General features: G+C 35.6%; 59 protein-coding genes and 1 riboswitch (2 of these 60 running past the window's edge). Of the genes, 30 read left to right on the plus strand and 29 right to left on the minus strand.

The window, feature by feature from the left end; genetic code table 11:
• The 8 genes from C1638_RS05305 to namA all read right to left on the minus strand — a co-directional run.
• Positions 1-659 carry the 5' portion of a hypothetical protein gene (locus tag C1638_RS05305; protein ID WP_109618841.1) on the minus strand. 382 nt of this gene lie to the left of the window's left edge, so the window shows 659 of its 1,041 coding nt (coding positions 1-659); the start codon lies at positions 657-659; its stop codon lies beyond the left edge, outside the window.
• A gap of 45 nt (positions 660-704) precedes the next feature.
• Positions 705-2,120 (minus strand): T6SS phospholipase effector Tle1-like catalytic domain-containing protein, encoded by a 1,416-nt coding sequence (locus tag C1638_RS05310; RefSeq protein ID WP_109618843.1) that lies wholly within the window; start codon positions 2,118-2,120, stop codon positions 705-707.
• A gap of 33 nt (positions 2,121-2,153) precedes the next feature.
• Positions 2,154-3,128, minus strand: a complete 975-nt coding sequence (locus C1638_RS05315; protein WP_262509802.1) for a DUF2931 family protein — start codon at positions 3,126-3,128, stop codon at positions 2,154-2,156.
• 64 nt (positions 3,129-3,192) lie between these two features.
• Positions 3,193-3,363 carry a hypothetical protein gene (locus C1638_RS22255; protein WP_164463053.1) on the minus strand — a complete coding sequence of 57 codons (171 nt, stop codon included), beginning with the start codon at positions 3,361-3,363 and terminating at the stop codon, positions 3,193-3,195.
• A 1-nt stretch (position 3,364) separates the two neighbouring features.
• Entirely contained in the window at positions 3,365-5,296 is a 1,932-nt protein-coding gene (locus C1638_RS05320; protein WP_109618846.1) for a type VI secretion system Vgr family protein, read from the minus strand.
• A gap of 150 nt (positions 5,297-5,446) precedes the next feature.
• Positions 5,447-5,851, minus strand: coding sequence for a type VI secretion system tube protein TssD (gene tssD / locus C1638_RS05325; RefSeq protein WP_109618848.1), 405 nt, complete (start codon positions 5,849-5,851; stop codon positions 5,447-5,449).
• A gap of 194 nt (positions 5,852-6,045) precedes the next feature.
• A complete protein-coding gene (locus C1638_RS05330; RefSeq protein ID WP_109618850.1) occupies positions 6,046-6,324 on the minus strand; it encodes a DUF2752 domain-containing protein in 279 nt (92 codons plus the stop codon).
• Between the two features lie 14 nt (positions 6,325-6,338).
• The gene (gene namA / locus C1638_RS05335; RefSeq protein WP_109618852.1) at positions 6,339-7,391 is read right to left on the minus strand and encodes an NADPH dehydrogenase NamA; all 1,053 of its coding nucleotides are present in this window, start codon (positions 7,389-7,391) and stop codon (positions 6,339-6,341) included.
• Positions 7,392-7,491: 100 nt separating this feature from the next.
• On the opposite strand from namA, the gene C1638_RS05340 reads away from it, so the two are divergent.
• Complete coding sequence (locus C1638_RS05340) at positions 7,492-7,974, plus strand: cytidine deaminase (protein WP_109618854.1); 483 nt, start codon at positions 7,492-7,494, stop codon at positions 7,972-7,974.
• Positions 7,975-8,331: 357 nt separating this feature from the next.
• On the opposite strand, the gene C1638_RS05345 is transcribed toward C1638_RS05340, so the two are convergent.
• The 6 genes from C1638_RS05345 to C1638_RS05370 all read right to left on the minus strand — a co-directional run bounded on the left by C1638_RS05345 (position 8,332) and on the right by C1638_RS05370 (position 11,924).
• Positions 8,332-8,640 carry a barstar family protein gene (locus C1638_RS05345; RefSeq protein WP_076352454.1) on the minus strand — a complete coding sequence of 103 codons (309 nt, stop codon included), beginning with the start codon at positions 8,638-8,640 and terminating at the stop codon, positions 8,332-8,334.
• Positions 8,641-8,876: 236 nt separating this feature from the next.
• Positions 8,877-9,395: a ribonuclease domain-containing protein gene (locus C1638_RS05350; RefSeq protein WP_228428039.1), complete on the minus strand. Its 519-nt coding sequence runs from the start codon at positions 9,393-9,395 to the stop codon at positions 8,877-8,879.
• A 14-nt stretch (positions 9,396-9,409) separates the two neighbouring features.
• Positions 9,410-10,204 carry an NAD(+) synthase gene (gene nadE / locus C1638_RS05355; RefSeq protein WP_076352457.1) on the minus strand — a complete coding sequence of 265 codons (795 nt, stop codon included), beginning with the start codon at positions 10,202-10,204 and terminating at the stop codon, positions 9,410-9,412.
• A 12-nt stretch (positions 10,205-10,216) separates the two neighbouring features.
• The gene (locus tag C1638_RS05360) at positions 10,217-10,750 is read right to left on the minus strand and encodes a GNAT family N-acetyltransferase (RefSeq protein WP_109618858.1); all 534 of its coding nucleotides are present in this window, start codon (positions 10,748-10,750) and stop codon (positions 10,217-10,219) included.
• Complete coding sequence (locus tag C1638_RS05365) at positions 10,737-11,276, minus strand: GNAT family N-acetyltransferase (RefSeq protein ID WP_109618860.1); 540 nt, start codon at positions 11,274-11,276, stop codon at positions 10,737-10,739. Before C1638_RS05365 ends, C1638_RS05360 begins: the two co-directional genes overlap by 14 nt.
• A 9-nt stretch (positions 11,277-11,285) precedes the next feature.
• Complete coding sequence (locus C1638_RS05370) at positions 11,286-11,924, minus strand: leucine-rich repeat domain-containing protein (protein ID WP_109618862.1); 639 nt, start codon at positions 11,922-11,924, stop codon at positions 11,286-11,288.
• Between the two features lie 52 nt (positions 11,925-11,976).
• Here C1638_RS05370 and gldB point away from each other — a divergent pair, with 52 nt between their 5' ends.
• The 9 genes from gldB to C1638_RS05415 all read left to right on the plus strand — a co-directional run bounded on the left by gldB (position 11,977) and on the right by C1638_RS05415 (position 18,743).
• Positions 11,977-12,960: a gliding motility lipoprotein GldB gene (gene gldB / locus C1638_RS05375; protein WP_109618864.1), complete on the plus strand. Its 984-nt coding sequence runs from the start codon at positions 11,977-11,979 to the stop codon at positions 12,958-12,960.
• A 32-nt stretch (positions 12,961-12,992) separates the two neighbouring features.
• On the plus strand, positions 12,993-13,316 hold the full coding sequence (gene gldC / locus C1638_RS05380; protein WP_106915012.1) for a gliding motility protein GldC: 324 nt from the start codon (positions 12,993-12,995) through the stop codon (positions 13,314-13,316).
• Positions 13,317-13,410: 94 nt separating this feature from the next.
• Entirely contained in the window at positions 13,411-14,550 is a 1,140-nt protein-coding gene (locus tag C1638_RS05385; protein WP_076352462.1) for a cystathionine gamma-synthase, read from the plus strand.
• A gap of 11 nt (positions 14,551-14,561) precedes the next feature.
• The gene (locus C1638_RS05390; RefSeq protein WP_109618866.1) at positions 14,562-15,050 is read left to right on the plus strand and encodes a nuclear transport factor 2 family protein; all 489 of its coding nucleotides are present in this window, start codon (positions 14,562-14,564) and stop codon (positions 15,048-15,050) included.
• 1 nt (position 15,051) lies between these two features.
• Positions 15,052-15,498, plus strand: coding sequence for a GNAT family N-acetyltransferase (locus tag C1638_RS05395; RefSeq protein WP_109618868.1), 447 nt, complete (start codon positions 15,052-15,054; stop codon positions 15,496-15,498).
• Positions 15,499-15,561: 63 nt separating this feature from the next.
• The gene (locus C1638_RS05400) at positions 15,562-16,074 is read left to right on the plus strand and encodes a DinB family protein (protein ID WP_109618870.1); all 513 of its coding nucleotides are present in this window, start codon (positions 15,562-15,564) and stop codon (positions 16,072-16,074) included.
• A gap of 207 nt (positions 16,075-16,281) precedes the next feature.
• The gene (locus tag C1638_RS05405) at positions 16,282-16,833 is read left to right on the plus strand and encodes an L-threonylcarbamoyladenylate synthase (protein ID WP_262509803.1); all 552 of its coding nucleotides are present in this window, start codon (positions 16,282-16,284) and stop codon (positions 16,831-16,833) included.
• Positions 16,834-16,942: 109 nt separating this feature from the next.
• Positions 16,943-17,287, plus strand: coding sequence for a nuclear transport factor 2 family protein (locus C1638_RS05410; RefSeq protein WP_109618874.1), 345 nt, complete (start codon positions 16,943-16,945; stop codon positions 17,285-17,287).
• Positions 17,288-17,324: 37 nt separating this feature from the next.
• A complete protein-coding gene (locus C1638_RS05415; RefSeq protein ID WP_109618876.1) occupies positions 17,325-18,743 on the plus strand; it encodes a CCA tRNA nucleotidyltransferase in 1,419 nt (472 codons plus the stop codon).
• A gap of 172 nt (positions 18,744-18,915) precedes the next feature.
• Here C1638_RS05415 and C1638_RS05420 read toward each other — a convergent pair whose 3' ends face one another.
• From C1638_RS05420 to pafA, 3 genes are all read right to left on the minus strand, one after another.
• Entirely contained in the window at positions 18,916-19,983 is a 1,068-nt protein-coding gene (locus C1638_RS05420) for a DUF5074 domain-containing protein (RefSeq protein WP_109618878.1), read from the minus strand.
• Positions 19,984-20,001: 18 nt separating this feature from the next.
• Complete coding sequence (locus C1638_RS05425) at positions 20,002-21,831, minus strand: TonB-dependent receptor plug domain-containing protein (protein ID WP_109618880.1); 1,830 nt, start codon at positions 21,829-21,831, stop codon at positions 20,002-20,004.
• A 34-nt stretch (positions 21,832-21,865) separates the two neighbouring features.
• Positions 21,866-22,041: riboswitch (cobalamin riboswitch) on the minus strand.
• A 206-nt stretch (positions 22,042-22,247) separates the two neighbouring features.
• Entirely contained in the window at positions 22,248-23,894 is a 1,647-nt protein-coding gene (pafA, locus tag C1638_RS05430) for an alkaline phosphatase PafA (RefSeq protein WP_109618882.1), read from the minus strand.
• 104 nt (positions 23,895-23,998) lie between these two features.
• Between pafA and C1638_RS05435 the strand changes: the two genes are divergently transcribed.
• The 5 genes from C1638_RS05435 (at position 23,999) to C1638_RS05455 (ending at position 26,829) form a co-directional block, all read left to right on the plus strand.
• Positions 23,999-24,784 (plus strand): hypothetical protein, encoded by a 786-nt coding sequence (locus C1638_RS05435; RefSeq protein ID WP_109618884.1) that lies wholly within the window; start codon positions 23,999-24,001, stop codon positions 24,782-24,784.
• A 20-nt stretch (positions 24,785-24,804) separates the two neighbouring features.
• Complete coding sequence (locus C1638_RS05440; protein ID WP_109618885.1) at positions 24,805-25,197, plus strand: VOC family protein; 393 nt, start codon at positions 24,805-24,807, stop codon at positions 25,195-25,197.
• 12 nt (positions 25,198-25,209) lie between these two features.
• Complete coding sequence (locus C1638_RS05445; protein ID WP_109618887.1) at positions 25,210-25,746, plus strand: GNAT family N-acetyltransferase; 537 nt, start codon at positions 25,210-25,212, stop codon at positions 25,744-25,746.
• 136 nt (positions 25,747-25,882) lie between these two features.
• Positions 25,883-26,131 carry a hypothetical protein gene (locus C1638_RS05450; RefSeq protein WP_106915557.1) on the plus strand — a complete coding sequence of 83 codons (249 nt, stop codon included), beginning with the start codon at positions 25,883-25,885 and terminating at the stop codon, positions 26,129-26,131.
• A gap of 185 nt (positions 26,132-26,316) precedes the next feature.
• A complete protein-coding gene (locus tag C1638_RS05455) occupies positions 26,317-26,829 on the plus strand; it encodes a hypothetical protein (protein WP_109618890.1) in 513 nt (170 codons plus the stop codon).
• Between the two features lie 123 nt (positions 26,830-26,952).
• On the opposite strand, the gene C1638_RS05460 is transcribed toward C1638_RS05455, so the two are convergent.
• The 3 genes from C1638_RS05460 to C1638_RS05470 form a co-directional block, all read right to left on the minus strand.
• On the minus strand, positions 26,953-27,879 hold the full coding sequence (locus tag C1638_RS05460) for a malate dehydrogenase (RefSeq protein ID WP_109618891.1): 927 nt from the start codon (positions 27,877-27,879) through the stop codon (positions 26,953-26,955).
• A gap of 119 nt (positions 27,880-27,998) precedes the next feature.
• Positions 27,999-28,550, minus strand: a complete 552-nt coding sequence (locus C1638_RS05465; RefSeq protein WP_109618898.1) for a biliverdin-producing heme oxygenase — start codon at positions 28,548-28,550, stop codon at positions 27,999-28,001.
• A 21-nt stretch (positions 28,551-28,571) separates the two neighbouring features.
• Positions 28,572-30,770: an ATP-binding protein gene (locus C1638_RS05470; protein WP_109618899.1), complete on the minus strand. Its 2,199-nt coding sequence runs from the start codon at positions 30,768-30,770 to the stop codon at positions 28,572-28,574.
• 363 nt (positions 30,771-31,133) lie between these two features.
• Here C1638_RS05470 and C1638_RS05475 point away from each other — a divergent pair, with 363 nt between their 5' ends.
• The 6 genes from C1638_RS05475 (at position 31,134) to C1638_RS05500 (ending at position 38,445) form a co-directional block, all read left to right on the plus strand.
• Positions 31,134-32,183: a linear amide C-N hydrolase gene (locus C1638_RS05475; RefSeq protein ID WP_109618901.1), complete on the plus strand. Its 1,050-nt coding sequence runs from the start codon at positions 31,134-31,136 to the stop codon at positions 32,181-32,183.
• A gap of 281 nt (positions 32,184-32,464) precedes the next feature.
• The gene (locus C1638_RS05480) at positions 32,465-33,631 is read left to right on the plus strand and encodes a porin (RefSeq protein WP_109618903.1); all 1,167 of its coding nucleotides are present in this window, start codon (positions 32,465-32,467) and stop codon (positions 33,629-33,631) included.
• 20 nt (positions 33,632-33,651) lie between these two features.
• Positions 33,652-35,082 (plus strand): anion permease, encoded by a 1,431-nt coding sequence (locus C1638_RS05485; RefSeq protein ID WP_109618905.1) that lies wholly within the window; start codon positions 33,652-33,654, stop codon positions 35,080-35,082.
• Between the two features lie 16 nt (positions 35,083-35,098).
• Positions 35,099-35,755 (plus strand): succinate dehydrogenase cytochrome b subunit, encoded by a 657-nt coding sequence (locus C1638_RS05490; protein ID WP_109618907.1) that lies wholly within the window; start codon positions 35,099-35,101, stop codon positions 35,753-35,755.
• Between the two features lie 11 nt (positions 35,756-35,766).
• Positions 35,767-37,683 carry a fumarate reductase/succinate dehydrogenase flavoprotein subunit gene (locus C1638_RS05495; RefSeq protein WP_109618909.1) on the plus strand — a complete coding sequence of 639 codons (1,917 nt, stop codon included), beginning with the start codon at positions 35,767-35,769 and terminating at the stop codon, positions 37,681-37,683.
• Between the two features lie 12 nt (positions 37,684-37,695).
• A complete protein-coding gene (locus tag C1638_RS05500; protein ID WP_109618911.1) occupies positions 37,696-38,445 on the plus strand; it encodes a succinate dehydrogenase/fumarate reductase iron-sulfur subunit in 750 nt (249 codons plus the stop codon).
• Between the two features lie 198 nt (positions 38,446-38,643).
• Here the strand turns inward: C1638_RS05500 and C1638_RS05505 are convergent, their stop codons facing one another.
• Positions 38,644-39,657 carry a nucleoid-associated protein gene (locus C1638_RS05505; protein WP_109618913.1) on the minus strand — a complete coding sequence of 338 codons (1,014 nt, stop codon included), beginning with the start codon at positions 39,655-39,657 and terminating at the stop codon, positions 38,644-38,646.
• 464 nt (positions 39,658-40,121) lie between these two features.
• Between C1638_RS05505 and C1638_RS22260 the strand changes: the two genes are divergently transcribed.
• The 5 genes from C1638_RS22260 to C1638_RS05520 all read left to right on the plus strand — a co-directional run bounded on the left by C1638_RS22260 (position 40,122) and on the right by C1638_RS05520 (position 42,094).
• Positions 40,122-40,286: a hypothetical protein gene (locus tag C1638_RS22260; RefSeq protein WP_165826480.1), complete on the plus strand. Its 165-nt coding sequence runs from the start codon at positions 40,122-40,124 to the stop codon at positions 40,284-40,286.
• Positions 40,287-40,297: 11 nt separating this feature from the next.
• Complete coding sequence (locus C1638_RS05510; RefSeq protein ID WP_109618914.1) at positions 40,298-40,654, plus strand: DUF7674 family protein; 357 nt, start codon at positions 40,298-40,300, stop codon at positions 40,652-40,654.
• A gap of 82 nt (positions 40,655-40,736) precedes the next feature.
• Positions 40,737-40,868, plus strand: a complete 132-nt coding sequence (locus tag C1638_RS22680) for a hypothetical protein (RefSeq protein ID WP_262486735.1) — start codon at positions 40,737-40,739, stop codon at positions 40,866-40,868.
• Positions 40,869-40,919: 51 nt separating this feature from the next.
• The gene (locus C1638_RS05515; protein WP_076352484.1) at positions 40,920-41,315 is read left to right on the plus strand and encodes a DUF7674 family protein; all 396 of its coding nucleotides are present in this window, start codon (positions 40,920-40,922) and stop codon (positions 41,313-41,315) included.
• Positions 41,316-41,500: 185 nt separating this feature from the next.
• Positions 41,501-42,094, plus strand: a complete 594-nt coding sequence (locus C1638_RS05520; RefSeq protein WP_109618916.1) for a hypothetical protein — start codon at positions 41,501-41,503, stop codon at positions 42,092-42,094.
• Positions 42,095-42,197: 103 nt separating this feature from the next.
• On the opposite strand, the gene C1638_RS05525 is transcribed toward C1638_RS05520, so the two are convergent.
• Positions 42,198-42,710, minus strand: coding sequence for a thioredoxin family protein (locus tag C1638_RS05525; protein ID WP_109618918.1), 513 nt, complete (start codon positions 42,708-42,710; stop codon positions 42,198-42,200).
• A 178-nt stretch (positions 42,711-42,888) separates the two neighbouring features.
• On the opposite strand from C1638_RS05525, the gene C1638_RS05530 reads away from it, so the two are divergent.
• The 4 genes from C1638_RS05530 to C1638_RS05545 all read left to right on the plus strand — a co-directional run bounded on the left by C1638_RS05530 (position 42,889) and on the right by C1638_RS05545 (position 46,402).
• The gene (locus tag C1638_RS05530; RefSeq protein ID WP_109618920.1) at positions 42,889-43,611 is read left to right on the plus strand and encodes an ankyrin repeat domain-containing protein; all 723 of its coding nucleotides are present in this window, start codon (positions 42,889-42,891) and stop codon (positions 43,609-43,611) included.
• Between the two features lie 20 nt (positions 43,612-43,631).
• Positions 43,632-44,927 (plus strand): outer membrane protein assembly factor BamB family protein, encoded by a 1,296-nt coding sequence (locus tag C1638_RS05535; protein WP_109618922.1) that lies wholly within the window; start codon positions 43,632-43,634, stop codon positions 44,925-44,927.
• A gap of 86 nt (positions 44,928-45,013) precedes the next feature.
• Entirely contained in the window at positions 45,014-45,295 is a 282-nt protein-coding gene (locus tag C1638_RS05540) for a hypothetical protein (protein WP_109618924.1), read from the plus strand.
• Positions 45,296-45,376: 81 nt separating this feature from the next.
• A complete protein-coding gene (locus C1638_RS05545; RefSeq protein ID WP_123838338.1) occupies positions 45,377-46,402 on the plus strand; it encodes a hypothetical protein in 1,026 nt (341 codons plus the stop codon).
• A 20-nt stretch (positions 46,403-46,422) separates the two neighbouring features.
• Here the strand turns inward: C1638_RS05545 and C1638_RS05550 are convergent, their stop codons facing one another.
• From C1638_RS05550 to C1638_RS05580, 7 genes are all read right to left on the minus strand, one after another.
• Positions 46,423-46,917, minus strand: coding sequence for a hypothetical protein (locus tag C1638_RS05550; RefSeq protein ID WP_109618928.1), 495 nt, complete (start codon positions 46,915-46,917; stop codon positions 46,423-46,425).
• Between the two features lie 97 nt (positions 46,918-47,014).
• Entirely contained in the window at positions 47,015-47,668 is a 654-nt protein-coding gene (locus tag C1638_RS05555; protein WP_109618930.1) for a hypothetical protein, read from the minus strand.
• 152 nt (positions 47,669-47,820) lie between these two features.
• Positions 47,821-48,516, minus strand: coding sequence for a hypothetical protein (locus C1638_RS05560; protein ID WP_123838339.1), 696 nt, complete (start codon positions 48,514-48,516; stop codon positions 47,821-47,823).
• 123 nt (positions 48,517-48,639) lie between these two features.
• Positions 48,640-49,188 carry a hypothetical protein gene (locus C1638_RS05565; protein ID WP_109618934.1) on the minus strand — a complete coding sequence of 183 codons (549 nt, stop codon included), beginning with the start codon at positions 49,186-49,188 and terminating at the stop codon, positions 48,640-48,642.
• A 154-nt stretch (positions 49,189-49,342) separates the two neighbouring features.
• Positions 49,343-51,244: a molecular chaperone DnaK gene (gene dnaK, locus C1638_RS05570; RefSeq protein ID WP_109618936.1), complete on the minus strand. Its 1,902-nt coding sequence runs from the start codon at positions 51,242-51,244 to the stop codon at positions 49,343-49,345.
• 230 nt (positions 51,245-51,474) lie between these two features.
• On the minus strand, positions 51,475-52,017 hold the full coding sequence (locus C1638_RS05575; protein ID WP_109618938.1) for a hypothetical protein: 543 nt from the start codon (positions 52,015-52,017) through the stop codon (positions 51,475-51,477).
• Positions 52,011-57,671, minus strand: the 3' portion of a protein-coding gene (locus C1638_RS05580) for a polymorphic toxin type 23 domain-containing protein (RefSeq protein ID WP_109618939.1). 855 nt of this gene lie beyond the right edge of the window; 5,661 of the gene's 6,516 nt are visible here — the last part of the coding sequence; its start codon lies off the right edge, out of view; its stop codon occupies positions 52,011-52,013. Before C1638_RS05580 ends, C1638_RS05575 begins: the two co-directional genes overlap by 7 nt.

Here is a 57,671-nt window from a genome sequence, read left to right on the forward strand (position 1 = left end):
GTTCTGATGAAATAATCATTTTTCAGATAAAGCTTCAGGGTCTCTGGTTCCTCTATTATTTTTTCAATCTTATCACAGTATTGATCTACTATAGCACCCTCAAATTCTTTATAAACCTCATCTTTAACGTTAGTCCATCTTTCTTTAAATACTGAGAGGTTCTCAATGTTGTTAAATTTCCCATGCTTATCTACACTCACCTGCAAAGGGTATAAAACCTTAGAAGTCTTATACGCCAGCATATCTGCTATTTCATTAACCTCTTCCTCATTCAGATACAGGTCGGAAATTCTTTCGATATCAAAAAAATGCAGGTTATTTTCGTATTTCAGCCAACGTACAGATGTTTCATATTTCAGTTCATTTTTATGATCTCCTGTTTCAATATTGATGACCACTCCATATTTCTCCAATGAATGTTCCGGTTGAAAAACAATGCTGTTTCCTCTTCCAAATTTCACTTTCTTATTTTCATCTGCAACAGCAATTCTTGGAATAAAAAGCTCTTTCTGCACGGTAATTCCTATGAGAATCATGTCTTTTACCTGACAGTGGTTGTTGTGAAATAACTTCAAAGCATCTGCATCCAAACCATAAAGTGTGGCAATACTTTTTAAAGTTTCATTTTTTTGAATGATATGGGTATTAAACTTCTGCATATGATGATCCTACTTCAAAATTCTTTCTATAATTCGATTTTAATTTTAATGAATAACTCTTACTCTATTGGGTCTTGGATCCATTCCTATTCCCTCTCTTCTTGCTGACCAATGCAGATATTTATGTCTAAGCTCTCCAAGATCTTTTTGCTCCTGAGCTTCTTTCTGGTACTCAGCATATCTTTTCTGTGGAATAGATGCGCCCAGATAAGCCTTTTCCAGATCTTCTTTTCTTTTAAAGGTATAAGGTTTTCCATCTCCCATTACATAAGGCTCTAAACGATTTTTCACTCTTACCAGCAATTCGTCTGAAGCAATGGAATAGGTTTCATTAATCATCTTTTTATCTTTAATCGGAAGATCTTTTTGAATACCATAATCTGCCATAAAGTGTAACGGAATGAAGCTGAATGTCTTTACCAGTTGACGCTTACTTTTTAAAGACCAATAGAATCCGGAAGTGATGGTAAGTTCCCCTTCTGCAAACCAGCCTTCTCCCTCAAGTTCTTTTTTCAAAGCCTCAAGTTTAGAGGTACTGAATCCCCAGGCAGTCTCAAGTTCTTCCCATAATTCTTCTCCGTTTTCATAAGCTCCACCTACATCACAATGTACTCCTGGAAATGTTTTTTCTATTCCTGTACGTACTCTTGTAAGGTCAAAGTTCTCTCTATGTTCGTCTTCTGCAATAAAATGAATCACCGTTTGGGCTTTTCCAATATCATTAAGGCTCAATTCTTCTACATCATTACTGAAATTGGGTACAGGTGACAAATATTTTGAATAAGAGGAAACGGTATCGTACACCCCCAGAAATCTGACTTTTAAAACATCAATGGTAATTCCGGCTTCTTGTAATTTCAAGCCTAAATGTCCCCACTTAGGAAGTTCCTCCGCAGTTACGTCTTTTCCATCATCATCGGAATACGTCGTCGTTGTCATCCCGTCATTAGAAACCGTATGGGAAGAGGCTTTATATTTAGCTTTTGATATTTCATAGACAAAATTTCGGGCGGCAGCGGCTCCACGGCTAAAACCAAATACATCAAAAGTAAGCACGGCAATTTTATCGGCTTTCTTTGAGCTTTTGATGTTTTTCACCTTTTTTACAATCTCCTCACATCCTTTTCTCACTTTGGATCTGATCCCTGTAGCTCCTGTACCAAAAGCATATCCAAGGGTTTCATCTCCTTTGGCATCTTCTGTTCCGATTCCTTCTATATAAATACCGTAGTCTTTATCATAGTTATCCCACATTCGGGCTACATTGCTCCAATCGTTATTATAGCTATTATTATCGCCGGGTACACCTCCATGTTTTTTGTAGTCTGCAGTTTTATTTACCCTTTCTATGGTATTGGTTTTATTATTCAGAGTTCCGTCAAAAAATATCCCAATGGTAATATCCAATACTTCCTCTTTGGTTATTGTCGGTGAATATCCTCCAAATTGATTATTGTGCATAGTTCTCTTTTTTTAATGGGTTCACAGGAAGTTTTATTCTATTTTTTTGGATAACCTGACATTTGCTTTGGTAATGAAAACTTCACCTTTCTCGGTAATTAAAGACAGAAATACCTTTGTATTATCATCATTTACTTTAATGGTAAAATCGATCTCTTCATCCTTGTCTATTTTTTGAAATAACTCAAAAATCTCTTTCTCATCAAAGGAATCTATCCATACACCATATCTGTTTTTATCCTTATCTCTCCAGTAGAAACCACAGAATTTCGGAATAGCTCTTTCTTTATAGGTATCATCTTTTAGGCTTTTTGCAAAAAGATTTTCCTGCTCACCATTATAATTGGTAAATCCAAAGTCCAGCCATACACCGCCATCAGGAAGAATAGCTACAGGTTTCCAATGGTATCTTTGTCTGTACACCTCATAACTCTCTTCAGCCGGATATCCCTCGTTTTTGATTTTCTCCAAAACTTCAGGTTTGAATGTCTTGTAGGATGGATCATTCAGCATTCTGTCTGCAAAGCCCTCATTAAACATATATTGGGCATTGTCATATGCTTTTTCTTTAGTAATAATGGTATCATGAGCCTGAAAAGCTCCTATTTCTTTTTGGTTTCCCGGACCTTTTGCCCATAAAACCACTTTTCCTTTAGGTGCCAATCCTACGATAAATGTGTTGTAGGTTGTCCTTTTACGGGTATCCTGGTCTACAAAGCCTTCTTCAAAAAGCTTTTTAATTTTATCTTTATTCAGATCCCATTTTCCGGTATAGAACTTTTTTTCAACTAGGGAATACCATGTAAACTCCAGATGATGTGGAAGATTCATTTTTTCAGTCTCAACGCTCATCGTTCCCCCTTCATTTCCCCAGCCTGTATTTTGTGTTCCCCAGATAGCATCAAAGCCATAGGTAAAATCATCTGCAACAATAGCTCCTTTATAAACTTCCATCGGATATTCCTGCGGCGCAGAAACCGTCCCCAACCATTGATATTTTTCTTCCATTTTTTTATTCTGACAATTTATTGTTGAAAAACAACATACTACACAAAGAATAAGAGCCTTTATTTTATTGGTGACCATGAGACATAATCTTTTTATTACTCGCTAAAACAAGGTTTTGCTTTTGGGCTTCTACATTAATCTTTTGTGCCCTCTTTTCTGCCTTTTTTCCTACATTCAGCTGATAAGTATCTTTTACTGTTATCAGTATATTGCTTGCTTTCTTAATAATCGCCATACTAAAATAGTTTTGATTTTTCAGCACTATTGAATTCTACTATTTTTCCACTTTGCATGGTCATATTTTCCACTTCGCTGAACATGGAAATTTCCCCTGCTATTTCATTGGAAGTCTCGGAATGTCTTTTAAACTCCTTATCTACCAATTCTGTTCTGTTATCTGAAGATTCTTTGATATCTCCGGAAGCAGTCTGCATAATATCTTTACCTGCTGTAGAGCTTATATCTTCATTTGCTGTATGGCTAATACTTGCTCCAGCATCTATGCTAATTTCTTTTCCTGCCGTAATATTGATGTTTTCACCTGCATTTAAGGTAAAGTTTTTAGGAGCTTTCATATTGATGTTTCCTTTACCGTCCATAAAGTAGCTGTTTCCACTTGGATCCAGAATGGTTACACTTCCCTCATTATCATTCAGTAATATTCTGATACCGCTTCTGGTTTGTATGGATTTCAAATGATTATCGATTCCTCCGCCCAGCGCCACACCACCATGAAACATACCACCCATTACGAAAGGTCTGTCCGGATGGCTGTGAACAAAATTAATCATCACCTGATCTCCCACTTCCGGAATTGCCACATAGCCTCTGTTTTGAGATATCTGATCTGTTCCTCCGGCATCCGGACTCATCATACGGATAAAATGAGTTGTATCATTAGTTTGCCAATCGAATCTCACCTGTACTCTTCCTTGTCCATCCGGATCTGTATTGGAAATTACAGTGGCTATCTGTGGTTCTGCCTTTGGAATATTGTATTGCGGTCTTGGAAGAAATCCTGTATCAGCTGCTATTCCTATAAAGCTTCCTTTATAATGACCAATGGTATCAATTTCATGTTCGGCTTCTGTGATCATAATCCTTGTAAAATAAGAGGTCTCGTTAGAATCTGGTTTACGCATCTGTACATCTGCTACGCAACCTGGATGCAGAAAAGGAACAGTTGTGTTTCCAGAAATGGTAAAAACATTCACGGCTTCACTTCCGGAAGCACTTTTCTGAGAATATTCTACATCAAGGTGTGTCGTTGCCTTAATGGGAGCCATCTGCAATGCCGGTGTTTTATAGATAGAGTCGTTATGGCTGTATGCTGTTTTGGCAAGGTCTCCTACGTGTTTAATAGGAGTTGCCCCTGAACTGAGTCTTTCATGCTTATTACTATTATAGCCATAGTATTTGGGTTTGGTATGAACTGCTTTTAATTCAACCTTAATATCATGGGCGCTGCTTCCATAGGTTAAAACAATGGGTTTATTCTGAGGCGGAAGTTTCCCGAAATGCAGGACTTCACCATCGTAAAAGAATTGTTCTCCGTAGGCTTCAGCCATTCTTGCCAGGTAATTATAGTGGGTTTCATCATATTGACTGCTGTAAATGATCTGAGAGAAATTGTTAGCATCTATTCTGATATCAAAACGGCTCTTATCAATTCCCTGTTTGATGACCTCTTCTGCAATGATTCCCATATTTACAGACTGAGTACCTCCAAAACTTTGAATATGGGGTGCACCGTCAAGTAAAATTGTTGGACTGCTGCCGGTCAATACTATATTTCCAAGGCTCATTCTCTCCTGACTGAAACCTACTCCTGTGATTACTCCCACAAAGGTTCTTTCAGGGCTGTTATCAATATCTTTGTATGAAATGATTGCTGTAAGACGTTTTCCAAGGAATTTATTGGCATCCTCCAGAGAATGGGTTTGTCTTTCACCTAAGGTATCATGGGCCAGAGTAAGGGTAAATTCGTGGTGATGTCCTGTGCTTTGTTTAAGCTTAAAGTGTTTATAGTATTTGATAATCTTCCCTTCTATAACGAGGGAAAGCTTTACCAAACGGTTGATACCTGTATGATGATTTTCTGATACACCATCTGCATTCTGCGTAGGACGAAAGGATGCGGCATTTGATTTTCCAGGTGTGTTTGACATATTGTGTTGTGATTTGTTTAAGTTTCTGAAAATTATTCAATAAAACGGGAATTTAAAAAAATAAATAAAATCCCCTAGAATAAGGCTTTACAATAGGTAAAAAAAGACCGTCTTATAGGGACAGCCTTTTTATTTCTTTGTCATGAAGACTTAGCTCATTGGCCAAAGTCCTTCATAAGCTGAATTTCCGTAGCTAATACTTTCAGCACTTACTACAAAGCTAATCAGCATATTGTTGCTGTCTATTGCATCAAAATCTACTTCATGTTGGATTACATATCCATTTTCCCATTTTAAAGTGATCAAAGTTCCCTCTTCATGAGATTTATTGAAATTGATTTCTCCGGTTGTAGGTTTATATTTGCTGTTCAGTAGACTTTCTAAAACATCAGACTTTTCAGTTGCTTCAATTGTTACTTTGATTAGAGCGTTTGACGGATCTGATGCTACACGTCCTGAAATATCTGTAGCTCTTGATACGCTGTAGTTAAGTTTTAATAACTTCTGACCTTCACCTCCATTGAATTTTAAGATTCCTCTTGAATTTCCTGCCATATTCTTAAATTTAAATCATTAATAATAGCCCTATATAATAGGATCTATATAACAAAGATAGACTTCATGTTCTAATTTAAAAAGTTTTAAGGCAACAGTTTCATAAATTGTAGTAGTTCTACGACTATCTATTCAACGGGATTACATAAAAACTAATAAAACTGTCTTAATTTTTAACATTATTAAAAAAATAATCAGAAATGTTTATAAATATAAGAAACTATTGCAATAACAAGATTGATGACGATAAGGCCCAATAAGACATTCGTGTATTTCCTTTTCTTATCTATAAAGCTTAGCCCTAGTGTAAAGAAAAACAGCAATAAGGTATACACCGCCGGATACATATGAAAAGCCTCAGAAAACTTGCCTTCAAAAACCAATACAATTGCTCTTTGAGCACCACACCCAAGGCATTCTACACCCAGAAACTTTTTACTGGGACAGGTCAGCATGAAGTCTTCAATATTCATTTCTATAAGATTGGTTATGAAGAAATTTTTGCCCTTGTATATTGTTGTGGGAAAAAGCACTCTTCTTTCATTTCAAAGGCTCCCTGAATTGCCAGATATGGATTCCTAAGAATTTCTCTTGCTACAAAAATCAGATCTGCCTCATTATTCTGAAGAATTTCTTCTGCTTGTTCTACATTCGTAATTAATCCTACAGCACCTGTTTTCACCTGAGCTTCATTCTTTATTTGTGAAGAAAAGGGAACCTGATAGCCATTAAAAACTGAAATTTTAGCTCCATGAATATTTCCACCGCTCGATACATCCACAAGGTCAACAGAATGTTCTTTTAAAATTTTCGCCAACGCTACACTATCCTCAATACCCCAACCGTTTTCAGCATATTCTGTTCCGGAAAGACGTACAAAAAGAGCCGTATCATCATTCAATTCTTCATTTACAGCATCTACAATTTCAATCAGAAAACGGATCCTGTTTTCAAAGCTTCCGCCATATTCATCTGTCCTGATATTGGAAAGTGGGGACAAAAACTGATGAATAAGATAGCCATGCGCTCCATGAAGCTCAATTACATCGAACCCAGCTTTTACAGCTCGTTGGGCTGCCTTTTTAAAATACTGTACATGTTCTTTTACCTCATCAGTACTCAATGCATGAGGAATCCTTTCTGATGGATGATAAGGAATAGAACTTGGTGCAATGGTTTCCCATCCTTCTTCAAGAGAGATCTGAAGATTATTCCATGTTGAACCTTTTCTCCCTGCATGAGCCAGCTGAATTCCTATTTTACTTTCTGAGTTTTTGTGAACAAATTCTACAATTTTCTGTAGTTTTTCTTCCTGCTCATCATTCCAGATTCCCATACAATGATTGGTGATCCTTCCTCTTGGTTCTACACCTGTAGCTTCTACAATCAGTAAACCTGTTCCACCCTGTGATCTGCTTCCGTAATGCACGAAATGAAAATCATTCGCCATACCGTTTTCACATGAATACATACACATTGGAGACATTACCCAACGGTTTTTAAGCACTACATTCCTGAATTGTATTGGGGTATATAACATTTTATTTGTTTTAAAATTTGAACTTTATTATTAGAAGAATAAATATTGCCCACCTCATTAAAAAGAAGTAATTTTACGCCCCTTTTTTAGTCTACAATATATGAAAAAAGACATACAGATCAGTTACGAATATTTTAAAAATAGCAGTGAACTGACCGATATAGAAATACAATTATTCGAAAGAGCCAAGGCGGCCCGCGAAAATGCTTATGCACCCTATTCTCAGTTTTTTGTGGGATGCTCTGTGTTATTGGAAAACGGAGAAATATACTCCGGAAACAATCAGGAGAATGCCGCTTTTCCATCCGGACTTTGTGCTGAGAGAACCACATTGTTCTGGGTAGCAGCCAACTTTCCAAATGTTAAAGTAAAAAAAATATTTGTGGTTGGCGGACCTAAGGAATTTCATGAGAAAAACCCACCGATCCCGCCTTGTGGAGCATGCCGTCAAAGCTTAATAGAATACGAAACCAAGCAAAACGAAAACATCGATCTTTATTTTTCAAGTATGAATGAGGAAGTTGTGAAAGTGCATGCAGTGAAAGATCTATTACCTTTTTATTTTGATTCTACATTTTTGTAGGAGTGAAAAGGTAAAATCGTAAAAAGGCTATCGACAGCCCCCCAATTAAATATTCAGCATTTGCTGTAATATGAATGCGGATTTACATCATATTTGTAAGTCATAGCAAATTTTTGATCAAAAAACCAACAGAGATTCTGTTGGTTTTTTTATTTTAAATGATCTATAAAGAGAATTCTCTCAGTTGAAAAACACTAAGATGCTAAGGTTTTGATACAATATTATGCTGAGAAAGCGCAAGGATTTTATCTACGATAAAATTGAATGCTGTTGATTTCTTTTGTAATAATAGATTTTAAATAAAAAAGAGACTGTTCTATTTCTAAAACAATCTCTTTATTTTTTTTACATTACAGATTAATCTTCTGTTTCTTCTTCCTCTTCATCATCTTCGTACTGCTCCAGATAATAGCTGAAAGTAAAATCTTCTACTTCTTCCTCTGCATCTTCCAGCGTAGTTAGAAGATCTTCAAAAATTTCCAGTTGATCTACTGTCATATTTACGAATTCAAGGTGAAGCGGCATTTCTAGGTCTCCGGTAATGGTATCGAAAAGCGCATCAAGATTATCCCCAAAATGTTCAGGAAGCTGAATTTTTTCTTTTAGTTGGGTATAAAAATCTTCATAATCACCTATATCTGTAAAATCTATATATACTGTCTTCATATTGAACTAAATTTCCAATTCTTATTAATTAAAAAGGTCTTGCATTTTTTGCAGAAATCCGTTTCTTCTGTTTTTTATTTTTTACAGGTTTTTCTTTTTCTAAGCATGAGAGCATCAGATGGAAAAAAAAGTAAAAAAACAGATTTATTATTTTTCAAAATTAATACTTATAACTATTTAAATGCAAATTATACATCAAGTCATTGCGAGGAGCTATAACTATTTACTACGTACAATTATTGCTTTTCAAAGCTTTTATAATGATTCTTGGTAAGATAAACATCTCCATTTTGGGTGTAAATAATTCGGTCTGCATTTCTTCCACCGCAGTGATAGTTTACATCTGCTTCAAAATACTTATCACCATCCGGCAATCTTCCCTCTCTGTTACCAAATTTATCTCCACCAATTGCTTTCCCCGGAAGCACTTCACAAAGATTTCCTTTTGATGGATTCCAGCCCTGATTTCTGGCTTCATTTTTTGTAATGTAATAATCCGGAAGTCTATGATTTTGCTTTACATAACTTATCACTGTTTTTTCTTCAGTCAGTTTATCAATAGAAACCTGTACTGATGAGTTTCCAGCATTATACTGATCCTCTGTAGTAGTGCTTCCATAACTTACAGCCTCTGTTTTTGCAGCATTAAAATGATCTTTTTTATCTGAGATAAAACGGTTGTAGATATACATCACAGACATCCCAAAGAGAAGACCGAGACAGATAAAAAATACACCTCTTATTTTACTGTTCATTGTAACAATTTATTTTATGATTCTCTCCACTCTTCCGGAATATCACAGATTGGAATAGGATCCATCTTATGTTTTGCAGCCTTATGCATTCGGTCAAAGATCAGGAATACTTCTTTATCTCTTCCTTCATAGTCTTCAGCCGTTTTGGTTCCATATTCTTTCTGAATTTTTTCCAATTCTGGATAAGTTGCTCCGATCTGTTGTTCGTCAGTTCTGTCTACATCCCAAAGTCCGTCTGTTGGAATAGCCTCCTGAATACTTTTAATTAAATTCAAGCCTTTGGCAAGTGCATACACCTCGGTTTTATATAAATCGGCAATTGGGGATACATCTACTCCTCCGTCACCATACTTTGTGTAAAATCCGATCCCGAAATCTTCAACTTTGTTTCCTGTTCCGCATACCAAAAGTCCGTTAAGCTGCCCGTAATAGTACAGGGTAAGCATTCTCAAGCGTGATCTTGTATTGGCAAAAGCCAATTTTTCATTGGGATATAAATCGTCTTTTACATCAAAAGTTTTATAAAGTTCTTCAAAAGCGGGAGTCAGATCTACAGACATGATCTCTACATTGGGAAATCTTGATTTTAAATCATTCATATGGTCCTTTGCACGATCCACCTGATCTGCTTTCTGGCGGATTGGCATTTCGATCAGTAATGTTTTCAGTCCCGTCATTGCGGCCAATGTAGAAACTACTCCGGAGTCTACTCCTCCGGAAACTCCTAATACATATCCGTTTACTTTAGCTTTTGTTGCATAATCCTTTAACCAGCCAACGATATGGTCTATCACTTTTTGTGTCTGCATCGTTTATATTTTTTAGTCTATTCCAAATTCCTTAGGATATTTTACAACCCCATTTTTATTTTTAAGTCCGTCTTTTACCAGCTCAATGGCCATTCCATTTTCTTCGGGAATTTCAAACGGAAATGAAATCCCAAAATTACTTGTTTTTTCGTAACCAAACTTAGGATAATAAGTTTCATGTCCTATTAAAATAACAGATTGATATCCTAGTTCTTGGGCAATATGATGTCCTTGAAGAATAAGTTTTCCTCCAATTCCCTGATTTTGAAACTCAGGTTTTACGGAGACCGGCGCCAAGGCAAGTGACTCAAAAGTTTCTGAATTATTCTCAATGCAAAGCTTTGTAAACAAAATATGTCCTGCAATGTCACCATTTTCATCTTCTGCCACCAGTGATAATTCCGGAATAAAAGCATCCGATTTTCTTAATTTCTCAACCAGAAATTGCTCTTGATGGTCACTATGCTCCATGTCTCTGAAAGCCTCTTCTATCAATTGAAAAACTTTTTTATAGTCTTTTTCTTCTTCTTGTCTAATCTTTACCATTTTCTACATTATAATTTTCGCGTTTCAATTTATACCAAAAGCACATTACACCATCATCTTCAAATTCACCTGTATTTTCAAAACCCAGCTTTGTTAAAATATAGTTAGAACCTGCATTTCCTGAATCTGCATAAGCGTATATAGTCTCAGCCTTTAAATCATTAAAACCATATTCAAGAGTAGCTGTTGCAGCTTCCCAGGCATAGCCTTTCCCCCAAAATTCAGGAATGAAACGATAACCTAAATCCAGTGTTTCAACATGGCCGTTGATGGGTTTCTTCAGTAATTTTAATCCGCACCATCCTATCATCAGTCCGCTCTCTTTTTCAACCACAGCCAGCCTCCCTACTCCATTTTCTTCATATTGTTTCTGAATCATTCTGATATCATTCTGTGATTGTTCCAATGATGTTACAGGAGTTTCAAGATACTTCATCACCTCAGGATCAGAATGCATAAGGAACATTCTTTCAGTATCTTTATCTTCAAGTTTTCTTAAAATCAGTCTTTTTGTTTCTATTTTCATAATATTAGTTTATTGTTCAGCTCCAAAAACAGTTACATCCGTTTTCAATCCTTTTTTAATATTCGTTTCTTTCATATCATTTCCACCTACATTTAGGGTTTGCAAAATCGGATTTCCTGAAATATCAATTTTCTGGATCTTATTATGTTCTACATTGAGTTTTCTTAAATTTTTAAGCTGAGTGAGATCAACTGCTTTCAGCTTATTTAAAGATAATGTTAATTGATCGATCCTTGGAGTATCTTTCAGTGAAATACTTTCCAAAAGGTTGTTATCTACATACAATGAAGCCAGTTTTTTCAGATTTTCTGCCTTGAAAGAAGAGATTTTACAGCCTGTGCATGAAAAGAGTTCAAGCTTTTCCAGATTTTTCAGATGAATGACAGGAATTGTATTATCATCAAGCAAGATCATTTTTACATTTTTAAAAAAGGCCAGGTCCTCCGTAGATTTGATATCTTTCTGAACCAAAAATAAATTGGCAACCATTTCAGCCTCTGAGGCCTCTATTACTCCGTCTTTATTCAGATCAAAATTTTCAACAACGGCTTTTTCCAGGTTTTTATCTTTAAATTCAAGCTTTTGCCCATTAAAAAAGGTAAGCCCTAAAATAAGACTGAGGGCTGTAAATATTTTAATTTTCATCATGAATTGTCTATTTAATCCTTATTTTTGTAAACTTAAATTCCATGTAAAAATAATGAAGATTTTTAGATATATTGCGCTTTCTTCTATTTTAGTTGCAGGACTGAGTTCTTGCAAAAAAGAACCCGAAAATCAATGGAAAATAGAGATTAAAGATACTGCTGGAAAGGTTGAAATGACTGACATTTCTAAGGAATTCTATAATCCTAATATTTCGTTGGAGCAGTTTAAAACCCAGTTCCCTTGGTTTCAGGGCAGTGTTTCTGATGCAGATTTCGGAAAAAGAAGAACAGATGCTGAAGAAATAAAAATCTATAAGGAAGCTATTGGAAAAATAGATCAGGCTAAGCTGCAAAAAGAGCTTCAGGGCTTGTTTTCCCATATAAAACATTATTTCCCCCAGTTTAAGAGTCCAAAGGTATTTCTGTTTTCGTCTGCATTACAGATGGTTCAGGATCCGATTTTTTATGACCAGAAAGGAAATCTTTTATTTATAGACATTACGGGCTTTATGGGAGATGGCAACGCTCACTACAAAGGACTGGAACTTTATTTCCAAAAGTCGATGAACCCTCAGAATATTGTTCCCAAGGTTTCTCAGCTTTTTGCCGAAAATATTGTAACCGAATCTGCCGATCACCAGAAGTTTATTGATCAGGTTATTCTTAACGGAAAGGTGATGATCTTACAGGATGCTTTTCTTCCCGACTTTCCTGATTATTTGAAAATAAATTACACCAAGAAGCAGTATGAATGGGCGATCACCAATGAAGCCAATATCTGGAATTATTTTGTGGAGAGCAATTTGCTGTTTGGTGATGATCCAAGATTAGGTGAACGTTTTATTGCGCCGGGACCATTTTCAAAGTTTTATACTGAAATTGACAATGAGTCTTCACCACAAATTGGAATTTTTACAGGATGGCAGGTCTGCAAGGCTTATCTTAAAGAAAAACCTGAAACTAAGCTGAAAGATTTCCTGAAAATGGATGCCACAACAATCTTTAATCAGTCCGGTTATAAACCGAAACTTAAATAATAGAAAATTTAGAATTTAGAAAAAATAGAGAAATGAGAAAAACTCAGATTACGATAGATGTAGAGCTGGATGAAAACCACATCCCTGAAAATATTACATGGAACGCTCAGGATGGAGGTGTTGAGAAAGAGGAAACTAAAGCAACTATGATCTCTGTATGGGATGATAAAGCAATGGAAGCTTTAAGAATTGATCTTTGGACCAAAGAGATGCCCGTAGATCAAATGAAGATGTTTATCCACCAGATTTTAATGTCTTTGGGAAGTACTTATCAAAGAGCTACCGGTGAAGAAGATGTAGCACAATGGCTGGAAGAAATTGCAGAAGAGTTTGCTGTAAAATCAGCTATTAAGTAAAATACAACACAATAAATGTAACTGTTGACCAATATAATAATTATAAAACATTAATAAATTGGTACGCTGTTAGATTGATAAATTATAAAATATTATGAATTTTAATACAAAAGTAATTCACGGAGGGCAGCATCATGAGTCTGCAACGGGTTCTGTAAATGTTCCTGTATTTTTAACCTCTACATTTGCACAGAAAAGCCCGGGAGTACATTCCGGATATGAATATTCAAGAGCTGCTAACCCTACAAGACAGGCATTGGAAGACTCTTTGGCAAGCATTGAAAACGGAGCGAGAGGTTTAGCTTTCGGTTCCGGACTTGCAGCTATTGATTGTGTTTTAAAATTACTAAATCCAGGTGATGAGGTAGTTGCTGTAGATGACCTTTATGGGGGAACTTACAGAATGTTCACCAGACTTTTTGAAAAATATCAGCTGAAGTTTACTTTCGTTAATTTTGATGATGTTTCTAAAATTGCTGATGTAATTACTGATAAAACTAAACTGATTTGGGTAGAAACTCCAACGAACCCTTTAATGAAGTTGGTAGATATCAAAGCTGTAGTAGAAATTGCTAAAGGAAAAGATATTTTAGTAGCCGTAGATAATACTTTTGCTACCCCTTATATTCAAAGACCAATTGATTTGGGAGCTGATATTGTAATGCACTCAGCAACTAAATACTTGGGTGGACACTCTGACGTTATTGCAGGAGCTCTTATTGCTAAAGATGCTGAACTGGGTGAGAAACTTCACTTCATTCAATTTGCAAGTGGTGGTATTTTAGGACCTCACGATTCTTATCTTGTACTAAGAGGGATCAAAACATTGGCATTAAGAATGCAAAGACACTCAGACAATGGTCTTGCAGTAGCAAAATATTTAGAAAATCACCCTGCTGTTGATAAGGTAATTTATCCTGGATTGGAATCTCACCCTCAATATGAATTGGCAAAATCTCAAATGAAAGAATCTGGAGGAATGGTTTCATTCACATTCAAATCCGGTAAGAAAGAAGATGCTGTTAAATTCTTAGAGAAAGTAAGAGTATTTACACTGGCAGAATCTTTAGGAGGTGTAGAATCTCTTGCTAACCACCCTGCTTTAATGACTCACGCTTCTATCCCTGCTGAAAAACGTGCTGAATTAGGAATCACTGATGATCTGGTTCGTTTAAGCGTTGGAATTGAAGATGCAGAAGATCTTATTGCAGATCTGGAAAAAGCTTTTTCTTAAAATATAAGATAATGGGTAAGATTAAAATTTTATTGGCCTTTATCCTTTCCAATCAGGTTGTATATTCTCAACTAAAAGAGACTGATAAACTTTATACCACTGTCAAAAAACTGGATAGTCTGGTATTTGATGAAGGATTTAATAAATGTAATCTTACCCATTATAATGATATCATTAGTAATGACCTTGAGTTTTATCATGATGAGGGAGGGATTACTTCTGGAAAAAATGCCTTTACCTCATCCATAGAAAACAATATCTGCAAAAGCAAAGAAAAAAGGAAACGTGAACTTGTTCCTCATACGATGAAAGTATATCCCATGTATAATGATAACGTTTTATATGGATTGCTACAAGAGGGTAATCATGAATTTTTCAGATATAACAATGGAAAATGGAATAAAACCACACGTGCAAAATTTACACATCTATGGATTTTAGAGGGTTCTAAATGGAAGCTAAAAAGAGTCCTAAGCTATAATCATCAATCTCTCAAATGATATGAATTATACAAGAAAAGCTATCATTTCCGATTTGCCTCAACTCGCAGAATTATTTGATCAGTACAGAATATTCTATCACAAGGAATCAGATGTCCCAGCTGCAGAAAATTTTCTTCAGGAAAGAATTGAAAGCAAGGATTCTGAAATTTTTGTTGCAGAAGAAAATGGTACACTCACAGGTTTTGTACAATTATACCCTATATTTTCATCTACAAGAATGCAGCGCTATTGGCTATTGAATGACCTGTATGTCAATGAAAATTATAGAGGAAAAGGATATTCCAAAGAACTTATTGAAAAAGCTAAGGAATTATGCAAAGCTTCAAATGCCTGTGGAATCCTGCTTGAAACAGGAAAAAGTAATGACATAGGAAATCAATTGTACCCATCATCCGGTTTTGAATTGTATGATTCGGTAAATTTTTACGAGTGGAGCAATTCATAGCTTTCGTACAATGAAGATGTACAAAGTAAACTGTATTATATCTAACTTATAATCCAAAATAATATGACAGATTTCCAAAAATACATCCAAAGATATTTAGATCTTATTCCATCCGGAGACTGGTCAGCTGAATTGACAAAATCAGAAGAGAAAACAGTAGGAATTTTTTCTAATCTTACCGAAGAACAATCTAAATTTGCCTACGCTGAAGGTAAATGGACACTGAAAGGCGTGCTATTGCATTTATCGGATACTGAAAGAGTTTTTCAGTACAGAATACTGGCCATTGCCAGAGGTGAGAAAAATAATCTCCCGGGATTCGATGAAAATGAATATGCTGAAAAATCCCACGCCAATGAAAGATCTCTTGAATCTTTATTAGAGGAATATAAATTAATAAGAAAATCTTCCAGAATTCTATTGGAAACCATGAATCCTACTGCTTTACAAAGCATTGGAACAGCCAATGGCCATGAAATTTCAGTAGAGACCATTGGAAAACTTATTATTGGCCATAATTATCACCATTTGAATATTATTGAAGAAAGATATTTATCTAAATTGGGATGGATGTAAATGAAACATACATTAAAGTAGTTTCAAAATCATATTTTACACATAGAATATTAATAGAGATGGGCTTTAGCCCGTTTTTATTTAATACTGCTTTCAACGGCTTTAGCCAAAACTTAAAAACAAAAAAACGTTTCTATTTACTCCTCAATTTTTTGTCCAAAATTCATATATTTTCTACCTTTATCAACTGTTTTGAATTCAAATAAAATTATGGAAAAAATAATCGAAATATTAAAGTCCGGCGGAACTATTCTTTATCCTACTGATACCATTTGGGGGATTGGTTGTGATGCTACCAATATAGAAGCTGTCAATAAGATTTTTGACATCAAAAAACGCGAGAAAAATAAATCCATGATTATTCTTGTCGAGTCTGAAAAAAGGCTTCAGGATTTGGTAGATGTTCCTGAAATGGCTTGGGAAATTATTGACCTAAGTGAAAAACCAGTGACTATTGTTTATGAAAATCCAAAAGGGTTACCTAAGGAATTGCTTGCTGAAGATGGAAGTATAGGGATTAGATTGGTAAAGAATGATTTTTGTAAAAAATTAATTACAAAGCTGAACAAGCCTTTGGTTTCTACATCTGCCAATTTCAGTGGTGAAAAAAGTCCTTTAAAGTTTTCTGATATTTCCGAAGAAATGATAAGTCTTGTAGATTATGCTGTGGAAGAAGATAGAGATAAGGTTTCAAAATATTCAGGTTCTTCGGTCATCAAAATATGGAGTGATAACAGGATAAAGGTTCTCAGAGAGTAAAAATTCCGGGTTAATCTGTTTATTTTTTTAGAGTCTTGTCAGTTCATATCGGCAGGATTTCTTTTTTTTAATTCTATCTTTGCAAAACTCAACTCATAAAATACATGCTATGAATCATCAGGAATTCGCTAAAATGTGGGTAGACGCCTGGAACTCTCATGATTTGGAGGATGTTCTCTCCCATTATTCTGAAGATATTGAGATAACAACTCCCATGATTAGCATGGCTACCGGAGGGAAAGAAAGTTCTTTAAAGGGAAAAGAGGCAGTTCGTGAATACTGGAAAAAAGCATTGGAAAAGTTTCCGGATCTTCACTTTGACCTGATCCATTCAACGGCGGGAGTAGATTCTGTAGCATTATTTTATAAGTCTATTATGGATAAACATGCTGTGGAAGTGATGTTTTTTAATGAAGAGGGAAAAATTAGTAAAATGTACGCTCATTATGATTAGTGAACGGCATGGGTAGAAATTGACGCTATTATAAACGATGAAAATTAATCTTAATCAAAATAAGAATTTAAAACTTTTTAAAATAATTTCTGAAGCTGCAGAAAGGAACAACCAGTCTGTATACATTGTTGGTGGATATGTTCGCGATCTTCTAATGAAGAGAAAGGCATCTACGGACATCGACTTTGTGACTGAGCAAAGCGGTATTGAGCTGGCTCAGAATGTGGCTAAGGATATTGATCCTAAGTTAAAGGTTTCTGTATTCAAAACCTATGGAACTGCCATGATTAAGTACAAGGATCTTGAACTCGAATTTGTAGGTGCCAGGAAAGAAAGCTATACAGAAAATAGCCGCAAGCCTGAAGTGGAGGGCGGAACTTTGGAAGACGACCAAAAAAGAAGAGATTTCACCATCAATGCGATGGCAATTTCTTTAAATAAAGATAATTTCGGGGAACTTATTGATCCATTCAACGGGATTGAAGATCTGGAAAAAGAAATTCTAAGAACTCCATTAGAACCTGCTCAAACTTATTCTGATGATCCATTGAGAATGATGAGAGCAATACGTTTTGCTTCAACCTTAAGCTTTACCATTGAAGAAAATTCTTTAAATGCTATTAAGCAGGAAGCTGAAAGAATCAATATTGTTTCCATGGAGAGAATTATGGTGGAGTTTAACAAGATTATGTTATCTGAAAAACCTTCTGTAGGATTAAAACTAATGGAACAAACTGGGCTTTTAAAGCTTATCATTCCTGAATTAATAGAGCTTAAAGGTGTAGAGGAAGTAGAAGGACAGACTCATAAGGATAACTTTTACCATACCCTTGAGGTAGTGGATAATATTTCTGTGAATACCGATAACCTTTGGCTGCGTTGGTCTGCATTACTTCATGACATCGGAAAAGCTCCTACAAAAAAGTTTGTGGAAGGAACAGGCTGGACTTTCCACGGGCATGAATTTTTAGGCTCAAAAATGGTAAAGACTCTTTTCCAAAGACTGAAGCTGCCATTAGGAAGCGATATGAAGTATGTTCAGAAAATGGTGAAACTTTCTTCCAGACCTATTGCCCTGATTACAGATGATGCTTCAGATTCTGCATTAAGAAGGCTTTTATTTGATGCCGGAGAAAATCTTGAGGAACTTTTTACGCTTTGCAAAGCAGATATCACTACTAAAAATTCCAAAAAACAGGAGAAATTCAAGAAAAACTTTGAGTATGTGGCTGTTAAAATCAAGGAAGTAGAAGAAAAGGATCAGGTAAGAAACTTCCAACCTCCTATCACCGGAGAGGAGATTATGCAGATGTTTGACCTTAAGCCGGGACGTGAAATCGGTATTTTAAAGGAAAAAGTGAAAGAAGCAATCCTTGAGGGGGAAATTCCGAATGAAAAGGAAGAAGCAACCAGGTTTGTTATTGCGGAAGCAGAAAAACTGGGATTAAAAATATAATTGAATTTTACAAAGTATAAAATACGGCTGGATGTTTTCACATCCAGCCGTATTTATTTTGCTTCAATGAGGTATATAACAAAGCCGGACGGGCTCTAAGAGCCCGTCCGGAAAAAAACACAAATGATGAAAAAATAAAAAATTATTTTTGCTTACGCCTTAGGCGTTATTCTTAATTTTTATAGAACCCGTTTGTTCCAACGCCTGCAGTAAAGTTTTTCAATAAAGAACCATTGTTCGCATTGTAAACATTTACTTTACCGTCTTCTGAGAAGTTTGCATCTGCAGCAAAGATTCTACCATCAATAACGTCAAAACCATAAACATTCCCTATAGCTGTAGCAATAGGTGTAGTAGGAACCGCTGTAGAATTAACAGCCATTCCATAAATTTTATTGGTATCAGTAATAAAATAGAACTTATCGCTATCTGCTCTCAATTTCTGAACCTTAGGAATTCCTGTAAGAGTAGTTGTTGTAAAAGTTCCTGCAGAAGAATTGATCTTGTAAATGTATGAGTCTGTATTATCAGAAACCAATACATAAGCGCTTCCTTTGTAAGAAATAAGGTCTTTAATAATCCCTACGCTAGGTAGTGTAATAGTCTTGCTTATAGTATTTGTAGACGGGCTTACAACACTGATTGTATATCCTGTTGCAAATGAATCAAAAGGAGGAGCTGTATTATAGCCAATACCATCAGTCTGTACAATAATATTTCCTTCTGCTTCAACTACTTTTTCAGCATAACGTGGGAAACTAACACTATTTACATAGGTGTTATCTGCAATATTATAGGCATTAAGCTTTCTTACATCCGTAAAGTTATTGTTCGTTACAAAATACTTATTTCCAGAGAATGCTATATATCTTGGATTATCAAGATTAGCTATTACCGTAGCTTGTTTTCTGAATGTATAACGGTTTACAATATCGATTTTGTTAGGAACATTCGCTACCAAATAAGCACGATCTCCTAGGAAACCTATACTTTGAAGTACCTTACCAAAAGATTCTTTATTGTTATTCTCAGAATAGATGTTAGTAAATATATTTCCAAGGCTGTTGCTCAAGAAAGTAACATCAGAGGTAGGCTTTGTAAATCCACCCTCGTTAGAGATAAGGATTCCGTTTTCATAGGTAGTTGACTGAGTCGTCTCAGTGTCATTATCACTGCTACATGAAACATTGAAAAGTAACATGGAAGCAAATGCAAGAGGTAAAATTCTTTTGATATTCATATATATTTAATTTTATTTTTAAAAATTGATATTTAAACTTACACTGTAATTTCTTTTAGGCAATGGATAAGCGAACATAGTATAATAGACTTCATTGAAAACATTATTAACCTTGAACCCTATGGTATAATCCTTATGGAACGTAAGACCAAGCCCGGCATTCATTACAAAATACTCTTCCAAAGCCTCACTTCTCTTTTCATTGGAATCTGTATAGGTAAGCCCGTTAAAAAGCCCCTGAACATATACTTTTATAAACTCATACTGGTAATCAATATTTCCAGTGAACTTATGAAATGGCACATACATCAGTTGTTTTTTCTTTTCAAGATCCTGAGAATTTGTATAGGTGTATCCAAGGCTTCCTTTTAATAGATGTTTACCAAACCTTTTCATATACTCCATTTGAGCCTCTACCCCATATGATCTTACATGATCTGTGTTTACAGGACTATAATATCCCGAGAAAGTTGGAAGCCATCTTATCATATCACGGATATCAAGATAAAAAGGAGCGACTGACATCTGAAGAGCCCCTACCTTAAATTGGTTTCTCAATTCAAACTGATAGGAGGTCTCCGGCTTTAAATCCATATTACCTCCCGGCTGCCAATATAAATCATTGAAAGATGGAGCCCTGAAATTTCTTGAAACACTCAATCCCAGAGTATACCAATGGATGGCATTCCATTTTCCGGAAAAAGAAAACAGTACAGGTGAGCTAATTTTTCCCACGAAATCTTTTCGTATTCCGGCTTCAAGACGTAGATCTGTTACAGGAAAATATCTTAATAATCCAGAAACTGATCCCATATTTCGACTTACATGATCTATTCCCGAGCCATATCCTTCTCCTTTATTAAGTTGATATTCTCCAATAACATTGAAGTTCCATTTAGAGCTAAAGAAATAATTAAAATCATTCTTCAGTATATAATTCTTCCCTGTTCCACCACTGGTCTGAGGACCATCAGCTTTAGCAAAATACTGGAAATTTTCCTCCGTATAGGCTGCCTTGAAAGAGTTATTGAATTGTGTTTTATTCCAATCCCATGAAAGCAGGCTTCTTATATTTTGAGTTCTGTATTTCGTTTCAGTTTCGTTATCAAAAAGAACCGGATAATGCTGTTGCCCATTGAAAAATTCCGAAATCCATGAAACCTGATGGTGTGGAGCAATTTTATAGGCTGCAGCAATATTGAAATTTGTATTGTAGTATTGTCCGTTTCTATTGATGTAGTTTTTGGCCTCTTTTACTTCATAATCATTCTCACTTACAGAATAGTTCCCCGAAGCCTTAAAACTGAATTTTTCATTGCTATAAGCTCCTTTAAGCAAGTTGTTATAAGTATTAAAAGATGCTACTTCTGAAAATAGTGTACCATGAAACCCTTTATTAAAGTCGAGGTTATTATTTAGGTGAATACTTCCACCGATAGCTCCGGAACCATAGGTAACACTTCCTCCGCCGGCTTTTATTCCGATCTGATCATACCCGAACAAGGAAATATTATTGATATCTCCCTGTCCTAAAAAATTAGAGTTAATATTAATCCCATTCCATACAAAAGCCGTCTGTTGGGCAGTCGTTCCTCGGAAAGATGGTGAAGAAACTGCTCCACGACCGTTTTCTTTAATATAAACTGCGGATTGGAATCTCAGCAGTTCAGAAAGGTTGCTGGAATTTTTTTTGGCATCTTCAGCAGTAATTGTTTTTACAGGATGAAAAAGCTTTACCTTATTCATCTGACTATCGAAAATATAAATCGTATCAACCACTTTCTCCTGTCCGAAAAGAAAGCAGCCGTAAGACGACAAAAACAGTACTAAAGATCTTTTTATACCCATATTATTCCACTTTTCCTCCGAAAGCAATATGTTTTTTTTGATTATTATTCTGGCAGGTCTCCTGACTTTCGCTTTCTGTGCCTTCCCGTTTGTACAGTGGCTGTTTACAGAAACTTTTGTTGCGATTTACAGTTGCGGGGACAGTCTGGGCATCTCACCCAATTCCCTTTTCATTCCAATATGCTGGAAACCAAAATTTTTGCAAAGATAGCTTTTTAAATGTATTGACCAAAAAGCAGACTTATAGGCCAACCTTTGCATTTTGTGATAATCTGCACCTGTTTTTAGCAAAAAAATAGACATATAGATTTACTGTAAAAATTCAGATAACTTTAAGCTTGAAACATTACATATATAAAATAAAAACAGCTGCCTCCTGTACGAAAGCAGCTGATTATTTATAACAAGATGTTTACTTATTTACCGATTACTTCCGTAATTGGGTTTCCAACATTTCCACTTGGGAATTGAATTTTTAGTAATGAAGAAACTGTAGGCGCAATATCCGTCATATGATAAGCCTTGTTGCTTTCTCCCTGCTTAACTCCCCATCCCATAAAGATCAATGGAATATGTGAATCATAAGAGTTCCACACACTGTGTGTAGTTCCTGTTTTGGAGTATGGTGGAAGCATAGAGTCATGAGAGATCAATTGGATATCACCACTTCTCTGTCTGTTGATTCCGTTGATGATTCTTTGCTTAATTGGCTCCGGAATACTAGATTCCTGAACTTTATCTACAGAAACAGCATATAAAACAGTAGGATCTTTTTCCAATTCCTTTACCGTAAAGTTTCTTACATCATCCAACTCAAGCTTGCTGTCTGCCAATACTTTTCTGTCAAAATAAATCTGATAGTTATCAATTGCATTAATCAATTTATCTGCACCAAACTTCGCTTTCAACTTTTCGTTAATATTCTTCTCAGCTCCTTCTCCGAAGAAACCTGTTGGGATTTTATGTTCTTTCAGGAATCCTACAGAATGAGCTCCACCGTGGTCAGCAGAAAGAAAAACAGTGTACTCACCTTTTCCAACCTTTGAATCCAGGTAGTTGAAGAATTCTGCTAAATCCTGATCTAGTCTGATATAAACATCCTCCACTTCAATGGAATTCGGCCCGAACTTATGCCCAGCATAATCCGTGGAAGCCAAGTTGATTGCTAAAAAGTCTGTAATAGCATCACCTCCTAGTTTTTCACCCTCTACAGAAGCTTCTGCCAACTTCAAAGTCAGTGTATTTCCGAAAGGTGTGTAACGAATGTTATCTTTTTTTGTCTGATAATCTTTAGCCAGATCGTTGTAAGGGAAAGTAGGCGTCTTTGCACTTCCCAATAATCCTTCCCAAGAAGAATTGTCAGGCGAACTTTCTGTATACTGATTGATTGGAAGTAAAGTATTCCAACCATTTGCTACTAATTTTTCCGGTAAATTCTGAGAGTTGAATGATTTCACCCACTGAGGAAGATCATTCATATACCATGTGCTTGTAATAAAGTTTCCGGTACTATCATCAAACCAGAATGCTCCGTTCGGAGTATGTCCCGCAGGAAGAATGGAAGCACGGTCTTTCAAAGAAACACCAACTACTTTTCCCTGGAAATTGGTTGCCAGTCTTAATTCATCCGTTACCGTTGTAGACCAAAGATTTTTCGGAGAGTGGCTTCCTGTTTTGGTATTGGTAGTTCCTACCGGCTGAACGCTGTCATCCGCAGTACAGTATACTCCTTTACCCGTTTCCTTATCCGTCCAGTCGTTTCCGGCAATCCCGTGAATTGCAGGTACAGACCCTGTATAAATACACGTGTGTCCTAGCGCTGTAATGGTAGGAACATACGGAATGTGTACATTATTTAAAGAATATCCTGTATTCAATAATCTTTTGAAACCGTCATTTCCATATTTGTTGTAAAAACGGTATAGATAATCCCAACGCATCTGATCCACTACCAGACCTACAACTAATTTGGGTCTTTCCAATTGAGAATTTCTGTTCTTCTGCGCATTGATTGTAACTACGGACAAAAAAGTAGCTGCCGCAATTGAAATGTTCCTAAGCATCCAAGTAAATTTTTATTGATCACAAATTTAGGGGTTTTGAAAGTTTTAGAGTATGAAATTTTATTTAAATTTGATCTTTATTCAATTCCCTAACCCAATTTACCATGATTTTAGGAATATACTGGTACTTTAAATTCCCTGAAAACCTATACCATTTCAAGTTTTTCAGGTTTTTTGAAGGATATGGAGGCCATGCGGATAATGATGCAGAGTTGGCAGCAAGAGTTCAGGTGAGTAATATGGAAAACCTCATCAGACAACTGGAAGAATTGAAATCACGGTTCAAAAGAACTTATTTATCCCTTGCCATTAATGAGAATCAACTTATTATTAGTATTGGAGATCATCAGCTTTTTGATTATCATTTTCAATTCGTAAGTGAAATAGAAAATTTGTTAATCCAAGAAAATGCCGAATTGTTGGATTCTAGTAATCCTTTCAAAGCTCAATTTTATAAAAACTATCAACCGGAAAAGGAGAATTTTGAAAATATTGAGCATCGTTTTATTCAAATTGTTGGTTCAGATTTAAAAAAGAATAATGCTGAAAATCTTTCAATAAGAATTGACTGTAACCTGCCCTTAGCAGATAAAAAAAACTTCATTAGTGACTTAGTTACTATATGCCAAGAGGAAAACATCAATGTATTCTATTATAAGGATCATGATTTTAATAATTATTGTAATCTAATGCTCCTTTTCAGCAATGGACGACAGACTAGAGATGCCATTCAGATTGTTCATGTGAATTCATTTGGAAATAAGGTAAGACAACTCAGTGAAAAATATCCACTCCATTTTGGCCATTTTGGTGGACTCAACCATTATCCAGAAAACGGACCTCATATCGAACTGATGGTGGATGAAGAATATATTTTAAGCAAAAAATAAACCCATTATAATTTAATAATATGATTAAGTTTAAATATGTCATTTTGTATGTTGAAGATGTGGAACAATCCATGAACTTCTATAAAAATACCTTTGACGCCGAAATAAAATTCATTACTCCGGAAAAAGACTATGGAGAACTGCTTACCGGAGAAACCAGTCTTTCTTTTGCTTCAATCAGCTTAGCTGGTTCAAATCTAAAACAGGGTTTTCTATCCTCCAAAACACAAAAAAAGCCATTTGGAATAGAACTTGGCTTTGTGACCGATGATGTGGAAACATTGATCGAAAAAGCTGTTAAAAATGGGGCTGAATTGTATGAAGAGATTGCTGTAAAACCTTGGGGACAAAAAACAGCTTATATCAAGGATCTTGACCATTATTTAGTGGAAATTTGTACTGAAATTCAATAAACATTCTTCTTCGTGGAAATAAAAAAACTACAAAAGCTATCTTCCAACCCCTGCCTGAATTGGGGACATAATGGGTATACAACAGATACAATTTATTCTGTCTCGTCTATAGAATACTCCAATTCCTTTGAGTTTACTCTAAGGGAAAAGTCTTTGTCTTATTCCAAAATCTGGGAAACTGATGCTGATGAACTGGAAGAACTTAATACAATCATTGAAAAAGATAATTCTTTTGGAGCCTTTACAGATGGTGAACTCCAAGGCTGGATCATTGGTGAACACAGAACATGGAACAACAGCTTTTACATAGAAAATATCCTTGTCAATGAAAAATACAGGAGACAGGGAATCGGGATTATGCTGATTAAAAACGCCATTAAAGAAGCCCGAAGATTAAACTGCAGAGTTATAGAACTTGAAACCCAGAATACCAACTACCCAGCCATACAGTTTTACAGAAGAATGGGATTCAATATCACCGGACTGAATACCAGATTGTATGATAATGCCGATGAAATTGCCCTTTTTATGACCCTAGATATCGAATAACTCTAGAAATAAAACTCCTCTTATTAATTCTATTGCTCAATTATGATTTTATTCTTTTAATAAAAAATTAAAACACTTGCTAGTGTCTTATATTTTTTATACATTAGTAATCAGCAAATTAAAAACATTGATTACTATGAAAAATTTAAAAAAATTAAAGAGAAGCCAATTGGTGTTAATTAGCGGAGGAGATACAGCCTATGCCTTTTGTTTAGATGGCGTTTGTCCTCCAACCCACGGATCCTATTATTGTAGCGGAGATATCTGCTACAGATCAACTGGTGGAGGTGGTAATACTGGAGGAGGCCCTGGTGGTGGAACCCCTTGCCATGAGCCACAACGTTTCTGTCAGGAATGGGAAACAGGATGTGGATGTCATTATTAAAGTTAGTTGTTAGATAAAAATTAGGGCGGTTTTCACCGCTCTTTTTTTGTGCTTTTACTAACAGAAAGATAGTAAGCAGTCGGATATATTTACTTGTGATATTTGAGAGCAGCAATGGGTTTATGGTTTCCCGTAATGAGTAAGCATCAGGATTCTTTAGTTTTGAGCCATTAGAAAATAATCCTATGAAAATAAAATTCATACTCATTCTGTCAGCTATAGCATTAATGAATCTAAGCTGTAATGATAAAGAAACACCTACAATTACAAATCAGTCTCAACCGGTAGATCCAAATTTGGAACAATTAAAAACAGAAGCTTCAAGATTAAGAAATGGAGGTTCCGTTAAAAGTATTGAATTAAAAAATGGAAAAGCGATAATTACATATGTAAAAGATTATACGGAATACAAACAATTACAACCTCAATCTAAATTAACAGAAAATGATTTAAAAGAATATTGGTCAACAGGAAATGCTATTCAAAAAATCCTCGTTGAAGGCCCTGTACAAATAATGAAGAAACTTAGTTTTATTGATGAAGTTGAGCTTATCCTCCCATTTCAAGGCAAAATTTATAGGAGTGATGTCAAAAAAACAGAATTAGAAAAATTTATTGGAAACGATTTTTCAGAGATAACAAACACTTGGACAGAAAGCTTTGTAAATCCTTATGTTTATAATAAAAATGGCAGATAAAAGTTCTTAAATAAATTCAGTGTTGAAAAATAATTCAGCGGAAAAAGAAAGAAAATAAAATTCTTTCACAAAAAAACCGCGCCCGAAAGGCGCGGTTTTCATATATATATATAATTCTGTAAATTAGAATTTAAGATCTCCATTCACTTCTCTCACTGCATTAGCAGCTTCAGCGAATTTCAATTGCTCTTCAGCAGTCAATGTTACGTTTACGATTGATTCTACTCCGTTTGCTCCGATGATAGCAGGAACACCTAAGCAGATATCGTTTTGTCCGTACTCTCCTTCAAGCATTAAAGAACAAGGGATCATTTTCTTTTGGTCACATGCAATTGCCTGAACCATTACAGAAACAGCTGCACCTGGAGCATACCAAGCAGAAGTTCCTAATAATTTAGTAAGAGTAGCACCCCCTACTTTAGTTTCTTCAATTACATATTTTTGTTTTTCTTCGTCTAAGAATTCAGTTACAGGAACACCATTTCTTGTAGCTTTGCTCAATAATGGAAGCATACCTGTATCACTGTGAGCAGCGATTACCATACCATCAACATCAGAAATTGGAGCTTCTAATGCCTCAGCCAATCTATACTTGAATCTTGCAGAGTCTAGAGCACCACCCATTCCGATGATCTTGTGCTTAGGAAGACCTGAAGTTTTGTGAACCAAATAAGCCATAGTATCCATTGGGTTAGAAACCACAATGATGATTACTTCTGGAGAATGTTTTACTAAGTTTTGAGTAACTTCTTTTACGATACCCGCGTTGATACCAATTAATTCTTCTCTAGTCATTCCAGGTTTTCTTGGGATACCTGAAGTGATTACTGCTACATGAGAACCTGCAGTTTTGCTGTAATCTCCTGTTGTTCCGGTAATTTTCGTATCGAATCCGTTAAGAGACGCCGTTTGCATCAAATCCATTGCTTTACCTTCAGCAAATCCTTCTTTAATATCTACCAAAACTACTTCTGAACAGAAGTTTTTCATTGCGATGTATTCTGCACAGCTTGCTCCTACAGCGCCTGCACCTACTACAGTTACTTTCATATTGTTACTTTTTAAATTATTTATTTTTGTTAGTTAAGTTTAAAATTGAAACTCCCCAAATTTAATAAATCCTGAAAAAATGAGCAATTTTTCAGAAATTTAATTAGAATTAAAAGAAATTAGTTGACGTTCAGTAAAAACGTGTATAGTTTTTTCGCTCCGGAAAGCACTTCATTATAGTTTTCCTCCGTAACTTCCGTGTCCAAAACCTCCTTGAAGTTCTTCCACATCGGGCCCGTATTCTCCTGATAGCATCCAAAGAAATTAAAAGTCACCTCATCAAAACCTTCCGTTTTAGAAAGCTGCTTTGCAATAACGTTTCCGCCCAAAGTAGAACCTTCAATTACATACATCGCGCCCAATGCTTCATGTTCATTCTCAAACTCAAGAGGGTGAGAAACTGTTTGATTTTCCAGAGAAAGACTTTCAAGGTCCTTTTCAATAAGGGAAAGCTTCTTTCTGTTTTCAAGCTGAAGTTTTTCTGCATACTTATCAGAAAGACTGTTGAAAATTTTATCTTCACTGTGAAGAAGCATCAGATAATTAGTATGGATGATCTTTTTATAATCTTCTAAGGTGAAAGTTTTATTGAAAATCTTTTCAGAATTAAAAAGCTTCTCCGCCGCATCGTGATATTCTGCTGTATTTTGTTTAAGATATTCTGATACCATAAATAACGTTTTAAAAGTTTCTCAAATGTAAGGTTTTTTGAACGTTAAAATGAAAGAAGTACCCTCTTTATTGCTCTCATAATCTACATTTCCTCCTATTCTTTTCATGATTCGGTGTACGATGGACAGCCCTACTCCATTTCCTTTAAACTTCTTCGCATTATCCATCCTATTGAAGATTTTAAACATCTTATGTTTCTCTTCCTCAGGAATACCGATTCCGTTATCCGAGATTCTGTAAATAATGGTTTGCCCGTCTTCCGTTCCTTCAATTTCTACCTTTGGCTGATCTTTATGGGAAGAATATTTCACTGCATTATTGATGATATTTAAAAATACCTGATGAAGCAAAGTTTTATCTGCCATTACATCCGGACATTCCTTAATGATAATTTCACTTTTAGGACTTCCGTAGGTCATTTTTGCATTTTCAGAAATTTTATAAATGGTATTTAACGTATTAAGACTCTCAAGCTGAATATCACTATGTTTGGCTCGACTGAGCTGAAGCACATCTTTCATCATTTCAGCCATATTATCAATTTCTTCAATGATGGTATTGATCTTCGTTTTACTCTTTTCAGAATCATCAGCCAAATTCCCCAAAAGCATCTGGGCATTCAGTTTCATGACTGTTAATGGTGTTCCCAGATCATGAGAAATCGTATAAGAAAAGCTATCTAACTCTTCATTTACTTTTTTAAGCTCATCATTAAGCCTTTTGATCACATTATAGTTCTTATGGGAAGTTTCCAGAATTAAATCTCTTACAGCCTGCACAGCATTTACATTTCTGGAGTTCCACCTTTTGGAATGGCCCTTAATATTTTCTGTAAAAATCTGAAATGAGGTTCTGGGAGAAACCATGTGTTTTTCTTCTCCATTTTGGGAAAATACCTCTATCTTTTTCTCCGGATTACCGGCCCAATTAATATGTTCATCGAACTCTTTACGGAACCAGATTAGCATTTCATTTTTCTCTCTCTCAATGAAGTAAATAATGATTCCGGCAGCGTTTTCAGATAAATTCAGTTCTTCCCCATGATTTCTAAGGAAACTTCTGTTAACATAAATACGATCCGTTGTATTTTCCAATGCCCAATGTACAATTTTATTAATCGCATCAGTAGTGAGAGTAATTCCTTCTGTAATTATATTTTCATCCGAAACAATGGCCAAACCATCTGCTTCCGGTAAATTTTTGATATCCGTCTTACTTTCAACAAGAGAATCAAATAAATAATGATGTTTTAAAAATTTTGTCTTTAGTTGAGATAATTTCTCATTCACTTCCAGACGGTAGTTCAGTTCTTTTTTTGATTTAAAAGATGAATAGGCATTCGCTGCCAGAGCCGTAAAAATCCCTGCCTGTACCCTGTCTTCAAGATCCACATGTTTTGGTTCTGTATTCTGACAGGTTACCAACCCCCAAAGATGGTTATCAATAATAATCGAAACACTAAAACTGGAGGAAACACCAGAATTGATAAGGTATTGCCTGTGAACAGGTGACATTCCTCTTGATCCTGAAAAACTGAGATCTATATTTTTATTGGTCTTACTTATAACAGGAACCGTCTCAGTATGTACATTACTGAATATTCTTTTTCTTTTCTTAAGATAAAGCTCCCGGGCCTGTCTTGGAATATCGGATTCAGGGTAATGAAGTCCAAGGAAACTTTCCATTTCTTCATCTTTCTTTTCAGCTATTACCTTTCCGGAACCGTCCATCATAAATTTATACACCATCATCCGGTCATAGCTCACCACCTTGGCAAGCGTTTCTAATAAATGGTTCCAAAGTTCCTTTTCATCATCTATGATATAAAAGTTATCGTATTTATTGGAAATTCTTTTATCCGGATTCACTAAAACCTCTTCAAATTCCAGAAAAATAAATCCTCCGCTTCGGAAGACAGAAAAATGATATTCTTTATCATTAATAAAGATCTTATCAAAATATGTTTCATTTTCCCTTCTGGTAAATCTATTCAGTGATGTATAGATATCTGAATCAATAATATGTTGAAAGCTTTCCGGAAAGTCCGAAAGTCTCCTATCGAACAACTCATCTAGGTTTCCGATTTTAAATATATCCGATATATTCCTGCTGAAAAAAGTAATGGAATGGGACTCCGCATCAATGCCAATCAAATAACCAAAACTTTGTATAGAGCCTGGAATATGGATGGGTTCATCGTGGCATTCTACAAAATTCATATAACTATTCAGTCTATCTATCAAATATAAGGCTTTTTTTAACGGTAATTATTCTGTTGTATTATTTTTTCCTCCAGCCTGATGGTTATATGATTGTACCGGAAAAAAATCATATTAAAACATTCTTCTTTTTCCGGTAATTTTAATAAGATATCACTAAAATATACGAAAAAAAATACAATGTTTATGTTTTTAACTTATTAACCCTGATTCATAACATGAATTAAGGATTATTAACTAAGATAATTGGGTTATTTAAACATTTTTAGCTAAATTTATATCACCAAATAATGAATATGACAAAATTCTATTGAATTATTCACAATGAATTCAAGACAATAATTAAATACAAATAATACTATTATGAAAAAGTTCCCATTAATTTTATTTTCTTTGGTCCTCTCTGTAGGATTATGGAATCCATCAGAAGCATGTACACGAGTAGTATACAAAGGTCCAGAAAATACAATTCTTACCGCCCGTTCTATGGATTGGCGTGATGAAATCCCTGCCAACCTATGGGTTTTTCCAAAAGGAATTGATCATACCGGACAAACCGGACCTAAATCTGTAAAATGGACTTCCAAATATGGCAGTATTATCAGTTCTACATGGGATATTGCTTCTGCAGACGGAATGAACGAAAAAGGACTTGTGGCCAACATGCTGTGGCTAGGTGAATCACAATATCCAAAATTCGATCCCAAAGGCAGTAAAAAGGGACTTGCCATTTCTTTATGGGCACAATATTATCTTGATAATTTTTCAACAGTAAAGGAAGCGATAGATTTCTCAAGAAAAGAACCTTTCGTTATTGTAAGTGATTATATTCCGGGAACAGAAAAATTTACAACCATTCACCTTTCTCTTTCTGATGCGTCTGGAGACAATGCTGTATTGGAGTACATCAATGGAAAACTGGTTATTCACCATGATCCGTCTTATACGGTAATGACCAACTCTCCGATCTTCGAGGAACAGCTTGCTCTTAACAATTACTGGAAAGGAATTCCGGGTACTGTTATGCTTCCGGGAACCAACCGTGCTGCAGATAGATTCGTAAGGGCTTCTTACTATGTGAATGCCATTCCAAAAACGGCTGACATCCGTACTGCGGTGGCCAGTATATTCGGAGTGATCAGAAACTGCTCTGTACCCTACGGGATTTCTTCAGCAACAGAACCCAATATTTCTTCTACAAGATGGCGATCTGTTTCGGATCAGAAGAACTTAGTCTATTATTTTGAAACTGTTTTTACCCCCAATACGTTCTGGGTAGATCTTAAAGATTTTGACCTCAGCGCAAAAGGAAAAGTAATGAAACTGGATCTAAGTAATTATCAGACTTATCATGGTAAAACCAATACAAATTTCAAAGAAACTCCATCTTTTAAATTCCTGGGCTTAGAATAATTTAAGTCAAAACCAAAAATTTAATCCTTACGTGTTTCTATCTGAAAACCCAGTCCGAAACACTAAGGTTTAGAAGATCATGAATGCAGATTCAGGATTAGATATGTGATCATTTTCCTCCACTGGAGAAGTATAAATCGAAGATTTAACGGAGGATTTAAACAATAAAAATAGTATCATTTATAAGCACATTCTGTGCTTCACCTCAGCTTTTTAAGGATAGAGATAAAGTTTTTATGTTTAAATAAAATTTCAAATAAGCAAAAATTAAACAAATAGATATGGCCTTTTTTTCATTTAAAAAGAGAAGCCTGTTCCTGTGCATTCTTATGGGCTGGTTTTCAGCTAACGCACAGATACAGGATTCTTTACAGACCAAACCACAGCAACAGGAAGAAGATAATGTAAAATATCCGCAACTTCAGATCAAAGGCCTTTTTCAGGCTCGTTATCTGGTGGGTATGAGCAAGGATGTAGATGTAAACGGACTTCACCACTCTGATGGCGGCGGGACGAGCAATAATTTCATGCTAAAATACATGAGAGTTCAGGTTCGCGCACAGATCAGTAAACGAACAGAAGTTGTTGCCTTGGCTAACTTTGCCGATTTTAAAAACGATCCTAAAAGCAGGGTTCTTGAAAATGCCTATCTGAAATATACATTCAGTCCTAAACTGGCATTTACTGTAGGACAGTTCAGACCTTGGTTCGGAATTGAAGAAACTTATCCTATTGACATTATCAAATCTCTCGACTGGTCTAATCAGTACTCTGAATTTGGAAAACTAGGCTGGACTAGCTTCCAGATCGGACTTTCTGCAACGGGACAGCTTAAGCTCGGTGAAATTCCTTTCCAGTATGCTGTATCTGTAGTGAACGGAAATGGAAAAAACCAGGTTAATGACAACGACAACGGGAAACAATACTCTACCCGACTGCTTTTCGGATTATCTAAAAAATATAATTTCAACGTTGGTCTGAATGGAGGTATTGGTGAGGTTTTCAGCAAAAAAGTATATGCCGTGGGAGTTGATTTAAGTTCTATGATTCAATTTGACCCAAGATGGAGTCTGGATATGCAACTGGAAGCTAAACAGGCTACCAATCACATCCTTTACAACTCTATTGCTCCTGAAGCAAGGCCTGATAATCCTGATCAATATCTGGTTCGCGGGGTTTATTTTCTTCCGAATGTAAGATATGAAATCAACCATAAAAACCTGAGTGCCTTTGAAATGTCTTGCCGATATGAATACCTCGACACGAACTTCAGAATGGCTTCTAACCCAAGACAAACCATCACTCCAATGGTTGGGCTGGAATTTCTGAAAAATTATGGTGCCAGAATTCAGCTGGGTGTACAGTTTGACCGTTACAAATATCAAGTAGAAAATACCTCTCAATACAACAATAATCTCTTCATCGTGCAGGTGCAGAGTAGATTTTAACCTCTTAAATAGTTATCATCATGAAAGAAATTAATATCAAAAACGTAGCGATCACATTTGCTGCTGCGTTGATTATATGGTTCATTCCTGCTCCTGAGGGTGTAGCCGAGAATGCCTGGCATCTGTTTGCCATCTTCGCAGCAACCATTTTAGGAATCATTCTTAAAGCTGCTCCAATGGGTACCATGTGTATGATGGCCATCGCATTTACGGCCCTCACACAGGTAGTTGCTCCGGGAGATGCAGGAAAATCTATTACAAAAGCACTTTCCGGATTTGGAGATAAAGTGATCTGGCTGATCGGGATCTCTTTCTTTATTGCCAGAGGATTCATCAAAACCGGTCTTGGAAACCGTATTGCCTTTTTATTCATCAGGGTTTTTGGTAAAAGTTCATTGGGATTAGCCTATGGATTGGGGCTTGCAGATGTTTGTCTGGCACCAGCCATTCCGAGTAATACAGCAAGAGGTGGAGGAATCATCTACCCAATCATGAAATCTATGGCAATAAGCTTTGATTCTGTTCCTGAAAAACCGGAAACTCACAGAAAACTGGGTTCATTTTTAACATTGAACAGTTATTATATGAACCTCATCGCTTCATCCATGTTCCTTACAGGGACGGCCAGTAACCCGATGTGTCAGAAGTTTGCAGCTAACCTTGGCATTGATATCACATGGATGTCATGGGCAGCAGCCGGTTTTGTACCTGGTTTGGTTGCATTCTTTGTAGTTCCGTTGGTATTATACAAATTATATCCGCCTGAGTTGAAAAAAACAGGTAATGCTCCGAAAATGGCTGCTCAAAAATTAAAAGAAATGGGACCCATTTCCAGAAACGAGTGGTTGATGCTATTGGCTTTCTTTATCCTGTTGGCTCTTTGGATATTCGGTGGAGCACTTTCTATTGATGCTACAACAACAGCATTCATTGGATTAACATTATTGTTATTAACCTCAGTATTAACCTGGGAAGATGTAAAAAGTGAAAAAGGGGCCTGGGACACTATTGTTTGGTTCGCCGTTTTAGTGATGATGGCAAGTTCCCTGAATGAACTGGGCTTCATTGGCTGGTTTAGTGATCTTATTAAAGTACAAATTGGAGGTCTTAGCTGGCAGGTAGCATTCCCTGTTATTATTGTAGTTTACTTCTTCAGTCACTATATTTTTGCCAGTGCTACAGCTCATGTGGCAGCAATGTATGCCGCCTTATTGGGTGTAGGTGTTTCTTTGGGAATTCCTCCTATGCTGCTGGCAATGATGCTAGGTTTTATGGGTTCAATTTATGGAGTTCTTACCCACTATGGACACGGCCCTGCTCCGGTATTCTTCGGAAGTGGATATGTCGATCTGAAAATCTGGTGGCTAAGAGGTCTTGAAATAGGAATCGTCTTATTAATTATCTATATGGTTGTTGGTGGTCTTTGGATGAAAGTTTTAGGATATTATTAATTATTAAATCAAATATATGTTATCAACATTGTTAAGAAAAATGCTGATGTGTCTCACGGGACTTTTTCTGGGGTTCTTCCTGCTGATTCATTTTCTGGGTAATCTCCAGCTGTTTCTTCCGCAAGAGCAGGCACATTTACAGTTTAATGCCTATTCGCATTTTTTATCAGGGAATATCATTATCAAAATAGTTTCTTATGTTTTGTATGCCAGCATCATTCTGCATGCAGTAGATGGTTTATTCATCACTTTAAAAAATAAGAAATCAGGAGGCGGCTATCAGTCCGACAAACGTGGAAGAGCCAGTAAATGGGCTTCCAGAAATATGGGAATTCTGGGAACATTAATCCTGATCTTTTTGGTGATTCATTTTCAAAACTTCTGGTACATCTACAAATTCGGAAATCCACCTTTGGATGAGAATGGAAACAAAGACTTATACATTTTGGTAGTAACAGTTTTCAAGGAATGGTGGTACGTTCTTATTTATGTACTTTCCATGATTGCCCTATGCTATCACCTGATTCACGGAATACACAGTGCTGTAAGAACACTTGGGCTATACCATCCTAAGTTTGTAAAATGGTTCAAAACCATTGGGATTGCTTATTCAATCATCATCAGTTTAGGTTTTGCACTGATGCCTATTTATGTATTCTTTACTTATCATTAAACAGACCTATCATGATTTTAGATTCAAAAATACCACAAGGCCCATTAGAACAAAAATGGGATAATTATAAAAAGAAAGCTAAGCTCGTTAATCCAGCCAACCGTAAAAAACTGGACGTTATTGTTGTAGGAACAGGTCTGGCAGGAAGTTCTATTGCTGCTTCTTTAGGTGAAATGGGTTACAATGTCAAATCATTTTGCTTCCAAGACAGCCCCAGAAGAGCACACTCTGTAGCAGCACAAGGGGGTGTAAATGCCGCTAAAAACTATAAAAATGACGGTGACAGCGTTTACAGAATGTTTGTAGATACTTTGAAAGGAGGTGACTTTAGAGCACGTGAAGCCAACGTTTACCGAATGGCAGAATGCTCCCTAAACCTCATCGATCAATCTGTAGCCCAAGGAGTTCCTTTCGGACGTGAATATGGTGGTTATCTTAATAACCGTTCATTCGGAGGAGTTCAGGTAAGCAGAACCTTCTACGCCAGAGGGCAAACCGGACAACAATTGCTTTTGGGTGCTTATCAGGCCTTAATGAGACAGGTCGGGAAAGGCTCTGTACAATTGTTTTCAAGGCATGAAATGCTTGATCTGGTTACCATTGATGGTAAGGCAAGAGGAATTATCGTAAGGAATTTAGACACAGGAGAAATTGAAAGACATGCAGCACATGCTGTAATACTGGCAACAGGAGGTTATGGAAAGATCTATTACCTGTCTACATTAGCCATGGGGTGCAATGGTTCTGCTATCTGGAGAGCCCATAAAAAAGGTGCTTTAATGGCTTCCCCAAGCTGGATTCAGGTACACCCAACTTCCCTTCCGCAATCCGGAGATTATCAATCTAAATTAACATTGATGTCCGAATCACTGCGTAATGACGGTAGAATTTGGGTTCCGTTGAAAAAGGATGAAAACAGACCACCAAATGATATTCCTGAGAGTGAAAGGGATTATTATCTTGAAAGAAGATATCCTGCTTTCGGAAATCTGGCTCCAAGAGATATTTCATCTCGTGCTGCCAAGGAAAGAATTGATGCTGGGTTTGGAATCGGACCTCTGAAAAATGCAGTGTATCTTGATTTTTCCAAGGCCATTAAAGAACAGGGAAAAGATAAGATTCAGGAGAAATATGGAAACTTATTCGATATGTATCTTAAGATTACAGGATATGATGCCTATAAAGAACCCATGATGATTTCTCCATCAGCACACTTTTCAATGGGCGGGCTTTGGGTAGACTATGAACTGATGACTACTGTTCCGGGATTATTTGCTTTAGGAGAAGCTAATTTTGCAGACCACGGAGCCAATAGACTGGGTGCCAATTCTCTTTTACAAGCTTCCGTGGATGGTTACTTCATTGCTCCATATACCATTGCTAATTATCTGGCTAATGAAATTCACACCGGAAAAATCTCACCGGATGATCCTGAATTTGAAAAGGCTGAAAACGCGGTTAAAAACCAGATCCAGGATTTAATCAATATCAAAGGGACCAAAACCGTTGATTATTTTCACAAGACATTAGGAAAACTATTATATGATTATTGTGGATTGGCCAGAACTGAAGAAGGGCTGAAATATGCCATTCAGGAAATAAGAAAATTAAAACAGGAATTTCACAAGGATGTAAGGGTTTCCGGACAAGGTGATACCATGAATACGGAACTGGAAAAAGCAGGTCGTGTTGCCGATTATTTTGAAATTGGAGAATTGATGTGCTATGATGCTTTAACCCGTAATGAATCCTGCGGAGCACACTTCCGGGAAGAATACCAGACACCTGATGGTGAAGCACTGAGAAATGATACAGACTATCAGTTTATCTCTGCATGGGCATGGACAGGTGAAAACGGCGAGCCTGAACTGATCAAGGAACCTTTGATCTTTGAAGAAATACAGCCAACGGTAAGAAGTTACAAATAAAAAACAAAAATTATGGATTTACACCTTAAGATATGGAGACAGAAAGACAGAAAAAGTGAGGGAAAACTGGTCAATTACGATCTAAAAGGCTTGAACTCCCACATGTCTTTCCTGGAAATGCTGGATACTTTAAACGAAAAACTGATCACCGAGGGAGATGAACCTGTAGAATTTGATCACGACTGTCGTGAAGGAATCTGTGGACAATGCGGAATGATGATCAACGGTATTGCTCATGGTCCTCTAAAAAATACTACGACTTGCCAACTTCACCTACGATCTTTTAAGGATGGTGAAACTATTTTAATAGAACCATTCCGGGCAGAGGCTTTTCCGGTAAAAAAAGACTTAAAGGTAGATCGTTCTGCCTTTGACAGAATTATTTCTTCCGGTGGTTTTGTATCTGTGAATACAGGACAGGCTCCCGATGCTACCGCTATTCCGGTTACTCACCAAACTGCTGAAGAAGCCTTTGATTCTGCTGCCTGCATTGGATGTGGCGCCTGTGTTGCCACCTGCAAAAACGGAAGTGCTGCATTATTTACTTCAGCAAAGATCACCCATATGGTATTGCTTCCTCAAGGTAAGGAAGAAAGAAGCAAACGTGTTCTGGATATGGTTTCGCAAATGGATGGCGAATTATTCGGACACTGCTCCAATACGGAAGCCTGTGAAGTGGAATGCCCACAGGGAATTTCAGTGCTGAATATTGCCAGAATGAATTTTGAATATAACAGAGCTTTGTTTTTTAAGAAAAAATAATTGAAATAAAAAAGCTAAGAAAATAAGAAAGGGCAAATGTACCAATTGGTAGATTTGCCCTTTTATGTTTACATTCTTACACTAAACTCCCGATATTGTAGTTTTCTAAGGGGGACTTTCATCATAAAGAATATTAATGGTATCCTGCTTAGAGACAGAAGAAAAGTATAATACTATTGTTTAATGAACTTTTTTCTATTAAACTTCTTTCTCGAAGTAAAGTCTGTAGTATTTTCCTTTATCATCTTCACCCGTTTCCAGTTTCTGTCTGTCTCCATGGATATAGATGTGGAAATTTTTGTCTAGCTTGATGATACTTTTAAAGTGTCTTTGGGTCTTTTTTACTGCTGCTTCACTAATTGGGAATTCTTCCGCGATATTCACCTGCATATCCTGTTCGTAATCAGTTTTAAAGTTCACAAAACTTTCAATTACATGCTCGTCTCCCAATACCTCATTGGCAAATTCATCCAGTTTAAACTCTTCTTTTTCCTTAAAGAAATTGATGGATTTATTCAGGAAATCAGCCTGATCAGCCTTTGAAACCTCAAATTCCTGCGGCAATTGCTTTGTGATATAATCTTTATATACCATCAATGCTTCCTGAGTATGGAAGTATTCATCGTCACGTTGTTTTACCTTTAAGAAATCCTCAAACCAATAATACATATCACCGTTTTTGTTGTTGTCTACAACGGAAAGTACATATCCTGTATCTTTATTATTATTGTGGATCAGGGCTGCTTTATCAATTTTAGATAAACCAATTCCCATATCTTTTTCTATGTCAAATGTTTCATCCTGAGGATTAATTTTCAGGAATGATTCTCTTTTTTCAGTTTTGAAAATTCCGATCTTGTCTACTCTATCCGGACGGTCACTTTCATCTTCAAAAAGAACAATGAACAACTCTCCTCCTTGAACTCTTGGGTTTTCAGCAGCTTCGAAAAGGTGTTTTGCAATGTTTTCAGCTTCCCAAATGAACTTGGACTTATCTTCAAAAATTTCAGATACTGCACTGTAAACCGGATTGTTCACCAGGTACGTATCACTGTAAAAATGGAAAGTTTCTTCTGATTTGAAAGAACCTAAAAAGTAATTCTCAAGCATTTCTGCCATCCCCTCTTCAAGCTTCAATTCTTCCTGGGAAAGTGTTAAAGATTCTCCGTTGATCTTATTTCCGACTCTGTGTACTATTATTTTTGAAAACATCTTCTGAATATTTGGACTGCAAAGATATTCATTCTATTCTTTATGCGAAACTTAAAAATAGGAATGATTTTGTTTTAGGTTATGCTGAATTTTTGAACCGTAAAAGCCACAAAAGCTATACTTTAAAACACTTTAGCTCCCTTCAAAAGTTTAAAATAATGCGGCAAAAAGTTCACTAAAGGTGAAAATTTCAGATTTTCAAAACTTAGGTATACTTCTTATACATAAAGCTTTTCACTTCAAATAACTTAAATGTTATAATCTTTTTGACTTTTGTCTTTTAGTTTACCCTTACATAAAAGGGTTCCTGCTTTCCAATTTGATAAAATCCTTATCATTTTGAAATGCTTTTGTCATTTTAAAACCTCAAAACAAACAACACAACAATCTAACAATCAATCAACTACAAAATAGACGCATTCAACGGAATACCATTGGCATCATCATTTGAAAAAATGGAAAAAATGGACTTGAAAACATTAAACAGAATAGACAAATTAAGAAGACTAAAAAGCAGAGGACCTAAGACTCCTAAATGGCTAAAGCCTTACCATATGCTTTTTATCGCCTTTTTAACCATTTTCATTTTTGGAGCCATTATAAAGCTACTTGAACAAAACCACATTTAAAAAAATATAATATGAACTATTTACAGGCCGTGCAGGAAATCATAGAATTGGTTCCTGACTTTGAAACTGAACTTAAAGAGAATAGAAATCCAAATTCGTATAGTGTCATCAGGGCATTCACTGAGCGTATTAAAAATATGATCCGCCAGAATGACAGTAATCTATTACTCAAAAGCTTACAAAAGATGGACAAAATTTACACTGATGGTGATGTTGCCTTAAAAAATGCAATTGAAAATACTTTTATCTATTCTTTAGACAATTTTACAGCTTTTTGCAGCAAGGAAGACCGAAAAATGATATTTAGTCATATTTCTTCCAACCTGAAAAGCAGTTATTCAAGACAAATTTACAGCCACGGTATATAAAGGTTTTATTACATTTTTCACCCGTTTCATTACAAAGTGTTTAAATTAAACAAAATTAAAAATAACTCACAATCAATAGATTATGAAAAATAAAATCAGAAAAATTTCAGACTGGAAAACCTGGAAAACAACGACTAACAGACACAATTCGGAGATATTACTAACTCATATCGCTGTGATCGTTGGTGTATTTATTTTTGCAGCCTGCCTTTAAATTTTGGTATACATTTAGCTTCAATAAAAAGTGTTTGAAAAATTCTTAATTATGATGAAAGTACAAATGCAAACTATTAATCAAAAAATAGCTGTTGAATACTTAAAATTTTTCTATCCGCCACTTCGCAAGGAAATCATACAGTTATCTGTTCATGATAATTTTGCAGGAATTATGCAGGCAACCGTTAATTATCTAAAAGGACTGTTGCAGGAATCTAAGATCAACATTATTGCCCATCACATCAAACTTATGGACGGACTTTACAGGAATGGAAATTCTTATGTAAGAACCATGATTGAAAATATCTTCATAAGGTCTTTTGAAAGCTTTAAAAAGCATGCAAAGATTCAACATTGGAAACTTCTTTATCATTATATGCCTGTGAGCTTCCAGATTATTTATAATGAACAGCAGAAGCAGGACCAGATCTACTTTGGGAAATAAATAGCTTTTATAGAGGCGAAATCACAAAGAGATAAATGAGCAAGTTGCTTACTTTAGTCTTCCGTAATCTTTACTTAAAGAGGAAAGAAAGAATATATGTTGCAGCAATTTAAATATTTTGACTTCTTTGTCATTTCGCCTTTTTTGCTTTCCTATTATAAAACCTTACTTTTGCAAAAAAACTAATGAAATACTCTTTTTATGCTGTCATGATGTTGTTATCCCTGATCTCATGCGGAAATAATGACAATATAATAGATGATCCAAGACCAATTGATCATGAAATCCGGAATTTTGAATTCAGAAATTATACGGTAAAAAACACGGTTTTATATAAAGGATCATCAGGACAAAAGTCGACTCCTGAAGAATCTTATTTGAAGAGTTACTGGAGTACCTATCAGGTGCCGGCCTGGAAAATCATCAGCCTTGATTTGAAAAACAATTCCATAAAATTGATTTCAGGAAATTCTGCTACTGTATCATACAATATCAAAATCGTTAATGATTCTGTATTAATCAATGATAATAGCAATAAGCCCAACTATTTAGGAGATTTCAATAAAAATACCTCAACATTTACTCTAAAAAGAACTTTCAGGTATACCAAAAAGGCTCCAAGAGATCACGGTGCATTATTTATTAACCAAAATACAGATTTTGGCATCACTCAATATGAAAATGTCTTTGGAACTGTTTTTATTTCTCCCTCTGAAATGACGGAAGCAGATGACACCGTTCTTTGGAGCAATATAGAATATCATTACAAATCACTGTAAATTAAAATTTTGTTAGAAAAAAACTCCCCAAACAGATTTTGTTTGGGGAGTTTTTTTATTTCAATTGATTCAATAATGTTTCTTCAAAAACTAAAATCGGATTTTACTTTTTCACGAATACATTTTCAATAACCTGTAGTTCTTCTTTTTTCAGTTTTGAGGTTTTCTCCAGCTTTGCAATAAAAGTGGCTACTTCTTCAGGAGTTGATGGTGAACCCAGATTTTCTCCCTTAGCATTAAATGAATCTGCTAATACTTCTCCTTTTGGATTTAGGATTAGCCAAAAAGGAAGTCCTGCATTTTCTCCTTTATATTTATTCATTAGTTCCTGCCCGCCGGGGTTTTCAAGGGTTTTCTTTTCACCTCTTTCCTGAACGTCTACGTAAGCCGTAACAAACTTCTTATCAAAAAGAGGTTTGGTTTCCGGAAGATTCATATTCTTTTCCATCATCTTGCACCATTTGCACCATGAAGCATGAAACATTAACAGAACATTTTTCTTACCCGCTTTAGCTTCTGTAAGCGCCTTATTTAATACTACATCTGCTTTTTCCTGTGCTGTTCCTAACTGAAATAACAGTAAGGCAACCACCACAATAATCTTAGAATATTTCATTGAATTTTATTTTATGCTATACGAATGTAGGAATTTTACAAGAAAAAAGATTATTCATTTATTTTAATTATTTTTAAATAGTAATGAATATAGAACGGAAAACTATATCCCTAGAATCAGGGGTTCTCTTCAATACGGGAAATTAATTACTTTTACATTCTATTAAAATAATACAGGAATGAAGAAGATTGGAATGTCAGTCATTATAGCCTTGTCTTCCATGTTGAGTGCACAGACTAAACAACAGGTTGATGCTTTCTATGGGGCCATCAGCAGTAATGATTTATCATTGGTAAAAAAACTAACGGAGCAGGGATATCCTATTAAAGCCGTTCTTTCGGATCAGATTTTACCAGTAAAGGCCGCAATCTGGAAGAAAAACCTGCCCATGGTAGAATACATGGTGAATAAGGGGGCTAATATCACGGCAGACAAAACCCTGATTGATACAGCCATTGAATATGGAAGTCCGGAAATTACACATTATCTTTTCGGAAAGGGTATCTATGCTCAAAATGCATTGTATACTGCTATTTTTTATGAAAATTTTGAAATTGCAAAGGAGCTGTATGTCAACTATCAGCCTCAGAAAATTGAAAGAGAGGACTTTGGAAAGCTTCTATTGTTATCCGTAAAGAACAATGATCTGGAGTTTATAAAGAAGATTGCTCTGAAAGGCAAAGATTCTCCCATGAATTATTTTGATGATGATGGATACAATGCATTGCTTTATGCTGTAGAAAAGAATCATACAGACATTGCGAAATATCTTTTATCTCAGGGAGCTGATAAAAAATCCAGAATTACCTTTGAAACAGACAACGGAATTGTTTCAGGAAAAACAGCTCTACAGTTTGCAAAAGCCAATAAAAACACAGAGCTTCTCAAGCTTTTAAAATAAACACATCCACCATTATCACCATGAAAAAACTAATATTCCTTATATCGGCTTCATTTTTTTTAAGTTGTAATAAGTCCTCAAAAACAGAATCCAGCAAAGTAAATCATGCAACTCTGTTGGTAGCTACTGAAGGCCATATCTTTAACTTTAATCTTGATGAAAATAAAATTGTCTGGCAATATAAAAGTGCCATAGACAGTGCCGGTAACAGAAATATTTTTGCACTGGATGGACAGAATATTTTCATGCCTTTTGAAAGTGGAAAGCTTATTAATTTTGACATTAATACCGGTAAAATCATCTGGCAGCAACAGATCTATGGTAATGGAGACCAACCAATGGACATGAGTAATGATGAGAATGAAGAAGCAAAAAGGCTAAGCTCAAAGATGCCTTTATTTATGGCGAAACCCTTGGTAGACGGGCAAAATATTCTAATGGCATCAACAGGTCAACCCTCAGAAATAAACCGTGCTTGGCTCTATAATTTTAACAGGGCTGATGGTACAAAAAACTGGCTTAGTGAACTGCCAACGATATATAATTACTTTGCTCCTGTAAAATACCGTAATTCCTATTTTGTAAATTCGGCTGTTTTTCTGGAAAAATTGAGTGCCCAAAATGGTGTAAATACTTCATACGGAATGTTCGACGGAGATGTGGAAATTGCAGGACAACCCTTACAGCATAACGAAGTCAACCAATTTGAGCGTCCTATTTACAACCAGATGTACACTGATGGCAATACTCTTTTCATTGGAAGTGAAACAGGAACTATCTATGCACTGAATCTTGATGAAGACGGCAATCTTCCTAATGGAGATATCTCTGATCCTAATAATACTTTCATTAAAAATCCTAAAGTGTTTAAGTGGATTTATAAAAATGACAAACTTGTTGCTAAAAGAAGTCATATCCTCTTTTTTGAGAATGGCACTTTATACACTGAAATGAGAATATCTTCTAACAACGAATCGAATCTTCTTGCCATTAATGCGGAAGATGGAAATCTGGAATGGAGACAAATTCTGCCACCCGATGTTTTAAACTGGACTATTAGCAATGGAAAAATCATTGGTAATAATGCTAATACTCTTTTTTATATAGACACGAACGGAAAAAATTTCACCAGTGCCAAAATTAAAGACAAACCTCTTTCCGGGATTGAATCTATAGACGCCACTCATTTTGTATATGTTACCCAAAAAGGGATTGAAATTTTTGATACTCAAACCCAAACAGCCAGATTAGCCATCGCAAAAACATTCAATGACAATGAACACAACAACCTACAAATCAAATATATTTCAAAATAAATAAAGGCTCATAAAACATACTCTTGAAAAGTATGAGATATATAATTGACAAGACACTCCATTATTTAGGTTTTATGCCGTAAAAGATGAAAACAGTTATTAAATATACATTCGTCAGATTTATCATTCTGGCCATTCCTTACTTTGCATGGTTTGCCTTATTTGCTGAGGCTGGTTATCACCGTCAAACGTATGATTTGGACCTACTGCCGCTGTATGTATTTTTCTTTTTGGGTGGATTGATAGGTATTGAAACCCTTTTTCGTATCTACAGGAAAGAAAAGGCAAAATATTTATCTAACATTTTACTTTTGATATTTTTTATTTTGTTGTATTTTGTTTTACCGCACAGAGATAATTTTAATTAAATAAAAATACCTCTTTTCTTGTCAAACCATGTATTGAATCCCACTTGAAAAAAGCTTAAAAACTAAAAACCTACAAATAAGATGAAACTAAATATTAAAAAAAAATACATTATACTCTGGTGTGTCATCATCATTGCTGTTATCATCCTGCCCGATATCAAAATGTATTATCAACAGTACAAACTTAGATCTGAAAAACTGCCGGAAAAATTTCTGTCCTACTCTACACTAGACAGCCTGAAAGATCATGATTATGAAGTATTGAAAATATACGGAGGCTTTAATGAACCTGTACTTCAGGGAAACGACAGTACAATTATCATCATTTCCGGAAGTAGAAAAGAATCAAAAGACGGCGGCGATGATATCGTAAATAAATGGTATAAAATAAATCTGAACGGTCAGATAACAGATTCTCTGCAATACAGTTACAAGAGTCTAAACTCTACACATAGCTATCAGACTTTCAACGATTATATTGTAGATGTGGATCAAAACACCTACTCTAACTGGATTAAAGATGGGGATACCATTCATTATCCCTATAAAAATATTACTGACAATAAAATCTTTTCCGTTTCTGAAGCACAAAAAATCATTGCCGATAAGGAATATATGTACGATGATATCATTCATTCCGATACGACTGATAATGATTACAAATACAAATTAGTTGTATTTAAGGATAATGTCTGGAATTATTTTTATACTGAAAAGAGCTGGACAGATTATCCTACATACAAAACCAATAAAAAATCAATTCAATACGATACATCTACCTATACCATAGATACTCAAGCAAATGTCATTAAACGAGACTATGTTCACAAAGAAAAATGGGCTGCCCGTTCTTTTTGGAATCTGAATAATTTTAGCTGGGGATCAGGAAATGGTTCTGGTGGTGACGGCTGGACCGGTACAAGTTATTTTTCGATTAAAATGCCAAAAAAAATGCTGCATTACAAGCAGCATGTTTCTATAGATTATCCTGATGGAAACTTAAGAGATCCTTTTTCTTATTTTATTTACCAACCAAAAAACGGAGCTTACCTGTTATTGATTGATACCCAAAATCAAGTCTATTATCTGATAAGACCTAGGAAGTAAAAGTTTAATATTCTAATCAATTATGGCACTGTTTCTACTCCTGAAAACTTAAGAATACCCTTTTCATCTTTCAACCAAAAGACAAACTGTGCTCCTTCATGTCCATCGCCAAATTCATTGGGCCGATGAGTGGTATACAGTACAATATAATCTCTATCACTAAATGAAGGGTCATCCTTGTCAATAGCAAACTTAATTTCATTACGTTTTAATCTTTCCAGCAAGTCTTTATTAAAAATATTGTCAATATGCTTACTGTAAAAAGCTTTTTTATTCACAAAGGCATTTTTCTCCGGCGCGGTTTCAAAACATAAATAGCAATACACCTTTTGAGTGGTCAGTTCATTCAATGTTTCATAATCCTTTTGAGATATCAAAGTAATTATCTTTTGGGTAAATTGTTCTGCCTTAGTCTCTAGTTTCTGTTTATCCTTTGATATATTTTGTCCGAAAGAAACCAGCGGTATGCATATGGCAAGGAGTAATGCTATGTATTTTGTAAAATTTACTTTCATAGTAATCCATTTGGTTTGTGAGATTGGTCGTTTTATGACTTTAGCGATAAAAATAGGTCAAAAGCCTTTTGTTTCTGTATATTCTTTTTCTAGTATTTTAGCAAGGAAACCACCAATGTAAAGAATATATTCTGTTGTTTTTAAAAAATATATTAATATGACCATCAGAAACTCCTTCCTTATCTTCTCTTAGCGTAATGGCCTGAAGTGTTCCTTCACCATCAACATCCAGATTCCCTATGTTTCTGATTGCATTTGGAAATACCTGTTTAAGATCATTAATGGTGGACTTGGAATCTATTTTTATTCCCTTATACAGAATATAGTTTCCGTTGATAAATCTAAACTCGTCTACAGCTACTTTCTGGCCGCTGTTTTCAAAGCGTGATCCACTCTTATACAGATATTTATCATTCATTCCATTACCATCCGGAGTCTCAAAAATATAAGTACAGGGCTGTTCCTCTGACAATAATCTTGTACTGTCTGCTTTTCCGAATACTTTTCCAAAGTCATTAAGGCTAAAAAACCTTTTCAGTTTACCATTAAATCTTATATCTTCCTCCAGCATTACTTCGTCCAGAGTATCTTTTTTAATTTCTGCAGCTTTGGAAATATTTTGAATGGTTGAATCGGTTTTAACTTCGTTTTTCTGTATCTCCTTTTGTGTTAACGGATCCTTTTTGCTCTCCTTTTTTTGATTACAGGATTGGAATAAAATAATAACCAGTACCGGCAAAAAATATTTCATATATTAGTTTTGTTCGTTGATATAAATAGGGTGTTTAAGAATACAGCAGTCATACTTAATGGAGCAATACTGTACATATTGACTGTTGTGAGATTTTTAGATCTTGCAATAAAACAGAATCTCACAAAGCGTTGCTCATTGCTCCTTGAGTATTAATGTAGATTATTATTTTGCTTGTAAAGTTCATCGTCCGTTTCTTTTAGAAAATCAAGGTAACTAAAATTAGCAGGTTTGCGCTTACGATATTCCAGGTATTCTTTATAATATCCAAAAGCTCCACCTAGTCTGGAAGTTAGTAGGTAAGTCTCATGAGCAGCAATTGCATCTATATATCCCACTTTCTTTCCTTTACTGTTAAACCTAGATAAAACCAGATATATGGTATTATTTTGATAGCAATTAAAAACCCTGGCTCTTTCTTCATTTTCTTTGCCATCATCAAAAACCAGATTGAATTTTTCTTTTTTAATCAGTAAATAATTCAATACTTTCTGAAAGCTTTCTTCATTTTCAATAGTAAGTGTAAATCCGTCCAGATTATTTTCTTTACCTTTTCCATAAAAACGGATCATATTTTGTGTAAAGGAATCTGTATCGGGAGCTTTTTCGATCTCAATTTTAGCAAAATTTAATGAAAGTTTCCCATCATCAATAGCATGAGACAGGTACGAAGAATATTGGGCTGCCTGAGTTCCAACTCCTGCATCGGAAGCTGTTAAATCAAACTTTTTCAATTCTTTCTGTTTGACTGGCAGTATAAGTTTCTCCAAGTCAAATTGTTGGCCTTGGTATGACTGAAATAAAAATGTCATACTTACGATTAAAAAGAAAGATTTCAGCTTATCCATATTATTAAATTTCATGTTGAAAAATGAGCGAATAAGGTACAAAAAATAGATTGGACATTTAACTTATAAATGACATGAAATACATTTTCAAACCATTGTATACGTTCAATAATGTATAAGCTTTTAATAAGCTTTATTTCCTGAAATAGTTAAGGTATGCGTGGTGCTTATCGAAGGACAGCATCTGCCATCTTCTTCAGCATATTCCAATTTTTTTACTCTAATTTTTCCATTTTTAATTTCATCAAAACTAAACAAGTAATCCGGTTCGTAGCCGGCAATTACTTTCACTTTGCTCCCCGTATTCTTGTACAATGATAATCCTTGTCCTATAATTGCATTTCCACCCTCAGGGGCAACAGACCAATAAATGGCTACATCATCTATCCCATCACCGGTAAAATCTCCTACATAAGGTTCTTGAAGATCAATGACGCCCCCATAGGTTTTAAGAATATTGGGTAAATAATCCTCAAATTGTTTCATCGCTAATTTTACGGCTTCTTCTTTTGAAATCCTGTTGTTCAAGGATTCAGATTCTTTAGCTTTTGTTTTTTTTTCCTGAAAAAGCTGTTGCTCTTCTTTCGGTTCGTCCTTATTTCCTTTACGATCTGAATTATTACAACCTGCCAATACTCCTGCTAGGCAGATTATACCGATAATTTTTTTCATATGTTTTGTAGTGAATGTCTATCTATTTTTAACCATAAAAATTGCTGATATAAATATACGGCAATACAATAATATGATAAAAAGCAAAACCGGCGGTAAACTAAGTTTACCGCCGGTTTAATTTATAATTAAATGTTAGTGTTTCTTACATTTATTATTTTACTTCTTCGAAGTCTGCATCCTGTACGTCTTCTGCTCCTGCATTGTTACCTCCAGGGTTTTGAGCACCAGCTCCTGCATCAGCACCTGGTTGTTGACCAGCTGCATATAATTCTTCAGAAGCTGCCATCCATGCTGCATCTAATGCTTCAGTTTTAGCTTTAATATCATCAGAATTTTTAGCTTCGAAAGCTGTTTTCAATTCAGCGTGAGCTGTTTCAATTGCTGCTTTTTTGTCAGCAGAAAGTTTCTCACCAAATTCTTTTAATTGCTTTTCAGTTTGGAAGATCAATCCGTCAGCTTTGTTGAAGATCTCAACTTCTTCTTTTCTCTTCGCATCAGATGCAGAGTTTTCCTGAGCTTCTTTCTTCATTCTTTCGATTTCCTCGTCAGAAAGACCTGAAGAAGCCTGGATTTTGATAGTTTGTTCTTTACCAGTTCCTTTATCTTTAGCAGATACACTTAGGATACCGTTTGCGTCAATATCGAAAGTTACTTCAATTTGAGGAACTCCTCTTGGCGCTGGTGGAATATCCTGAAGATCGAATCTACCGATTTCTTTGTTATCGTTGAACATTGCTCTTTCCCCCTGTCCTACTCTGATGCTTACAGCTGGCTGGTTGTCAGAAGCTGTAGAGAATACCTCAGATTTTTTAGTTGGAATAGTAGTGTTCGCATCAATTAGTTTAGTGAATACAGAACCCATAGTTTCGATACCTAAAGAAAGTGGTGTAACGTCTAGAAGTAATACGTCTTTCACGTCTCCTGTTAATACACCTCCCTGAATAGCTGCACCAATAGCTACAACCTCATCCGGGTTAACTCCTTTAGATGGTTTTTTACCGAAGAATTTTTCTACTTCTTCCTGGATAATTGGGATTCTTGTAGAACCTCCTACCAAGATTACCTCATCGATATCAGAAGTTGATAAACCTGCATCTTTTAATGCTTTAGCAACCGGCTCCATAGATCTTCTTACAAGATCAGCAGATAATTGCTCGAATTTAGCTTTAGTTAAAGTCTTCACTAAGTGTTTAGGACCTGTAGCTGTAGCTGTGATGTATGGTAAGTTGATTTCAGTTTGTGGAGAAGAAGATAACTCGATTTTTGCTTTTTCAGCAGCTTCTTTTAATCTTTGAAGAGCGATAGCATCTGTTTTCAATTCTACCCCTTCTTCTGCTTTGAACTCGTCAGCCATCCAGTTGATGATCACATCATCAAAGTCATCACCTCCTAAGTGAGTATCACCGTTTGTAGCTAATACTTCAAATACACCGTCTCCTAAATCAAGGATAGAGATATCGAAAGTACCACCACCAAGGTCATATACTGCGATTTTTTGATCTTTATGAGCTTTATCCAAACCGTAAGCTAACGCTGCAGCTGTAGGTTCGTTGATAATTCTTTCTACTTTAAGACCTGCAATTTCACCAGCTTCTTTAGTAGCTTGTCTTTGTGCATCGTTGAAGTATGCAGGAACAGTGATTACTGCTCTAGTTACTTCTTGTCCAAGATAATCTTCAGCAGTTTTCTTCATTTTCTGAAGCGTCATTGCAGAAATTTCTTGTGGAGTATATTCTCTGTCGTCGATTTTTACTTTTACTGTATCGTTTGGTCCGCTTACTACGTCGTATGGTACTCTTGAGATTTCCTTTGCATCTTCTTTAAAGTGAGTTCCGATAAATCTTTTGATAGAGTATACTGTTTTCTTTGGATTCGTTACAGCCTGTCTTTTTGCAGGATCTCCTACTTTTCTTTCTCCGTCTTCTGTAAATGCTACGATAGAAGGAGTTGTTCTTTTCCCTTCTGCGTTAGGAATAACAACAGGGTCTTTACCCTCCATTACAGCAACACAAGAGTTGGTTGTTCCTAAGTCAATTCCAATTATTTTACTCATAATATTTTATATTTTTTCTATTTTTAATTTTATTTACACTCTCTATTTCACAATATCTGTACCATTCAAAAAATAGTGACAAAATGACACAACAAAAATAAAACCCCGATTAAATCGAGGTTTTACATTAATTAATATGGAAATATTTTCATGTAAACGTCATTATAATGCCATACATTCGTAGATTATCTTTTAAAAATATATCATAAGATCTGTATCACTTCAATATTTTACCAGTCGGCCTTATACTGTTTCCAGTTTTCAGGAATTTTTTCTGATTTTTGATAAATAAAACATATATATTCTGATTGTGGAATAAGTAAATTATCATCTAGAAGGTATAATTTATCTCCCTCAACTTTTACACTATAGGTTCCTTTTGAAATATGTCCACCCTGACTGGCAAATTGAGTATCAATTTTCAATAAGTTTTTTTTAAAATAAATTACTCCTCTCATGCCTGTCTTTTCTGGATCTGGTTCATTCATTTCAACACTTATAAACCGGACTCTACCATTTTCATAGAATTGGATTTTCCTGTTTATATCATTTCCGATATCCCTTACTTTATTAAAGTTTTTATCGGCCATATAAAAATCAACCTTTTTATAAAAATAATCTACATCAATGTCCTTGAAAATGGATTTATCAAAGTGTTCAATATTCTTAAATTTTCGGGTCAAAACTTTTCTCCCATTTTCAAGTTTTCTTGATTGAGCACATGAATGAAAGAAAATAGCAGAGCATACAAGTATAATAATATTTTTTACCATGATGTAAATGGATTAGCCGTTTGATATTGGAAGTAAGGGGTAATACCTGAAGACAGCACCTCGAAGCCAGGCTGTGGAGAAACAAAATAGTGTGCTCCAATATCCTGAATGGCATGACGGATGTATCTATCGGAATTGATTCCTACCCTATAATTCCCCCAGCCTACATAGGCTGCTCCCAATCTATATCTTGGTCCAACTTCTTCAACATTATTATATGGATGCTTGGATCCAAATCCACCTCCGCTACCGTAAGGAACTTTGTGGAATAATCTACCAAAGAAGCCTGGTCTTGGAAGTCCTGCCATAGCTTCAGCATCAGAGCCTCCATTTTCTGCATAACTGCTACTGTATCTTTCACCTGTAAATAGATTAAATCCTGCATGAAAATCACCAATACTTAGACTCAAAGCTGCTGTACGCCATCTATCATTATTATCGGCAAAAATACCTACTGACCCTTTTACCGGAGCAAATGGACTTCCATCATTTTCATAGGTTAAAGAAATATCTTTATATCTTAATCCAAGAATTCCTGTTTGCTGTGGATGCAATCCTTCCCATACATTGGTACCCAAAGATATTCCAAAATTCCCATCATCATAGTTAAACATTAAAGACTTTCTATATTCCCAGCCACTAAGGCCACTTCCTGCATGAGAGGACTGATAGGTAACTCCATATCCAAAGGAAATTCCAAAATCTCCATTTTGATAATTTAAACTAAAATTGAAGCCGGCACTCATACCTTGCCCAAATGCAATGGAAGGAGAGATTGAAAAGCTAAAGCCTCCTCCCAGATTCATACTAAAGCTTGGCATAAACGACCCTACAAAAGCTGATATCACTTGGGTACCTAAGGACCCTGTGGGGACTCCTATAGCTCCCATGATGGCACCTTGTATGGCACCACTTAATATGGACATTCCAAATTTACCCCAACTCCAGTCCCCTGTCTGTATAGCATGACCTATATAACTTGCCGCACCGGTAGCTGCTCCTATAATAGCTCCTGCAATTACCAAGACCCAAAGAATCTCACCACTAGGATCTATATACATCAATGGGTTATTCAGTACATACCCAAACCTGTTATAATTTTGTGTATTAAAAGGATCCTGTATATTGTTGTCTACGGATAGGAAAGTATGCAGCTTAGGATCATACATCCTTCCATTCATATGAATCAGCCCGACCTGCATGAAGTGTTCATGTCCTGTGTAGCCTCTCTCAATAAACAGATCTGCTGCTCCTCTTTTCAAGTCTATTTTCCTTCCATCCTTTTCCAGATATGTCAAATTTCCCCAAGGATCAAACTGTCTTCTTTCTTCAGCTTTACCATCTTTACCAGAAATAGCCAAAATTGTTCCCTGATAATCTCTATGAAGATAATGAATTCCCTCGCTCAAGAGTTCATCATTCATATTAAAATCTTTAACGTGAATAGCAGGAGCTGAATAAGGATCACCTGCGATATAAGTAATAATCCTTGTTTTCACAAATTGTGCAGGGGGTCTTCCTGGAAAACGATTATCAATAATTTCAACAGTATTATCATCAGAATAAATTTTACTCCTTGCATAGTATGTAAAATTATTATTATAATTATATTCTGAAGATGCTCTTGTCTGGTGAATATTGTAGGTAAACATTGCCATTTCATCTCCGTCCTGCATAATGCTTACAGGATTTTTGTAGGCATTGTAGGAAATGGTCTGCAGTTGGTTTACTTTATAATAAGCATCGCCAATAGGATTCAGGTTTATCCCTTTTTTTCTGTATCTGTTACCATCAGCATATTTATAATCTCCAACCTCACTGTTATTACTAATTCTACCATAAGTGTCATAAGTTTGTGATTGAACTCCGTTAGGATCTTTCCAGGAGACTAATCGCTGCATATTATCATATTCAAAGACTTCCTGCCAGCCATTTGTAATGGCCGCATTATTCCTTTTTTTCAATAATCCTGTGGCTCCTTCAAATGTATACTCATTAGATAGAATCATTCCAGAACTATTCTTATGTCTTACTCCTCTTAAAAAATAATTAGCATCATAGGAGTTTGCAATGTCTGTTCCGTTGCCAAAATAGGCAGAAACTACCTGTCCTTTTTCATTGATACCACTTAATTTCCAGAGTGTATTACCATTACCATCATTAATCCCTGACAGCATTCCACAGGAAGCATACACATTTTCCATCACCACTTCACTTGAAAGTGTTCCATAGATTGTTGTTTTGTTTTCCCGTTTTATTCTTCCTAAGCCGTCATAGGTAAAGTTTTTCTTAAAAATGGCAACTCCATTATTTTCCTCACTTTCAACTACCCGATAATAGTTGTCATACTTATAGGTATAAGAATTGTTTACTCCATTGGATGTTCCTACTTCAGAATCAACGAGTCCCTGCGCATTATAATTATAAACTATTTTTATATCTGTATTGTCTCCTGTAACCTCTTTTTTGACGGTTCTGCCATATTGGTCATAGGTATATACTGTTTTACCTTTAGGATTTTCCTCTGCGAGGAGTTGGCCTAAACTGTCATATAAATAGGTGTAATCTCCACCTGCAGATGGATCAGACATTTTGACCTTTCTTCCCCAGCCATCTTGTTCTACACTTATAACATGTCCCGTATAGTTTGAGGACTTTAATCCTCCGTTGGCATAGTAAGCATAGTTGATTGCCCCTCCACCATCAGACATTTTAATTTTATTGCCCCATTCATCCTTAGTGATGGATTGGGTTTGAAGTCCATCTGTAACCGTTGCAGATAAACCATTATATGAAGTGGTAATGATTTTTCCGGTTGGAAAAGTATTCTTAATTACTCTTCCATATACATCATACTCGGTTATGGTCCATTTACTTGCTGTAGTTGTAGAGAAATAAGGCTCACTCACTTTATATGGCCTATCTAAAACGTCATAATCTGTTCTTTTCTCTATCCATTTATCACCAATTGATAATCCTTTTTCAAGGCGTTTTCTACCCCAGTTATCTGTAAACGTTTCTTTGATTGCCCCTGTAGCATCTACTACCCGTAATTTGATTCCATTAATAAAATCTCCTGATGTAATCCACTCATGGAAATACTGAGTAGCATTATTATAAATATCTCTTTCCTCTATCTTCCGTTGCCAAGTATCATAAGCATAACTTACTGTTTGATTAAGGTTATTAATACTGGAAAGTAACATCCCAAAATTAGTGTCATAATTGAATAAAGAAGTGGCTCCTAAAATGTCAGTAGTTTTTATTGGAAACCTACCTGTAGGATCATACTGCATTTTTTCAATTCTTGGAGTTACTCCTGTTACAGAAAGTGTTTTCTGAATATTATTTCCAAATACATCATAAACAAAATCCTCAGTAATATAATCTGTATTATTTCCTTTTTTCTTGGTTTGACTAATAAGCCCATTGGCGTAAGTGACAAGGTTTTCTGTAGAGAAAGTATCATTACCAAGTATTTGTATTTCGGTCTTTTTCACTGGTCTTCCTACGTAGTATTGGTTTCCAGTTCCGGATGGGTTATCTTCATAATCCGCCAAGATTGTTTTTTCACCACCATTGGCAACTATTCTTGACTTTTTGACATTATTATAGGTATCATAAATGTCATAATACTGATTCGTAATAATTCCAGTCAGATTATCTATTTGCTGTACCTGTGATGGTAGATTCACAAAAACCTTATTAGCCAGTAACGAAGTTGTATAACTGTTGATGGTTTTCGAAACAAAGGTAGTTGGAGAGTTAAAATCCGGAGTGGAATTGAGATACGTTTCTTTCACCGCTCCTCTTTTCTGCGAATCCTGTAAAGAAACAGTCCAAAAAGGCTGTGCTACAGTTCCTCCATATACTGATGATGTAGCAACCCCTTTCAAACCTACAAGACCTAGGCCTTCCATGTTCATGACAATCCCTTTATATCTGTATTCCTGTATCTTAGTTTCTCCATTAAAGTTTTTCTCAACTTTTTTCACAAGTTTTATAGATGGAGCTATATTAAGATTAATATAAGGGTACTGTTCAGAATTATCTGCCGTATAGGTATCGGAACCACTTCCTGTATCTATAGCCGCATCATATGAAATATCCGTTACCAGATCATTTTCTTTAATTCTCTTTAAGGTAACATCTATACGGTTATCTTTTTTGAATGAAACATATTTTATTTTGTCACCACCAAAAAATGCATAATCAAGATTTTGGTTTGTAATATTGGAGTTACTTAAAAATATAGGTGTTCCTTTATTAATGGCGCCTCCATAGGTATAATTATTTTGCCAGCCGTCTATATATCCGGAAAAGCTAGGCATTCCATTCGTATTGCTACCCATATTGTACTTCACGCCTCCCCTGTCTCTGATACTATAGTTATCTCCATAAGCTAAATAGGCTCCATTAGCACTGGTACCAAAATCAGGTACATTATGAGGAGTCAAAATGTCATGGTAGAACAAATCAGCCTTTCCGTCTCCATTTATATCTGTAAAAGAATAATAGAACGTCTGAAGCATATGCCCGCAAATATTAGATCCTGACGGCCCCGGATAACAGGTATTCTGAATCTGAGGCTTGAAATAATTGGTCCCAATATCCCTTACATTTCCCATAAATGATTCTCCGGAACTTATAATGAAAAACCAATTGGTATTGGCATTATCTATAGGAAATACCACATCTGTTTTACCATCTCCATTAAAGTCGGCAAGATAACATGGTAGATCTTTTTTAATAAGATTATGTGAGAATGATGCCTTTTGAACAAAGGCCCCGTTTTTTGTTCCGAATACATATAATTGACCGGGATTGAAGACATACAGATCAGAAACACCATCACCCTCAAAATCTGCCGAATATATTCTGGACTCTCCTGTGATCACACCATTCGATCCCAACATGAGCGGGTTTTGAACAGCAGAATTATTCGGATCCAATTTTAATAGGTAAAAACTAGAAATATTAATTGTAACCCCCTGATTACAACAACCCGGTGGAGGTCTGTTGGTATCACTCACTTTGGCAGGCCCACAATAATAATTCTGATTAACTGTATAAGGTCGCAATACTGCCAAAATATCAGAAACCCCGTCACCATCAAAATCCCCAACCAAATAATCCTTTGGAATCCTGTTATAATAAGTATTACTTCCATTAATTACATTACATCTCTCATTCATTGCAGTATAAAACCTGTAAGAATTAGTGAATGAAAGATCAAGGGAATTAGCAGAATTAGGAATATAATTATTTATTTTGATCACCTCCTCATCCGTAACAGGACTTGTAGTACTGGCTATAATGGTAGAAACAGCATCAAGGTTGTAAAACTTGTTATTAGGCAGTACTAATTTCGTTGAAAAAATTTCCTTAAACTTTTCAACACTAGTCATCGCACCTGCCACATTGGAAGTAGAATTTATCAACTGGCTGGAATTAAATCTATAGAGCTGATCTCTGGAATTAGGATAAGTCATAAAATCCAGTGAGCTATCACTATCAAAATACCCTGAAGTATACTGCCAATTGCTTCTATCATAGGCGGGAGAAACCCCTGTTATCGTTTTAGAATTATTGCTGAGTCCGTTCTCTGTATTATCATATTCAAAAGTAACAGGCTTTACCGTTTCACCGCTGCC

The organism is Chryseobacterium oncorhynchi (assembly GCF_002899895.1).
Lineage (GTDB): Bacteria > Bacteroidota > Bacteroidia > Flavobacteriales > Weeksellaceae > Chryseobacterium > Chryseobacterium oncorhynchi.

Coding starts and splice junctions, on each gene's coding strand:
- C1638_RS05480 (WP_109618903.1), top strand. CDS start 32,465: ATGGCCTTTTTTTCATTTAAAAAGAGAAGCCTGTTCCTGTGCATTCTT.
- C1638_RS05545 (WP_123838338.1), top strand. CDS start 45,377: ATGAAACTAAATATTAAAAAAAAATACATTATACTCTGGTGTGTCATC.
- C1638_RS05515 (WP_076352484.1), top strand. CDS start 40,920: ATGATGAAAGTACAAATGCAAACTATTAATCAAAAAATAGCTGTTGAA.
- C1638_RS05440 (WP_109618885.1), top strand. CDS start 24,805: ATGATTAAGTTTAAATATGTCATTTTGTATGTTGAAGATGTGGAACAA.
- C1638_RS05490 (WP_109618907.1), top strand. CDS start 35,099: ATGTTATCAACATTGTTAAGAAAAATGCTGATGTGTCTCACGGGACTT.
- C1638_RS05560 (WP_123838339.1), bottom strand. CDS start 48,516: ATGGATAAGCTGAAATCTTTCTTTTTAATCGTAAGTATGACATTTTTA.
- namA (WP_109618852.1), bottom strand. CDS start 7,391: ATGTTATATACCCCAATACAATTCAGGAATGTAGTGCTTAAAAACCGT.
- pafA (WP_109618882.1), bottom strand. CDS start 23,894: ATGCTTAGGAACATTTCAATTGCGGCAGCTACTTTTTTGTCCGTAGTT.
- C1638_RS05535 (WP_109618922.1), top strand. CDS start 43,632: ATGAAAAAACTAATATTCCTTATATCGGCTTCATTTTTTTTAAGTTGT.
- gldC (WP_106915012.1), top strand. CDS start 12,993: ATGAGAAAAACTCAGATTACGATAGATGTAGAGCTGGATGAAAACCAC.
- C1638_RS05350 (WP_228428039.1), bottom strand. CDS start 9,395: ATGAACAGTAAAATAAGAGGTGTATTTTTTATCTGTCTCGGTCTTCTC.
- C1638_RS05435 (WP_109618884.1), top strand. CDS start 23,999: ATGATTTTAGGAATATACTGGTACTTTAAATTCCCTGAAAACCTATAC.
- C1638_RS05485 (WP_109618905.1), top strand. CDS start 33,652: ATGAAAGAAATTAATATCAAAAACGTAGCGATCACATTTGCTGCTGCG.
- C1638_RS05420 (WP_109618878.1), bottom strand. CDS start 19,983: ATGAATATCAAAAGAATTTTACCTCTTGCATTTGCTTCCATGTTACTT.
- C1638_RS05530 (WP_109618920.1), top strand. CDS start 42,889: ATGAAGAAGATTGGAATGTCAGTCATTATAGCCTTGTCTTCCATGTTG.
- C1638_RS05470 (WP_109618899.1), bottom strand. CDS start 30,770: ATGAATTTTGTAGAATGCCACGATGAACCCATCCATATTCCAGGCTCT.
- C1638_RS05460 (WP_109618891.1), bottom strand. CDS start 27,879: ATGAAAGTAACTGTAGTAGGTGCAGGCGCTGTAGGAGCAAGCTGTGCA.
- C1638_RS05575 (WP_109618938.1), bottom strand. CDS start 52,017: ATGGTAAAAAATATTATTATACTTGTATGCTCTGCTATTTTCTTTCAT.
- C1638_RS05385 (WP_076352462.1), top strand. CDS start 13,411: ATGAATTTTAATACAAAAGTAATTCACGGAGGGCAGCATCATGAGTCT.
- C1638_RS05565 (WP_109618934.1), bottom strand. CDS start 49,188: ATGAAAAAAATTATCGGTATAATCTGCCTAGCAGGAGTATTGGCAGGT.
- C1638_RS05310 (WP_109618843.1), bottom strand. CDS start 2,120: ATGCACAATAATCAATTTGGAGGATATTCACCGACAATAACCAAAGAG.
- nadE (WP_076352457.1), bottom strand. CDS start 10,204: ATGCAGACACAAAAAGTGATAGACCATATCGTTGGCTGGTTAAAGGAT.
- C1638_RS22255 (WP_164463053.1), bottom strand. CDS start 3,363: ATGGCGATTATTAAGAAAGCAAGCAATATACTGATAACAGTAAAAGAT.
- dnaK (WP_109618936.1), bottom strand. CDS start 51,244: ATGAGTAAAATAATTGGAATTGACTTAGGAACAACCAACTCTTGTGTT.
- C1638_RS05550 (WP_109618928.1), bottom strand. CDS start 46,917: ATGAAAGTAAATTTTACAAAATACATAGCATTACTCCTTGCCATATGC.
- C1638_RS05415 (WP_109618876.1), top strand. CDS start 17,325: ATGAAAATTAATCTTAATCAAAATAAGAATTTAAAACTTTTTAAAATA.
- C1638_RS05425 (WP_109618880.1), bottom strand. CDS start 21,831: ATGGGTATAAAAAGATCTTTAGTACTGTTTTTGTCGTCTTACGGCTGC.
- C1638_RS05395 (WP_109618868.1), top strand. CDS start 15,052: ATGAATTATACAAGAAAAGCTATCATTTCCGATTTGCCTCAACTCGCA.
- C1638_RS22680 (WP_262486735.1), top strand. CDS start 40,737: ATGAAAAATAAAATCAGAAAAATTTCAGACTGGAAAACCTGGAAAACA.
- C1638_RS05365 (WP_109618860.1), bottom strand. CDS start 11,276: ATGAAAATAGAAACAAAAAGACTGATTTTAAGAAAACTTGAAGATAAA.
- C1638_RS05315 (WP_262509802.1), bottom strand. CDS start 3,128: ATGGAAGAAAAATATCAATGGTTGGGGACGGTTTCTGCGCCGCAGGAA.
- C1638_RS22260 (WP_165826480.1), top strand. CDS start 40,122: ATGGACTTGAAAACATTAAACAGAATAGACAAATTAAGAAGACTAAAA.
- C1638_RS05465 (WP_109618898.1), bottom strand. CDS start 28,550: ATGGTATCAGAATATCTTAAACAAAATACAGCAGAATATCACGATGCG.
- gldB (WP_109618864.1), top strand. CDS start 11,977: ATGAAGATTTTTAGATATATTGCGCTTTCTTCTATTTTAGTTGCAGGA.
- C1638_RS05455 (WP_109618890.1), top strand. CDS start 26,317: ATGAAAATAAAATTCATACTCATTCTGTCAGCTATAGCATTAATGAAT.
- C1638_RS05320 (WP_109618846.1), bottom strand. CDS start 5,296: ATGTCAAACACACCTGGAAAATCAAATGCCGCATCCTTTCGTCCTACG.
- C1638_RS05525 (WP_109618918.1), bottom strand. CDS start 42,710: ATGAAATATTCTAAGATTATTGTGGTGGTTGCCTTACTGTTATTTCAG.
- C1638_RS05510 (WP_109618914.1), top strand. CDS start 40,298: ATGAACTATTTACAGGCCGTGCAGGAAATCATAGAATTGGTTCCTGAC.
- C1638_RS05475 (WP_109618901.1), top strand. CDS start 31,134: ATGAAAAAGTTCCCATTAATTTTATTTTCTTTGGTCCTCTCTGTAGGA.
- C1638_RS05540 (WP_109618924.1), top strand. CDS start 45,014: ATGAAAACAGTTATTAAATATACATTCGTCAGATTTATCATTCTGGCC.
- C1638_RS05500 (WP_109618911.1), top strand. CDS start 37,696: ATGGATTTACACCTTAAGATATGGAGACAGAAAGACAGAAAAAGTGAG.
- C1638_RS05340 (WP_109618854.1), top strand. CDS start 7,492: ATGAAAAAAGACATACAGATCAGTTACGAATATTTTAAAAATAGCAGT.
- C1638_RS05450 (WP_106915557.1), top strand. CDS start 25,883: ATGAAAAATTTAAAAAAATTAAAGAGAAGCCAATTGGTGTTAATTAGC.
- C1638_RS05370 (WP_109618862.1), bottom strand. CDS start 11,924: ATGATGAAAATTAAAATATTTACAGCCCTCAGTCTTATTTTAGGGCTT.
- C1638_RS05520 (WP_109618916.1), top strand. CDS start 41,501: ATGAAATACTCTTTTTATGCTGTCATGATGTTGTTATCCCTGATCTCA.
- C1638_RS05345 (WP_076352454.1), bottom strand. CDS start 8,640: ATGAAGACAGTATATATAGATTTTACAGATATAGGTGATTATGAAGAT.
- C1638_RS05400 (WP_109618870.1), top strand. CDS start 15,562: ATGACAGATTTCCAAAAATACATCCAAAGATATTTAGATCTTATTCCA.
- C1638_RS05505 (WP_109618913.1), bottom strand. CDS start 39,657: ATGTTTTCAAAAATAATAGTACACAGAGTCGGAAATAAGATCAACGGA.
- C1638_RS05360 (WP_109618858.1), bottom strand. CDS start 10,750: ATGGTAAAGATTAGACAAGAAGAAGAAAAAGACTATAAAAAAGTTTTT.
- C1638_RS05495 (WP_109618909.1), top strand. CDS start 35,767: ATGATTTTAGATTCAAAAATACCACAAGGCCCATTAGAACAAAAATGG.
- C1638_RS05555 (WP_109618930.1), bottom strand. CDS start 47,668: ATGAAATATTTTTTGCCGGTACTGGTTATTATTTTATTCCAATCCTGT.
- C1638_RS05390 (WP_109618866.1), top strand. CDS start 14,562: ATGGGTAAGATTAAAATTTTATTGGCCTTTATCCTTTCCAATCAGGTT.
- C1638_RS05330 (WP_109618850.1), bottom strand. CDS start 6,324: ATGAATATTGAAGACTTCATGCTGACCTGTCCCAGTAAAAAGTTTCTG.
- C1638_RS05410 (WP_109618874.1), top strand. CDS start 16,943: ATGAATCATCAGGAATTCGCTAAAATGTGGGTAGACGCCTGGAACTCT.
- tssD (WP_109618848.1), bottom strand. CDS start 5,851: ATGGCAGGAAATTCAAGAGGAATCTTAAAATTCAATGGAGGTGAAGGT.